A 57,671-nucleotide genomic window follows, 5' to 3' on the forward strand; every position below is an offset into this window, starting at 1 on the left:
AGGGAATACAAAAGGTTTGGGAATTTTTGATGTTGATGTGATTAAATTTACGCCAAAAGTAAAAGTGCCACAAATGGGTTGGAATCAAATTTATAATTTGAAATCGCCTTTATTCGAAGGAATTAATGAAAACGAATACATGTATTTGGTACATAGTTTTTATGCGCCAAATTGTCCTGAAGCCATTGCTACAACAGATTATGAAGTAGAATACGCCTCAGCTTTGCAGAAAGATAATTTCTACGGAACACAATTTCACCCAGAAAAAAGTGGTGATGTTGGAGAACAAATTTTGGCAAATTTTTTAAAACTTTAAGTTGAGTCTTTAAGACTTTCGACTTTTAAAATTTAAGACTAATTACAATGAGAATAATACCAGCAATAGATATCATAGAAGGAAAATGTGTTCGCTTGTCAAAAGGTGATTACAATACCAAAATTATATACAATGAAAATCCGCTTGAAGTGGCAAAATCATTTGAAGCACATGGAATCGAATATTTGCATTTGGTTGATTTAGACGGAGCTAAGTCGAGCCAAATTGTGAATTATAAAATATTGGAGCATATAGCTACACAAACCAAATTGAAAATTGATTTTGGCGGTGGATTAAAATCGGATTCTGATTTGAAAATAGCTTTTGAAAGTGGTGCAAATCAAATTACCGGTGGAAGTATTGCCGTTAAGAATAGAAAACTATTCGAAAAATGGATTGCTGAATATGGATCTGATAAAATCATTTTGGGAGCAGATGCTAACAATGAAAAAGTAGCGGTTTCGGGTTGGTTAGAAGATTCGAATGAAGATTTGATTCCTTTTATACTAGATTATCAAAGCAAGGGAATTCAGTACGTAATTTGTACGGATATTGCCAAAGACGGTATGCTAGAAGGGCCAAGTTTTGATTTATACGCTAAAATTTTGGCGGAAGCCAAAGGGATAAAACTAATTGCTTCAGGAGGAATTTCTACTTTTGACGAGTTACCAAAATTGGCCGAATTGGGTTGTGAAGGAACGATAATCGGGAAAGCGATTTACGAAGGGAGAATTTCATTAAAACAATTGGAAAACTATATTTTAAGTATGAATTATTAAGTATTAAATATGAGTGAAGACGTAATAAAAATAAAAAGCTTTTCTTTTGCCATTAGAATTGTTAATTTATATAAAACTTTAAATAGTAGAAATGAATATGTAATGAGTAAACAAATTTTACGTTCAGGAACTTCTGTTGGAGCAAATATTAGAGAAGCTAAAAATGCAGAAAGTAAAGCTGATTTCATTCATAAAATGGGTATTTCTCAAAAAGAAGCTGACGAAACATTATATTGGCTTGAACTTTTACAAGCAACAAATTATATTTCAAATGAAGAGTTTTTAAGTCTAAATAATGATGGTATAGAAGTTTTAAAATTAATAAAAAGTATAATTATTACTTCTAAAAACAATATCAAAAAAACTTAATAATTCAACCTTACAATTTAATACTTAATTTAGATGTTAACAAAAAGAATTATTCCCTGTCTTGACATTAAAAACGGAAGAACCGTAAAAGGTGTTAATTTTGTAGACTTACGGGATGCAGGAGATCCGGTGGAATTAGCCAAAATATATTCGGATGAAGGTGCTGATGAATTGGTTTTCTTGGATATTTCGGCAACGGAAGAAAGAAGAAAAACCTTAGTTGATTTGGTACGCAAAGTAGCTTCAACTATTAATATTCCGTTTACTGTTGGTGGTGGAATTTCATCCGTTGAAGATGTTGAAATATTATTGCAAAATGGTGCGGATAAGGTTTCTATTAATTCATCGGCAGTGAAAAATCCGCAGCTGATTAATGATTTGGCACAGAAATTTGGAAGTCAATGTGTAGTGGTTGCTATTGACGCCAAACAAATTAACGGTCAATGGATTGTTCATTTAGTTGGAGGAAAAGTGCCTACCAAATTGAATTTATTTGATTGGGCCAAGGAAGTGGAAGAACGTGGAGCGGGAGAAATCCTGTTTACCTCCATGGATAATGATGGAACTAAAAATGGATTTGCTAATGAAGCTTTGGCTACACTTTCGGAATTAGTTAATATTCCGATTATTGCTTCTGGTGGTGCGGGAAACATACAGCATTTTGTAGATGCTTTTCAAAAAGGGAAAGCCGATGCAGCATTGGCCGCAAGTGTGTTTCATTTTAAAGAAATTGAAATCAAAACATTAAAAACAGCCCTTAAAAACAACAATATCGAAGTACGGATTTAAATTAAGGCATAAGTATTAAGTATGAGTCATTAAGTATTGAGTTGCTTATTTATCCATATAACTTAATACTTAAGCCTTACAACTTAATACTTAAAAAATATGAACATAGATTTCTCAAAAAATACAGACGGATTAATTCCTGCCATAATTCAAGACAGTGAAACCAAAACAGTTTTGATGTTGGGTTTTATGAATGCCGAAGCGTATCAAAAAACGATTGATACTAAAAAAGTGACATTTTATAGTCGTACCAAGCAAAGACTTTGGACAAAAGGCGAGGAAAGTGGCAACTTTTTAAATCTGATTGACATTAAAAACGACTGTGATAATGATACTTTATTGATTCAGGTAAAACCAGAAGGACCAACATGTCACAAAGGAACTGATACGTGTTGGGCAGACGAAAACAAAGCTGATTATGGCTTTATTTCGAATTTAGAAGATACAATCCAACTTCGAAGAGAAAATGCTGATTCTGAGAAAAGTTATGTTGCTTCCTTGTTTAAATTAGGGATGAACAAAATCGCCCAAAAAGTAGGCGAGGAAGCGATAGAAGTGGTTATTGAAGCCAAAGATGATAATGATGATTTATTTTTAAGTGAAAGTGCTGATTTGCTTTTTCATTACCTTATTTTATTGCAAGCCAAAGGATTTAAGCTAAATGATGTTGTTGAAATCCTAAAAAGTCGTCAGAAATAGAGATTCTTTTTAAAGATTTTTCATTAAGAAAACCCAATAGTAAATGAATATACTATTGGGTTTTCTTTTATTTCAAATAGCAATCCACTATATTTACTATTATTTTAAAATAAGAGTACCACATGCAAGTGATGAATTTAGATAATACCACATTGACACAAGAATTAAACGATCCAATACTAAATACGGGGCTTTACATAATACTTACTACTGACGAAGACGATGCAAGACCGGTTTATATTTCAGGGAATTTCAATAATTGGCGTACTCAGGACAAGGAGTTTATGATGGAGAAAATTGGAAATAATGTATACCATTATAAATTTTCGCATGATTTTGATTATCCTGTCGAGCTTTTGTATAAATTTACTAAAGGCGATTGGAGTGAAGTTGAGATTGACAGCCACGGCAATCGTACCGAAAACCGTTCAATATTAGCACATACGGGCATTCAAAATGAACACGTAGCAAGATGGAGAAAAAACTGGTTGCCTTTTAAGCAGTCTTTTTTACCACAGGTTCAGTTAATTTCAGATGAATTTGAAATTCCGCAACTTAATAAAACCAGAAAAATTTGGGCCTTGTTACCACATGATTATGACAATTCAAGTGAAAGTTATCCCGTGATGTATTTGCAAGATGCACAAAATTTATTCAATGAATCAGCTGAATTTGGTAATTGGGAAATTGATAAAAAACTGGCAGTTATGTCCGAATATAAAATTGGAAAAATTATAATAATTGCTATTGAACACGCCGATGAGGATCGCATAAAAGAATACAATGTAGGGAAAACAGTATTGGGAAAGGGACAAGGAAAAAAATACATCCGATTTGTAACTGATACCCTAAAACCATTTGTTGACAACAATTTCAGAACTAAAAAAGAACGAGAATTTACTGGAATAGGAGGAAGCTCGATGGGCGGATTAATCAGTGTTTTTAGTGGATTAAGGAATCCTGAAACATTCGGTAAATTGATGATTTTTTCGCCATCACTTTGGGTAGTTCCAGAACTTAAAATTAATGCAAAAAAGGCCTATTCAGCAGATACAAAAATCTATTTGTATGCTGGTGGAGATGAAAGTGAAACAATGATTGAGCACGTAAAAAAGTTTCAAAATGATTTGATTTCCAGTGAATTTATAAAAGACAAATCGAAGATTAATTTAAGCATCAATAGACAAGGGAAACATAGCGAAACCTATTGGAGTGATGAATTTCCTAAAGCAATAGAATGGTTGTTTTTTAATACAAAAGAGTAATTTATTACTTCTAAATAAGGTACAATACATTAATATTGAATTCAATCAATAAGCGATAAAAAATTAAATGAACAAATGAAAACAAATACAGTAGTAAGCTTAGATAATTTTTCAGGAACAATTTTAATTCCGGCTTTTGAAACGTACTCAAAAAGTATTGTTCCTATAACTTTCAATGGAATAGAAGTTACATCTAAAGTTTTTTTTGGAAAAAAAGACACGCACTATTTAGCTGAAAAAAATAACAATGCGTATGTTTTTATTGGCTTAGGAAAAGAGATAGACTATAAATCATTGAAAACTATTTTTCGTCGTATTTCATCGAAACAAAAAGAAAATTTCAGTTCGAATGTAGCTTTAGTTATACCCGAACAATTTACTCAGGATCAGGTAGAAGCCGTGGTTTCTGGTTTGCTTTTAGGAACATATGATTTAGGTCATTTCAAAACAGAAAAAAACGCACATCCTTTTTTGAGTGCTGATTTTACTTTAAATTTAGTATCCGAAAAAGATTATTTGGCTACAGCCAAAAAAGGAATTAAAATTGCCAAAGCACAATTAGCAACCTATAATTTGGTTGATTTACCACCCAACACGATTAATCCTAAATATTTGGCCAATTGGGCTAAAGAAACGGGTGAAAAATATGGTTTTGACGTAGAAGTTTTAGGTCATGATGCAGCAAAAATAGTAGGATTGGGCGCTTTTTTGGCAGTTGGAAAAGGAAGTGAAAATGAACCACAGTTTATCATTATGAATTACACTCCTGCAGGAGATGTGGAACACCTAAAACATGTTGGGTTAGTGGGGAAAGGAATCACTTTTGATACAGGAGGATTAAATATAAAAACAGCGGGAATGCTTCATATGAAGTGTGATATGGCTGGCGGTGGTGCTGTTTTCGGGGCTATGCAATTGATTGCAGATTTGCAATTACCCGTAAAAGTGACTGCAATTGTTCCTTGTGCCGAAAATTCAGTTGATGCCAAATCATTTTTACCAAGTGATGTAATCCACAGTTATAGCGGACATTCGATAGAAATCATTGATACAGATGCTGAAGGAAGACTTATTTTAGCGGATGGATTATCGTATTTGATTAAAAATTTCAAACCAGAATATATTGTGGATATCGCCACACTTACCGGAAGCAGCGTTGGTACTTTTGGTTATGAATGTGGTGCTTTGTTTACCAATAATACCGAAATGGCTAAGAAATTGCAAGAAAGTGGAGATGAAATTGGAGAGCGTTTGTGGCCTTTACCACTTTGGGATGTTTATAAATCAGACATTGAAAGCGATATTGCCGATGTCAAAAATTATAGTGGAAAACCAGTTGCCGGAGCAATAAGTGCAGCTAAATTTTTAGAATATTTTACCCAAGAACACAAAGCTTGGGCACATCTTGATGTTGCAGGTGTCGCATTTGGCGATGATGAGTTTGCTAAAAGTAAGCATGCTACAGGATATGGAGTTCATTTATTAACTAAATTCATTGAAAATTTATAACGTATGGAAAACTCTAAAACCTTCCTTTGTATTTCAAATTATTTCAAGGGTTCCGATTTTTTAATTAATTTAAAAAAGTTAGGCAACAAAGTCTATTTAGTGACAAGCGAAAAACTAAGAGACAAACCATGGCCACATCAACATATTGATGAGATTTTTTATATGGAAGGTCAAGATGTCGATTGGAATTTAGAACATCTGTTGTTAGGTGTGGGTAATTTTATGAAGTCCACAAAAGTTGATGCCATTGTTGCGTTAGACGATTATGATGTCGAAAAAGCTACGTACCTCAGGGAAAACCTCCGTATTGACGGCATGGGACAAACTACGGGACGTTATTTTAGAGATAAACTGGCGATGCGCATGAGAGCCAAAAGTTGTGGAATTTCTATTCCGGCTTTTTGTTCATTATTTAATGATCATGATATTAATACTTTTGCTGATACAATTCAAGCTCCGTGGGTTTTGAAACCACGATCAGAAGCTTCGGCTGCAGGAATTATAAAAATAGATGACAAAGAGAGTTTGTGGATTCATATCAATGAAATGGGGAATAACAGATTCAAATATTTATTAGAACAATTCAAACCAGGCGATGTGTATCATTGTGACAGTTTGATTTCGGATAGCAAAGTTATCTTTAGCTTGACTTCAAAATATTTAGCTACACCGATGGAAATTTCACAAGACGGAGGCGTTTTCCGTTCGGCTACTATTAAATATAATTCAGAAGATGATAAATTCATAAAAAAATTGAATGAGCAAGTCATGAAAGGCTTTGGATTGAAACATGGTGCTGCCCATACAGAATTTATAAAAAGCAATGAAGATGGTCAAATTTATTTTCTGGAAACTTCTTCAAGAGTAGGAGGAGCGCATTTGGCTGAAATGGTAGCCGAAGCTTCTAATATTAATTTATGGAAGGAATGGGCTGCTATTGAAGATGCATTGGCAAAAGGAACAAAATACATTTTACCGAAAGTAAAAAAAGAATATGCAGGTATCGTTTTGACGTTGTCAAAATTCCAGCACCCTAATTTATCTTCGTTTTCAGATTCTGAAGTTTGTTTTAGAGTTCCGTTAGAATATCACGCGGGTCTTATTGTCAAATCAGATAAGCAAGAAAGAGTTTTAGAATTGTTAGATGATTATGGGAATCGCTTAGCCAATGATTTTACTGCTGTAGTAGAACAAAGTAAGGTAACCAACTTGCATTAAATGCTATTATTAAACTAAAAAAAGCGACTGTTTCAATAGAGACAGTCGCTTTTTTATTTAAAGTTTACTTAAACTAATAATGGACAGATTTTTATATCTTACTTAAAAATTTCTATAATAAATAACGGTTTCCATCTCCTCCACACATGAAAAAAATAGTTCTGATTTTTAGCTTTTTAGGGTTAATTAGTTGTAAAACGTATACTACAACGAGTTTAATTGAATCTCAAAAACCGTTTCAAAATGAATATTTTACTGTTGCTTTTGGTTCCTGCGATAACCAGAAGATTAAAAACGAACTGTGGCCAGCTATAGATAAAAATCATCCGTCCGTTTGGATTTGGGGAGGTGATAATGTGTATTCGGATACGGAAGACATGCAGTTTCTTAAAAATAATTATGAAATTCAGAAACAAGATTCTGATTACCTTAAGTTTATTAATGACAAAATCGTATTAGGAACATGGGACGATCACGATTATGGAGCAAATGACGGTGGCGAAGAATATCCTTTTAAAAGACAAAGCCAAGAGTTATTATTAGACTTTTTAGGAACTTCAAAGAATGCTCCGGAACGAAAAAGAGAAGGAGTTTATTCGGCTAAAACTATTGGTGTAAATGGAAATAAAATAAAAGTTATTGTATTGGATTCTCGTTTTTTTAGAACGGCATTGACTAAAGCCACCGATTCAAAAAAACGCTTTCAACCCAATAAATATGGTGAAGGAACTATATTAGGAAATGTACAATGGAAATGGCTGGAAGAAGAACTTAAATCATCTGATGCGCAATTTAATGTGATTGTCAGCAGCATTCAATTTTTATCTGATAAACATGGCTTTGAAGCTTGGGGGAATTTCCCTCATGAAATAGAAAAACTGGAGAAATTGATTGTTTCGACGAAAGCAAAAGGCACTTTTATAATCTCTGGAGATCGCCATATAGCCACTTTTTCTTCAAAAAATATTGCGGGTTTATCCTATCCGTTAGTAGATTTTACCTCGAGTGGATTGACGCATACTTACGCTTCTTTTTCCGGTGAGGAAAATCCTTATGTGAAAGGGGAAGTGGTTAAAGAGTTGAACTTTGGACTATTAAAATTTGATTTTAAAAACAATAAAGTCATAATGGAAATTCGTGGAAAGGAAAATAAATTTATTCAACAATATGTTCAATCCTATCCTGAAAAATAATTTTTTTAGGTACTATATTTATAAAATTATAAAGTTTATTTTTGTTCAAAATGATTAATTATGAAAAAACAGTTTAGTATTATTTTTATTTCGTTGCTATTTTTTAACGGTATAAATGCACAAGGTTTACTAAATAAATCAGAGCAAAAATTCACGAGACAAGATACTTTGCGCGGAAGTATCACAAAAGAAAGAGCGTGGTGGGATGTAAAATATTATCATCTCAATATTAAAGTAAATCCAGCAGACAGTACTATTACAGGTTCAAATACAATAAAATATCAAGTTGTACAGGAATATAATAGCATGCAAATTGACTTACAAAATCCTATGGAAATTAATAAAGTCATTCAGGATGGAAAAGTTTTAAAATATAAAAGAGAAGGAAATTCATTTTTTATTGAATTAATTACTCCTCAAACAAAAGGTGCACTAAAAGAAATTACCATATTTTATGGCGGAAAACCAAAAGTTGCCGTAAATCCGCCTTGGGATGGAGGAATCACTTGGAAAAAAGATAGTAATGGCAATCCTTTTATTGCTTCTTCTTGTCAAGGATTAGGTGCGAGTGTTTGGTGGCCAAACAAAGATCACATGTATGATGAAGTGGATACTATGCTGATTAGTGTAAATGTTCCGAAAAATTTGACGGACGTTTCCAATGGACGTTTACTAAGTGTAAAGCAATTAAAAGATGGAACAAAAACCTATAATTGGTATGTATCAAATCCAATCAATAATTATGGCGTAAATATAAATATTGGTGATTATGTTTCGTTTTCAGAAAAATATAAAGGAGAAAAAGGCGATTTAGATTGCAGCTATTATGTTTTGAGAGACAATTTGGCGAAAGCCAAAAAACAATTTCAAGATGTTCCAAAAATGCTAAAAGCTTTTGAACATTGGTTTGGACCGTATCCATTTTATGAAGACAGTTACAAATTGGTTGAAGCTCCGTATTTAGGAATGGAACATCAAAGTAGCGTAACGTATGGGAATGGTTTTCAAAACGGATATCGTGGTAGGGATTTAAGCGGAACGGGTTGGGGATTAAAATTTGATTTTATTATTATTCATGAATCTGGACATGAGTGGTTTGCCAATAATATCACTTATAAAGATATTGCTGATATGTGGATTCACGAGAGTTTTACAAACTATTCAGAAAGTCTTTTTGTAGAATATTACTATGGAAAAGAAGCCGGATTTGAATATGTTTTGGGAACCAGAAAAGGAATAAAAAATGACAAACCAATTATAGGAAATTATGATGTAAATAACGAAGGTTCTGGTGATATGTATCCAAAAGGAGGGAATATGTTGCATACTTTACGCCAAATCGTAAATAATGATGAAAAATGGAGAGCCATATTAAGAGGCTTAAATAGTACTTTTTATCACCAAACAGTTACTACAAAACAAATTGAAGATTATTTAAGTCAGCAAGTTGGAATCGATTTATCAACAGTTTTCAATCAGTATTTAAGAGATACCAGAATTCCAACATTAGAATATTTTTTCAAGGATAATCAAGTGGGTTATCGCTGGACAAATTGCGTTTCGGGTTTTAATATGCCCGTGAAAGTAACGCTAAATGGAAAAGAAGAATTACTGCAACCAGAAACAGAATGGAAGAGTGTTCCAGTAAATTCTGAAAATTCAAAACTGGAAATAGATAAGAATTTTTATGTAGCCAGTTTTAATATTACTGAGTAAATCCAAAAGGTGTGTTTCTAAAATATAGGAAACACACCTTTTTTTATCTTTTCTTAAACTGTATCGGATTTTCTCCCACCACTTTTTTGAAGATTCTATTAAAGTACGAAAGACTTTCAAATCCACATTCAAAGCACGTTTCGGTTACGTTTTTATCACTTTTTAAAAGTCTTTTAGCTTGTTCAATTCGATATTGATTTAAAAATTCAGTAAAGGTCAATCGAGTCATTTTTTTAAAATAACGACAAAAAGCGGCTTTAGATAAATGCGTCAAATGAGAGATTTCTTCAATAGAAACAGCCCTTTGGTAGTTTTCTTCTATAAATTTATAAACTACTTTTAATCGTAATTGTTCTTTATTATTGTACAGATTTTCAAATGGTTTATCGTGCAAAAAAGTCATTTCATTAGATATTGCTAAAATCTGAAATAACGAGAGCACTTCTATAAATTGTTCAAATTGTGATAAAAGATGAATTTTTTGTAGCCTTTTACCAATTTCATCTTTTACAGCTCCATGAAAGCAAATTACTTTTTTTGAGTTCTCAAATAATTGATAAATGGAAGCCAATTCAGGAGTAGTGATAAAGTCATTTTTGAAAAAATCTTCTTTAATTTGTAAAACTACTTTTTCATATTCGGTTTTAATTCCATAATCAAAATTTAAATGCGGAATATTAGAACCTATAAAAACCAAATCACTACCTTCAAAATTGCCAATATGGTCGCCTACGCGTCGTGTTCCATTTAGTGCTACAATAAAAGTCAATTCAAATTCAGGATGAAAATGCCAATAATAAAAATCATTCAATTTTGGATTTACCAATATTCTGAATGAACTCCCGGCTAATCTTTTTATATCCTCAAAAACTATTTTCATATCTAGTTAGCTCAATAATTGTTCAATATAATACATATACTTCTTTAAAGTTACTAAAAAAATCAATATTGTACAAATAGCAGTAAATTTTGTGGAAGTAATTAGTATTCACTTTTTCTAATTTTGAAATAGTTATGACACTAAAATATAAGACTATGGAAAAGAATAATGAATCAATGACACCAACAATGGCACAAAATAATGCGCACAAAGATATTCCTGGAAATCCATCGACAGCAAAATCAAGCACAACAAAATTAAATGATCGTTCTAATGGCAAACCGTTACGTTTACTTACTGAAGACGACTGGAAGTTTTGGATTGAAAACGGCTACATTGTCATAAAAAATGCTATCCCGAAAGAAAACGCTAAAAAAATGGCTGATTTTCTATGGGAATTTGAAGAGAAAAATCAGAATGATCCAGAAACTTGGTATGCTCCACCAAGAGCCGAAATGCAAATGAAAGAGCTTACCAATAGCGGTATGGTTGAAGTTTACAATCATCAATATCAATGGGATAACCGACAAATGGAAAAAGTATATGATGCATTTGTAGATATTTGGGGAACCGAGAAATTATGGGTAACCATTGACCGAGCGAATTTGAATTTACCGGTTCGTCCAGGTTTTGATTTCAAAGGATTTATTCATTGGGATTATGATCCGGAGACAAAACCTCAAAACGTGCAAGGGGTTCTAGCTTTGGCTGACCAAATGGATGAAAATATGGGAGGGTTTCAATGTATACCTGATTTATATCGAAATTATGATACTTGGAAACTGACGCAACCGGAAGATAGGAACCGTTTTAAACCAGATGTTACCGGACTTGAAGATAAATTTGTAAAAGTAAAAATGGAAGCTGGTGATTTATTAATTTTTAATAGCACGCAACCGCATGGGATTCGCCCAAATATTACAAAAGATAAAGTAAGAATGGCACAATATATTTCTATGATGCCAGCTGAAGAGGATAATGAAGAATTGCGTCAATGGAGAGTTAATTCTTGGAAAAATCGCATTGCACCTGAAGGGTATGCGTTTCCTGGAGATCCTCGAAAATGGGAACAAACCAAATATAAAACTGCAGAATTGAGTAATTTGGGAAAAAAATTATTGGGAGTAGAGAAGTGGTAATAAAAAAAGGGATACAATAAGTATCCCTTTTTTATATTTATTATTTTTTAAAACATTTAGATTAAATTCTTCTTAATGTAATTAAAACTTGTTACTGCGGATTCTATCGGATTTGGTTTGTAGTTTGATTCGTGTTCTAAGAAGAAACGTTTCATTCCGGAAAGTTCAGCTTGAGCAAAAATCGATTTGAAATCAATTGCTCCTGTACCAATTTCTGTATTCCAATCCGGATTTACCTTATCCATATCTTTTACGTGCCACATAGTGAAACGTCCAGGATATTTTTTGAATAATTGTAACGGATCATTTCCAGAACGAACAACCCAGTATAAATCCATTTCAAAATCAACTAAGTTTTTATCCGTTTCATTTAATAAAATCTCATATCCGTTCGTTGCTCCGAATTTTGTAAATTCAAAATCATGATTATGATAGGCTAATTTTAAACCTCCTGCTTTACAAAGTTCACCCACTTTATTTATTTGTGAAGCTAGTTTTTTGTAATCATCACCGCTAGTTCCTCTTAATTCGGAAATTATATAAGGTACAGTTACATATTCACTTCCCAAATGATTTGCTGTTTCGATATATGATTTTACAAGATCAGTAGTGCCATCTTTAATCATAGAGTTAAAATCGAAATGATTACTCGTGGCTTTTAAACCGTTATCATCAAGTATCGATTTAAAATCATGTACAGAAGTTCCAAAAAAGCCTTTGTCTACTGAATAACCAAAAGTTTCCACTTCTGTAAATCCAGCTTTTCCAACTTGGGATAAAACTCCTTTGACATCTTTTGGTAAAGTATCACGCAGTGTCCATAATTGAATTCCGATGGCTCTTTTTTTAGAGTCAAAAGCAAATGTAGGAGCAATGGCTAATGCGCCTAGTGCTAAACCAGCATTAATTAAAAATTCTCTTCTTTTTATCATGGGTTATTTTTTAGATTAGTTAAATATCACAAATTGCAATAGCCTGCTTCAATGAAGCTAGTTTGTCCGGGTTTTTAGGAATAAATTCTTGTCCTACAAAACCTTTGAAACCCGTTTTTGCAATTGCTTTCATTATTGCTTCGTAATTTAATTCCTGTGTATTATCAATTTCATTTCGTCCGGGAACGCCAGCGGTATGAAAATGTGCAATATATTGATGGTTGTCTCTTATGTTTCTAATCACATCACCTTCATCAATTTGCATGTGATAAATATCATAAAGAAGTTTAAAGTTTTCTGAATTTAAACGTTTTGCTAGTTCAACTCCCCATGATGTTCTGTCACATTGGTAATCTTTATGGTCAATTTTGCTGTTTAACAATTCCATCACTAAAATCACATTATGCTTTTCAGCCAATGGAATTAGTTTTTGTAAACCAAGAACACAATTATTCCAACCTTCTTCATCTGTTTTTCCTCTTCGGCTTCCGCTAAAGCAAATTAGATTTTTATAACCGGCTTTAGCCACTAGCGGAATCATTTCGGTATAATTCTTTATAAGTGTTTCATGAAATTTAATATCATTGAAACCATCCACTAAATTAATCTCAGCACCGTTGCACATTGTAGAAACTAAATCATATTTTTTCAATGTTGGCCAAGAGGAAGGACCTACTAAATCAATACCGGTAATTCCAATTTTCTTAGCCTCAATACAAAGTGTATCCAAATCAAGACTGTCAAAACACCAACGAGAAACAGAGTGATTTATATTTCCTTTCAACTTACCCAATTGTGTTTCTGTATTATTCATTGGCATAGCCAAAGCAGAAAATCCAGAAGGAATTCCCATAGCCGCTGTTCCGGCTAATATTCCTTTTATGGCGGATCTTCTATTTAAATTAGTGCTCATTTTTTATTTTTTATACAGCAGAAGAAGTTTCTTCTACTTTGTTTTTTTCATTGAATAAAAGTGCAAAAAGAAGGAATACTGCTAAAGCAATTCCGGCAGGAATTATCCAAACCATTTCCCAATTTATAGCACCGTCTAACATTTTATAATTGTCTGTTATCCAACCAGCAACTGCAAAACCAATCAACATACCAACTCCGTAAGTAGCCAGTGTGATTAAACCTTGAGCAGCACTTTTATATTTTTCTCCTGCTTTTGAATTGGTATAGATTTGACCAGAAACAAAAAAGAAATCATAACAAATACCGTGTAATGCAATACCTATAATAAGCATGAAGCTTAAATCATCTCCATTTCCATAAGCAAATAAAACATAACGAATTGCCCATGCTAACATCCCAACTAAAATCGTTTTCTTAAAACCAAAACGAGTGAAAAATACAGGAATCAATAATAAAAATAAGGCTTCAGATATTTGACCGATTGCCATTTTTCCAGTAGGGTTTTCAACACCTGCTTCTGTTAAAAATGGATGTGCATTTTGGTAATAAAACGCAAGAGGAATACAAATAAGGATCGATGAGATAAAAAAGATAGCGAAGTTTTTATCCTTCAATAACTTTAAAGCATCAAGACCAATAATATCTCCTATTTTTATTTTTTCATCACTTACTTTTGGTGGTGTTTTTGGTAAAGAAAAACTAAATATACCTAAAACTAAAGCTGCGATTCCAGCTAAAAGGAACGTGTTTTTAAGCATTCCTTCAGAAATTGCTTCTGCCGCATCCCAATGGAAAACAAAACTAATAGATAATCCTGCTAAAATCCAACCAATTGTTCCCCAAACTCTAATGTTTGCAAATTCTTTCTCTGGATCTTTCATTTGATTAAAAGAAACTGAATTTACTAATGCTAATGTTGGCATGTATAAAATCATGTAACTTAGAACGTAAGTATAGAACATTCCAACCTCTTCTGACTGATACATTTGATACATTAAAAATGCTCCGATAAGATGAAGTATTCCTAAAATTTTCTCAGCATTAAAATAACGATCAGCTATTAAACCTATAATAAAAGGTGCAATAATTGCGCCCCATGATTGTGTAGAAAAAATTGCGGCAGTTTCTGATCCAGATGCTTTTAGATTATTCCCCAGAAACGTACCAAGGGTTACAAACCATGCTCCCCAGATAAAAAATTCTAGGAACATCATTATGGATAATTTAATTCGGATGGTGCTATTCATTGGTTTTTTGGTTTTTATTTTTTTGGTTTTGGTTAATTTTTAATGTTAAACAGTATGTTACATACCCGCTTCACATCCAGTTGTAATTTTCATAGAATTCCATTCTTTTATTTGAATGTTTCTGAACCACACATTATCTCCGTGATCTTGTAGCGCAATTTTTCCTTTTTTGAATGCAGCAAAACCTGGCCAAGTGGCAAATTTACTTCCTGCTACCAAAGTTTTAAAATTAGCATCCCAAAGTGTAGTTTCAACTACTTTTACTCCATTCAATAACATTGTCAGTTTTCCGAATTTACATACAATATCAACAGAATTCCATTCTCCAACGGGTTTAACAGGCTCTGAAGTACTTTTTATCAAATCATATAAATCTCCTGAACGGTGTTTTTCAATTTTTCCGTCAGGGTGACCGTCATTGTCCAATACTTGCATTTCTAAACCTGTTTCATAAGTATTTTTGAATTTTGTCAAATCCTCGTTCACATAAAAAATAATACCACTGTTTGCATTAGTAGCAACTTTCCATTCTAATTTTAAATGAAAATTCTCGTATTCTACATCTGTTACAAGATCGCCTCCTTGACCATTTTTGGCAGCAGTCGGATCAAAATGCAACACACCATCTTCAACTTTCCAACCTGAACCAGCAGTTTTTTTTCCGTAAGTGTGCCATCCGGTTGTTGATTGTCCATCAAATATTGATTTAAATCCTTTTGCTATTGAAGCTTGTTGTGCATTTGCTGTTTGAATTAGTATCATAACAATTAATGAAGTACAAATATTTTTAATCATTTTTAAATTTTTGAATTAATAATTAATCTTGTTTATAAAGTTAAAGCTTTCCAACCTTGACGATAATCACGTTTTACAAATTGATTAACTTCGTCAAAATTGGTGATTTTCATAGCATCATTATCCCATAATAGTTTTGCTGAACGCCCAGGATACACTTCTTCTCCAAGCTCTTCTCTCATCACATCATATCCTCTGATAGCAAGGTTTGCCATCAATAAAGCTTCAGTTAAAGGACCGGCAATTTCAAAAGGAGAACTTAATTCTTTTTTTCCATAACCTGCAATTGCAGCCTCAACCCATTGCTTGTAGTGTCCATCAGCGCCATCTTTTACTCTGGCATATTTTTGAGCTACTTTTAAATTTTCATTTTTACTAAGAGGAAGTAAACGAGGATTTAAACCGTACGTATCACACATCATTTTTCCTTTTGTACCAGTAAATAATGTTCCATTTCCACCGTCTCCAAAAATTTCATTCGGACCTAGTTCAGTAGGTCTTTCAGGTTGAATTCCTCCATCCATCCAGTGTACCGCTATGTCACCATTTGTTTTTTCAGTTTTTGGAAAGGTTAATGTAACGTGACTTGAAGGAGGACAACTCTCTGGGAAATACCCTCTTTGAAATTCATCTACATAAACAGAACCAACACTACATTGAACATCTTTAGCATATTTTAAGTTCAATACACTAAAAGGAGCTTCCAATAAATGGCATCCCATATCTCCTAATGCTCCTGTTCCGTAATCCCACCAACCGCGCCAGTTGAACGGCACTAATTTATTTACATACTCTTTATGAGGAGCTGTACCCAACCATAAATCCCAATCTAATTCTTTTGGAATATCCGCTTTATTGGCAGACCAAGGAATACCTTGAGGCCAAACCGGACGGTCTGTCCAAGCATGAATAGTGTGAACATCACCAATTAAACCAGCTTCATACCATTCTTTCATTATTCTGGTTCCATCATTTGAGGAACCTTGATTTCCCATTTGGGTAACCACTTTATATTTTTTGGCAGCTTGAGTCAAAATACGAGCTTCATAAATATCATGTGCCATAGGTTTTTGAACATATACATGTTTACCTAATTGCATAGCTGCTAGAGCTTGAATAGCATGATTATGATCTGGAGTAGAAACTGAAACTGCATCGAAATTTTTATGTTCTTTGTCTAACATTTCGCGCCAATCCTTATAAAATTTAGCTTTAGGAAATGCATTTACACTTGCAGCGGCTCTTCTGGTATCTACATCACATAAAAATGAAATATCAGCTTTTCCACTGCTGGCAAACATAGCAATATCAGATTTTCCTTTTCCACCAACACCAATACTGGCAATTGATAAACGATCGCTTGGTGCGACAAATCCTCTTCCTAAAACATGACGGGGAACAATCATAAATGCTGCTGCAGCTATAGCAGTAGTTTTTATGAAATCACGACGGTTATTTGTGATTTTATTCTCTTCTTCTTTTTGTTTCATTTATTTTTAGTACGGTTATGTTAATAGTAATAAAATAGTCTTATAAATGAAGTGCTTTTCAATATTCTAAATAATTTTAGAATATTGAAAAGCACTATGGAATTATTTTTTTAAGGATAAAATATATTTAGCCATTGATTTTGCATCGTCCTTTTTTAGAGATGCATGGGCTGCCATTGGTATTGTTCCCCAAACTCCAGAACCTCCTTTTATTATTTTACCAGATAGATAAGCTACATTTTTTTCATTAGAAGGATATTTTTTTGCAATATCTAAATAGGAGGGACCTATCAATTTCTTGTCTAATTTATGACATCCGACACAATCAGATTTAGCAATTAATTTTTCTCCATCAGATGTTTGAAAAATGGCATTCGTTTTTTTAGTAGCTTTAATATATTTTGTATCTAAATTATCATTAGAAAATGAGGTTAAGCTAATTAAAGCAACCCCAAAAAGCAAATATTTTAATTTCATTTTCATTTCTATTTAAGTTTTATAATCCTAAGTTTTTTCTATTAAAAGCCTTATTAGTTTCCACCGCTGCAAAATCATCAAATGCTTTGTCGGTAACTTTTATAATATGATTTTTTATAAATTCAGCACCTTCACGTGCTCCATCTTCTTGATTTTTTATGCAACATTCCCATTCCATAACTGCCCAACCTTTGAAATCATATTGTGCCAGTTTGCTAAAAATAGTTTTAAAATCAATTTGACCATCTCCAGGGGAACGATAACGGCCCGCACGATTTACCCAACTTTGATATCCTCCAAAAGTTCCTTGCTTTCCTGTAGGGTTAAACTCGGCATCCTTCACGTGAAAAGCTTTAATCCTTTCATGATAAAAATCAATATATTGTATGTAGTCTAATTGCTGTAATACAAAATGTGATGGATCATAAAGCAAACAAGCTCTGGAATGGTTATTTACAGCCTTCAGAAACATTTCATAGGTTTCCCCATCAAACAAATCTTCTCCCGGATGAATTTCATAGCAAAGATCGATCCCATTTTGATCAAACTCATTTAAAATTGGCAACCACCGTTTTGCCAATTCAGCAAAACCATCTTCCACTAATCCCGGAGGCCTTTGTGGCCAAGGGTGAAAATATTGCCAAAGCAAAGAACCACTAAAAGTTGCATGTGCATTTAAGCCTAAATTTCGGGATGCTTTTGCAGCATATTTCAATTGTTGAACAGCCCATTCTTGTCTGGCTTTAGAATTACCATGTACATTTACCGGAGCAAAAGCGTCAAAAAAGTCATCATAAGCTGGATGAACTGCAACTAACTGACCTTGTAAATGCGTTGATAATTCCGTGATTTCTAAACCGTAAGAAGCAATTGTACCTTTAAGTTCATCGGCATACGTTTTACTTTCTGCAGCCTTTTGCAAATCAATGAATCGAGTATCTAATGTTGGCATTTGAATACCTTTAAAACCTAAATCAGCAGCCCATTTACAAATTCCGTCTAAGGAATTAAAAGGAGCTTCGTCACTGATAAATTGAGCTAAAAATACTGCAGGGCCTTGTATTGTTGTCATATTATATTTTGTCTAAAACTTTTATGAATTCCTTTTTGTTACAAAACGTAAGGAGTCCATTTTTTATCAGATTGTGATGATGTTACTACGTTATCAATAAATGCCATTCCTCTTAATCCATCTTCAACAGAAGGGAAGTCTAACATTTCAGGAGTAGGTTCTGTGCCATCTAATTTACAACCCAGTGTTAATGCAAAGTTGCGGTAAATATTAGCAAATGCTTCTAAATAACCTTCTGGATGTCCGCCAGGAGTACGGCAATTATGAGTTGCAAATGAAGATAAATGAGCTCCATAATTAGATCCCGCTCTTAAAATTTGGGCAGGTTCATCTAACCACCTAACCATTAAAGTATTTGGGTCGTGTTGGAACCATTCGATCCCACCTTTTTCACCATAGATCCTTATTTTTAAAGCGTTTTCTTCTCCAGCTGCAACTTGCGATGCGATTAAAACCCCTTTTGCACCATTATCAAACTTTAATAGTACAGCGCCATCATCATCCATTACGCGGCCTTCAACTAATGTGTTCAATTCAGCACAGACATCTGTAATTTTAGCACCGGTAATATATTCAGCTAAATGTGATGCATGTGTTCCAATGTCACCCATTACAGAACTTTTTCCTGATTTTGTAGGATCTGTTCTCCAAGCAGCTTGTGCATTTCCTTCTCTTTCAGATAGTTTACTTAACCATCCTTGAGGATATTCTACTAAAACTTTTCTAATCTTACCTAGTTTTCCTTCTCTGATCATTGCTTTCGCTTGTTTGACCATTGGATAGCCAGAATAGGTATGTGTTAAACAAAGTATTAGTCCAGTTTCTTCTACTTTTTGTTTCAATAGTTTTGCTTCCTCCAAGGAAAAAGTCATCGGTTTTTCAATTACAACGTTAAAACCATGATCTAAAGCCATCATAGCAGGTGCAAAATGTGCAAAATTTGGTGTAACAATCGTTACAAAATCGATTCTTTCGTCAGCAGGTAAAGCTGCTTCCGCTTTAATCATTTCGTCATACGTTAAATACGTTCTTGATTCCGGAAGAAACAAGGCTTTACCAGATGCTATTGCGGTTTCGGGTTTTATACTTAATGCACCACAACTTAATTCAATTAGTCCATCCATATTGGCGGCTAAGCGGTGAATAGCACCTATAAAGGCATCTTGGCCACCACCGACCATACCCATTCTTAATTTTCTCATAATGATGAACCTAAATATTTCCTTTTTTTAATTCTTTTACTGCATAATCACATGCACGAGCCGTTAAAGCCATAAATGTTAATGATGGATTTTGACAAGCGATAGAAGGCATACAAGAACCATCGGTAACAAATACATTATTAACTTCATGCATTTGATTCCATTTATTTAGAACTGAATCTTTAGGGTCATTACCCATTCTAGCAGTACCCATTTCGTGTATAGCCATTCCAGGGTAACAATCGTTATCGTATGTTTTTACATTTTTGATTCCAGACGCTTCAAGCATTTCGGCAGCATCATTCATCATGTCCTCACGCATTTTTGCTTCATTCTCTTTGTATTCACAATCAATAGCCAAAACAGGTTGTCCCCATTTGTCTTTTTTGTTGTGATCAATGTAAACTTTGTTTTCATAATAAGGTAACATTTCTCCAAAACCACCTAATCCCATACTCCAGGAATCAGCAGGTAAAGACATGGTCGATTTAAAGTTTTCACCAAAAGCTAATTCGGCAACTTCTTTATGCCATGATCCTCTGCTGGCACCTCCTTGGTAACCAAAACCTCTTAAATAATCACGTTTATCACCACCTACATTCTGGTATCTTGGAATATAAATTCCGTTAGCTCTTCTTCCGTAAGTGTATTTATCTTCAAAACCTTCAGCACTTCCTTCAGCACCGCAACGGAAATGATGATCCATTAAATTATGTCCTAATTGTCCACTTGCGTTACCCATTCCATTCGGATGTGCTTCTGAAGTTGAATTTAATAAGATAAATGTTGATCCTAAAGTGGAACCATTTACAAAAACAATTTTAGCATAAAACTCCATAGTTTCATTTGTTTCTGCATCAATTACCATTACCCCTTTTGCTTTTTTGGTATCTTTATCGTAAATGATGTGATTTACAATAGAGTAAGGTCTTACTGTTAATCTATTAGTAGCCATTGCAGCCGGTAATGTAGATGATTGTGTGCTGAAATAGGCTCCAAACGGACAACCACGACTACATAAATTTCTATATTGACAACTACCACGACCTTTGTGAGGCACAGTTAAGTTAGCCGTACGTCCTATAGTAAGAATACGTGTTCTATTATAATGTTTTTCTAATCTTTCTTTTACTGATTTTTCTACACAGTTTAAATCCATTGGAGGTAAAAATTTACCATCTGGTAAAAGAGGCCAGTTTTCAGCTTGCCCACTGATTCCTACGAATTTTTCAACATAATCATACCACTTGGTAAGGTCTTTATAACGAATAGGCCAATCATTTCCATGACCATCCTTGGCGTTATCTTCAAAATTATGGTCACTAAAACGGTAACTTTGACGCCCCCACATTAAAGATTTTCCTCCAACATGAAATCCTCGGTACCAGTCAAAACGCTTGTCTTCCGTGTACGGACATTCTAAGTCATTAACCCACCATTTTTCGGTAGCTTCATTGTATGGATAATCACGAGTTTGTACTGGATGTGTTCTTTTTTGTTCTTCAGTAAGTTTACCGGCATGCTCAAATTCCCATGGAGCTTTCATTGCAGATTCATAATCTTTAACATGCTCAATGTTCATTCCTCGTTCTAGCATCAAAACTTTCAAACCCTTTTCGGTAAGTTCTTTTGCTGCCCAACCACCACTAATTCCTGATCCTATTACAATAGCATCATATGTATTTTCCTCTTTTAAATTCGTATTTATATTCACGTGTAGTATTTTTATTTAATAAAATAGTTTAAAACAAAAGTTCCAATACAAATTAGTTGGTAGCCCAAGCTTTTTGTCCAGGTTTGTAATCAGCATTTCCATCGTATCTACCAGGAACTGGAAGATATTCACGTGCTTGTGTACAGCCTATTTCTGAAGAGTAATACCCCAGAAGGGTCAAATCTCTTGCAATCAAAAAGAAAGAAGGTGCTTTTCCATTAGCAATTGTTTCATCTTTTAAAGCTCCCATTAATTTCTGGCGTTCTTCAATTGACATAGCCAAGAAATCTTTATTGAAATCTTTCAAACATTTTGCTTGCATTTCTTTCATTCCTGATGCAAAAATCTCTTGCATTTGTGCTGGATAACAATCTCTAATCATCATAGGAATAAAAGCGCCAAGTCCTGCAGCTTTAGCTCCTGGTGAAGATGCTGTCGTCGGTATAATGATATCGGCAAATTCAGCTAAAACTTCCTCGTCCGAAGCGGAAAAAAATACTCGATTTTTCTCTTTTTCAGGCAAAGTAAAACTTTCAAATAAAACGCCCATTGTAGTTGCTGAGATTGCGCTTCCCATCAAAAACGCAACGCTTTTAAGTGCTTCTCTTCTATTCATTTGTTAATTATTAAAATTGTTTATTATTCTTAAATTATTATAACCTTACAATAATAAAGAAAAAAAAAATAGCTTAGTTTTTTTTATGTTAATTTATTGAATAATTCCATTTTTTTCAAATTATTAAGGGAATCACTTTAAAAAATTCATTAAACACTATCTGTAATCTATTAAAACAAGAAAAAAAATATATTTTTAAAAATAGAGAAGGAGTAAAAATCCTTTAATTTGTTGATTTTAGTTAAATTTAATCAGTATTAACTCATAAAATTTAATTCAATTTCCATTTTAAGGAATTTCAATGCGTTAAAATGACATTATCGCCAAAAATTAAACTTAAAAATGAATTTTAATTAGTGTAGTAAAATTCGATATAGAAATGATAAAAAATTGTCTATATTTTTAAGAGAATAAAAGTTCAAAAGATAAAAAATATAAAACTAAAAAATAAGTCTAAATTAGGAATTAAATAAAAAAGTAGACCTCAAAAAGTTTTAAATTTGATTTAATGAAAAAATTTATCTTTCAAATAAGCCAAGCGTTCCGCCAACCCAATCTTTGTCTTTATTGAATTTGACACCTATCATTTCACCACGGCTCAATCGGACCAAGTTGCACAGTAGAGTAGGTGAAGCGTCGTCTTTTTTCCAAACACAGAGTACACGTACTTCGGCTTTTACTTTTCCATCAGGAGATTGTACAATAGGAAGGTAGTTTACTTTTTTTTGAAGAATATAAAGTTCTTTCTCAACAACTGCTTCAATATCTTCTTTTGTTACATGGAAAATTACTCCTGTTCCTGAGAAAGAAAATAGAGGTTTTAGAACGTAATTTTCTAAATCTTTAGGAATTTCTTTTAGTTCACTTAATAATGTAGTTTCAATAAAATATTTTCCTTTAAGAAATGGTAAAATAAATTTACTGATTCGAAAAAACCAATTAGGATGTCCAGCCCATTCTACATCAAGTTCATCAGAGAAATGAAAATTTAATTTTAAATCAGTACGCAAATCCAATTCATCAAAAATAACCCTATTATAGATTCTTTTTACCCGGATTTCATCACCTTTTTCGTTTTTATAAAATAGTTGTTTGCCTTTCTTTATAAGTTCAGTAACGCAAACTATCGGTATACCAATATCTCTTCGGCAATAATAAAAATCAATCTTGGTGTTTTGTTTTTCGGGTTCAATTTCAAGGAGAATTACATTTTCTTTTGGATGATTGTTACAAATCGCTTCTTCCAAAATATCCAGATATTCCTGCGGTTCAATGTTATTGATAAATGGGGTTAACTCGCTGAGGAATGGATAATGATTCTTAAATTTTTCATACAAATTAATCTGATAATTATACAAAGAAGGAAATCCTTGCACTTCAATAAGTTTAGGAATAAGTAGTCCGTCTTCTTCACAAATCCCAAAATCAATTGCTAGAAAAGTAGTATGATTGTCTTCATTTGGAACTTTATGGTTTAGTTCTAATGATTTATTTGAAAGTGACTTAAAGTCTTCTTTTTGAATAAAAGCTATAACTTCATTACAACCTTCAATCAATTGTTTTTTAAGCTCTTTCGAAATAAAAAAAGGGGTTTCACCTAAACGGAAAGTAGGCATGTAATTAAAATCGGAAGCAATATCATCTTTAAATTCTTGATATTTTGTTTCTGTAAATTGAGCATTAAATAACTCCCGATATTTTGAAATCATCTCGAAATGAATTTATTAATTAGAAAGCATTTTCTTGGTTTTCATCAAGTCATTAATAGCAGTTCGCAAAAAATTTGGAATCAAGGTTTCATTAGTTCGGTATATTTTATCATCATCTAATAAATCTTCCAGCATGTTTCTAAACTTCCTTTTCCCTTTCATAGCCCTAATTTTTTCTTTTGCCTGTTTGTTTCTTAAATGAGAGACAAAGCTTATCGGATCTGCTTCGGGATGAAATTGTGTACCTACAAAATAGTCCGTAAAACGAACCGCCATAATCGCACGCTCGTATTGAACATGGTCCCTAATTTTTTCCAATGAAATAATCTTAGCTCCTTTTTTGGCAAAAACACTAAGTTTTGGCTGTACTACTTGATAATCTCTGGAATCAATTGCGTAAAAAGGATCTGCCAGTCCTTCAAATAAAGAATCTGTGAGCCCTTCCTTGGTTTTATGAATAGTCATTACACCAAAAGAAGTATCATTTCTTCTAGTCACTGTGGCCAACCCAAAATGCAAGCAAGCCATTTGAAAAGAATGACAAATGAATAGTACATGCTTTTTAACCTCATTTTCACTATTCCATTTGTTCAATGAATCAATAAAAGCATAATATTTCACATCCCAATTTCCATCACCAATCATTGGATTTCCTGGGCCTCCAGTTGAAATATAAATATCAAATTCTTTAATATCAGGCAATTCACATTTTACCCGAACGTCAAATATTTCAAAACTAACCACAGGACTAAACCTGTTCACAACATCAATTATACAACGCATCCCTTGATTAGGTTCACCCTTGTACATATCTAAAAGCGCTATTTTTATAATTTTATTCGACATAACTATTTTTAAAAAACAATGCGCAAAGATAATTTATATTTTATAATCCCCTTGTAAATTCACCAGTTATAAAGTCTACCACTTTGGAAAGATCACCAGTTTCTTCAAAAACGGTTAATTGTTTGTCTGCTCCGGTTCCATTTTTTAAAATTTCATGGACATAATTAATATCTTCACGACTTCCTAATTCATCAACAACATCATCAATAAAATCTAACAATTCCAAGATAAGCATTTTGGTTTCCACTTCTTTTTGTAATCCAAAATCAATCATATTATTATCAATTCCATAACGAGCTGCACGAAATTTATTTTCCTTAATCAAAGCCAATCGATAAATATTGAAACTCGTATTATTCATGTTCAATTTGTAAAGTTTAGCCACAATTGCCTGAATAATAGCAACAATACAAATAGTTTCATCAACCGTTAAGCACATATCACAAATCCTGAATTCTATCGTATTATAAAACGGATGCAAGCGTAAATCCCACCAAATTTTCTTTGGATTATCAATACAATTTGTTTTTACCAGAGTCTCTAAATAATTCTCATAGGAACTCACCGAGTCAAAATATTCCGGCAATCCAGTTCTTGGAAACTTGTCAAAAACTTTTGTTCTAAACGACTTATAACCTGTTTTTCTGCCTTCCCAAAAAGGTGAATTTGTCGAAAGTGCAAATATGTGAGGTAGAAAATAAGTAGCTTGATTCATTAATTGCAAACCAATTTCTCTGTTTTCAATTCCGACATGACAGTGCATTCCAAAAATCAAATTAGAGCGTGCCGCATCTTGCAATTCATTAACAATATCGTGGTATCTTGGGTCGTCAGTTATGGGCTGATCCTGCCATTTTGAAAAAGGATGCGTTCCGGCACCACCAACAATAAGATCTTGTTTGTCCGCTAATTCAACAATTTTGGAACGTAAAAACCGAATCTCATTTTTGGCATCATTAACACTATGACAAATATTAGTTCCTACTTCCACCACAGATTGGTGCATTTCTGCCTTAACCTGCTCATTTAAAATTATTTTGGCACCATCAACAATTTTTGATAAATGCGACCGCAAATCTCTTGTTTCAGGATCAATAATCTGATATTCTTCTTCTACACCAAGTGTAAAAACGGGTAATTTTTTCATTAATTTATTTTTTTTAGGAGCTAATTCCCGCTTTCCGTTTCAATCTTTTTTGTCCTGAAAAAGTTCAGGACAAAAAAAGGATTTTCACTGCAATCGGGGCTAGGGCATTCGACAATGAATAGAATCTTATTTCCCTCCAGCGGCATCTTTTATAAAAGTTCCCCAAGTCAAATTTATTTTTCCTGGTTTTTGTTTTTTTGCGGCAGCGATAGCCATTTTTGCTGATTCTTCCACTACCCATTCAAAATTCTCAGCACCCACGGAAGTCAATTCAGCATCAGGCGCGGGATTTCCAAAATCAATAGCATAAGGAATTCCGTCACGCACTGCGAATTCTACCGTATTAAAGTCATATCCTAACCCTTTACAAAGGCGTAAAGTGTAGTCTTTTATAGTTGCTAATAATTTTTTATCTACCGGCGGACCATCAATTACATAGCGCAAATGATGCGGATTTCTTGGTTCGTATTGCATAATCCTGACGGCTTTACAACCCAAGCAATACACCCTAAAATACTCCGTAAAAACAATTTCTTCTTGTAACATCATTACTAACTGTCCCGTTTCCTGATGTTTTTCCCAAAACTCTTCTTTATTTTCTAATCGATATACGTTTTTCCAACCGCCACCTGCGTATGGTTTCATATAAGCCGGAAATCCGATGTAGTCAAAGATTCCTTCCCAATCCATTGGGTATTTTAAATTTCGGAATGATTTTCCCGTGGTATCTGTAGGATGTTCCGCTGAAGGAAGAATTACCGTATTAGGCAACGGAACTCCAAGGGTATCAGCCAAAGCATTATTGAAAAATTTATCATCGGCACTCCACCAAAAAGGATTGTTAATTACATTCGTTCCTGTTAAAGCAGCATTTTTTAAATAAGCACGATAAAAAGGAACATCTTGCGAAATTCGGTCAATGATTACCGCATATTCTCCATCTTGATTTTGAACTACTCTATCAATAGCAACAGCTTCTGCAATGATTCCTTTTTCGTTTTTTGAATTGACACGATCAATAAATGCTTGCGGAAAGGTGTCTTCCATTCCAAATAAAATTCCAATTTTTTTCATCTTGATGTGTTTATAATTTTAAAAAAATTTAATTCTTGATAAATAATGTGGAAACATTTCTTTCCATACAGGCCAGTCGTGCTTGCGCTCTTGACGAATATCCAGCCAGTGATGTATGTTTCGGTCACTTAAAACTTTGCTTAATTTTAGATTAGCATCAAAACAAATATCCCAATTAGAAGTTCCTAAAACGATATCCATATTCCACAATTCATGATCATTTAGACCGTATAAATAATCTTCCGGACTATTGTAAAATACATCGTCATTGTGAAAACCATCCATAAAACTTTTAATGTTGAATGCACCGCTCATCGAGAACATATGACTCACGTAACCTGGATGACGGAAAGCAAAATTTGCCGCATGATAACCACCAAAACTGCAACCTGCTACAGCAACTTTTCCTGAGGAAGTATTATTCTTTACCTTTTCAACAATTTCATGACAAATCATTTTATCGTATCTGACATGATTTTCTATGCGATGTACTGGATGAATATTTTTATTGTAAAAACTGTCTTTGTCGATACTGTCTGGACAAAATATTTGGATTAAACCCTGATCAATATACCATCTTGCGGAATCAATCAATCCCATATCTTTATTTTCATGGTAACTGCCCATCGAAGTGGGAAATAAAATAATAGGATATCCAGCGTGTCCAAAAACTAACATTTCAATATCCCTGTTAAGATTGGGTGAATGCCATTTGAAATATTCTTCCTTCATAACTTTATTTTTAACAATTATAATGAAAAAATTCGTGCAAATGACATAAATTTTTATGCTTAATTAAGATTTATTATATAAAACATTACGATTATCAAATCGCAATTAAATTGTAAAATTTGAATCAATTCCATGCTGTTTTTTAAATTATAAACAACATATCAATTCCTTTTAACATATTTCTAAAACCAAAAAAATCTAATAACTCCAAAAAAATCGATGGAATTGTATTAAAATTAGGGCTTTATATTCCTACAATTAAATTATCAAAAAATTAGATTTTTTTTTATTAAGGATTTAATTCAAACAATTGGACTTGGCTTTTTAGTCTTTCAATTAGCATACTCATCATTCTTTTATTAATATTAGATGAGTTTTTTATATAAACGGCATACTCCTCTAAAGTAAATAATGCGATTATCATTCCTTTTAAAGCATTTCTAAACTTGATGTCTTTTTGGATTGCATTTTCTATCACCGATAATTTTTTTTCAACGGTATAGCTATAAAAGTCAGCTTTGTTTTTTGCTACATAATTAATGAATGAAGCTATAAACAAATCGTTTTGTAATTTTAAAACAGGTCTAAGTACTTCATTTTGAAATGATTCTTCAGTTGAAGATTGACTGGTTACAGAACCTATTGTTTGTCCTCGGAATTCTTTTAAAAAAGTATCGCGTTCGCTCATGTTTTTTTCTTTAAAAATAAAGAAAATAGCCATAAGAAAAGTTTATTTTTGCAGATATAAAGAAAAATTATGCGATTTCATACTAGGAAATGGGTAAAACCAGAAGATCTGAACCCAAACGGAACTTTATTTGGCGGTAAATTATTGGCTTGGATCGATGAAGAATTGGCTTTATACACCATTATCCAATTAGAAAATACCAGAATAGTTACCAAGCACATGTCTGAAATCAACTTCAGAAGCTCAGCAAAACAGGGAGATATTATAGAAATTGGTATTGATGTTTTAAAATTTGGAAATACTTCGCTAACACTAAAATGTGAAGCCAGAAATATGATGACACGCGAAACAATTATCACGATAGATCACACTACAATGGTAAATTTAGATGCTGATGGTAAACCAAAAGCACATGGAAAAAAAACGATAGAATTTGTTAAAGATCGTTTGTAGTTTTCTTTATATTTTAAGAAATTAAAACTAAAAAGTTGTTGTTAAACTTGAAAATCATTTTCGGAGGCAGTTTCAAAAATCTCCAAATCAAAATATTTTACAGAAGCAATAATATGATCGTATATATCTGACATGATGTACTCGTAATTCTCAAATCGTTTGTCATGCGAAAATGCGTAAACTTCAAGAGGAACCCCATGTGAAGTAGACTGCAATTGACGACAAAGCATCAACATATCTTTGTTTAAACCGGGATAATTAAATAGATATTCCGTAATATATTTTCGAAACAAACCTAAATTAGTCAAATTTCGTCCGTTAATAGCAATTGATTTATCAATTTTATTGCTAGAATTATATTCGTCTATTTCTAATTTTCGGGTGTCAATATAATCCGATATTAGGTGTATTTTCTTCAAGTCACTTAATTGTGCTTCTTCCAAAAATCGAATACTGCTGGTTTTAATAAGAATGTGTCTTTTGATACGCCTTCCATCAGAATTTAGCATTCCGCGCCAGTTTTGAAACGAGTCAGAACTTAAACTGTACGTTGGAATAGTGGTCGTGGTATTGTCAAAATTTCGAACTTTTACTGTTGCCAAATTGATTTCAATTACATCACCATCGGCACCAAATTTATCCATTGTAATCCAGTCGCCAATTCGAACCATATCGTTTATGGATACTTGAACGCTGGAGACAAAACCTAAAATTGTATCTCTAAAAATCAAGATTATCACAGCAGAAACAGCTCCCAAAATGGTTAAAAGCTCTTTTTGGTCAATATCAAATAATTTAGAAATAATAACCGTAATCCCAACAGCCCAAAGCACTATCATGATTACCTGAATAAAACTGTCAATAGGTTTATCGCTGTATCTTGGTTTTAGTTTTAAATAATCACGTAAAGCATTAAAAATAGTTCGGATAATCCATAAAACAAGTAATACAATATAAATGCCTACAAGTTTTCCAAAAACACCTTCCCAATATTCATAGCGTTCCAAAATTATTGGAACCGATTTATAAATAAATAATAGCGGAATTAAATGTGCGATGTATTTAGCCGTTTTATTAGATACTAATAAATCATCAAATTTGGTTTTAGTTTTCTGGGCGATTATCGCCATAATAGTTACCAAAATAAGACGAAAAACAACATAAATTGCATATGCCAATACACAAAGCATAACAATATTTATAAGCAGACTCAGGTAAGAAGCAAAACTGCTGCCTAATCCCCATTTTCTGAATATAGGATATAGAAAATTGAATATTTTTTCTATTAATTTATACATTTTTCAAGTATTTCTTTTCTATGTAAAAAGTACCAAAAGGAGGAATTGACGCAATACAAATGATAAAATACTTTTTGAAATCCCACTTTTCACTAAATTTTAAAATTGTTGCCAAAATAATGTAGGCAGTAAATAATACGCCGTGAGCCATTCCAATATGTTTGACATAAATAGGATCATTAAAAATGTATTTCATTGGCATAGCAAAGAAAAATAACAGTAAGGCAGATATACCTTCTACTATTGCTGTAACCTTAAAAATCTTAAGCATTTATTTTTTTTTAAAATTATAATTGACAAAATTAAGTATTATCATTGATTTTCGATGCATGGATTCCTAAAGTAAATTACTTTTGTATTCTTAAACTTTGATAATGAGCAAACGCGATTTAAAAAAATATTTAGCCGAACTTAATAAGGAGCAACTCGAAGAGCAAATTATTGAATTATACGAGAAATTCAGCCCCGTAAAAGTCTATTATAATTTTGTTTTTAATCCAAAGGAAGAAACGCTTTTGCAGGAATGCAAACTCAAAATTTCAAATGAATATTATCCTTTGAAAAAAGCAGGAAGACGCAGTAAACCAAAAATGAGGCGTTCTGTTGCTCAAAAATACATTAAGCATTTTACACTTTTGGGTGTAGATCCATTCATAATTGCTGATGTAATGCTTTATAATATTGAAATTGCACAAACATTCTCCTCCGAGCATGTTATAAAACAAGACCTATTTTTTAAAAGTATGTTCAATTCCTTTGAACAAGCAGTCATTTTCTTGATTTCCAACGGGATTCTTAATGATTTCAAAACAAGAATAATAGCCATTCATAACGAAACTATTAAGCAAAAATGGTACAACGAACCCGAGTTCAATGCAGTTATAGAACGATTTGAATATTAAAGAATGCTACATAATTCAATTTTATTTAATCAATCGTTTTTTTTTTAATTAAAATTGACAATTAAACTGTTTTTTAGGCGTATTTTTGCAAAAATCCAACAATAAGCAATGTCCCAAAACACTTTAGAAATAGAAATCGAAGACAAAAAAGAACTTTATGCGTACCAACAAGGCGACATTGACGCCATATTTGAGCGCATAGACAATGCACCACCACAACACCATTTGTTATACCAATTGCCAACTGGTGGTGGAAAAACTGTAGTATTCTCAGAAATAGTGCGACGTTATTTATCACAACACGATAAAAAAGTAGTTGTTTTAACACACCGAATTGAGTTGTGTAAACAAACTTCAAAAATGTTGAAGGGTTTTGATGTAAAAAACAAAATCATCAACAGTAAAGTAAAAGAACTTCCTGACCAAAACGATTATTCTTGTTTTGTTGCCATGGTCGAAACTTTAAAAAACCGTATTAATGATGAAAAACTGCATTTAGATAACGTAGGATTGGTAATCATTGATGAGGCGCATTACAACTCCTTTCGAAAATTATTAAGCTCTTTCAAAAATGCTTTTATTTTAGGCGTAACAGCAACACCTTTAAGTTCGAATATTAAATTACCAATGCATGAAAGCTACGATGAATTAATCGTAGGAGATACCATTAGTTCGTTAATTGAAAATGGATTTTTGGCTAAAGCTATTACTTATAGTTATGATGTAGGTCTGACTTCCTTAAAAGTAGGTATCAATGGAGATTATACCGTGAAATCATCGGATGATTTATACACGAATATGGCCATGCAGGAAAAATTATTGCATGCGTATACCGAGAAATCTTTGGGTAAGAAAACCTTGATTTTCAACAATGGTATCAATACGTCTTTATATGTATATGAAACTTTTAGAGAAGCTGGTTATGCGATTCGCCATTTGGATAACACCAGTAATAACGAGGAAAGAAAAGATATTTTACATTGGTTCAAGCATACGCCGGATGCAATTCTAACTTCAGTTGGGATTCTTACCACTGGTTTTGATGAGCCTACCGTAGAAACTATTATCCTGAACAGAGCAACAAAATCATTGACATTATATTACCAAATGATTGGTCGTGGCTCCAGAAAATTGCCTAATAAAGATACATTCAATGTTATCGATTTAGGAAATAATGCAGCACGATTTGGCCTATGGAGTGAACCGGTAAACTGGCAGCACATCTTTAAATCACCGGAGTTTTACTTGGAAAATTTACGAGATGATACGGAAATTGAATTGTATTTCAAATACAGCATGCCACCGGAATTACGAGCAAAATTCAGCAAAACGGAAGTCGTAACTTTTGATGTTGATGAAGAACATAAACTTATCATCAAACAAAATTTGCGTTCCAAAGAAGTACTGGAAAAATCATTAGAACAGCATGCCGCCATGTGTGTTAATAATTCGGAGACGTTACAAGAAGCTAAAATATTAGGAAAACTGTTAGATGATGATATAGATTGTCGCATCAAGCGCTATTCTAAATGTTTGAGCCAATGCAGTAAAAATTACCGCGAGTGGCTTGTTGACGATTACAAATTAAAACTGGTATTGTTAACCGGGAAAAAATATCGTGAGAAAATCATGAACGAACCGGATGAAGATTAATATTTCTTTTTCAAGAAGCTAATCCCGCTGTACACTATATCTGTTGTGGTCTCGTAAAAAAACGAGACCACAACAGGATGCCGTTTCCATCGGGGCTAAAAATTACGTTTACAAAACAACTATTTTTTATAAAATATAAAATCCAAAAAAATGCCAAAACAATTCTCTGATTTAGGAATTTCAGCACCCATATTAAAAGCGATTACCGAATTGAAAATTGTTGTACCAACAGAAATTCAGCAAAAAACAATTCCGTTACTTTTATCAAATACTACGGATTTGGTTGGACTTGCTAAAACAGGTACAGGTAAAACGGCGGCTTTTGGATTGCCTATTTTACAATTAATAGATACTAATTTACCTGTTGTACAAGCTGTTGTTTTGGTTCCAACACGGGAATTAGGCCACCAGATTTTTAGAAACTTAGAAGATTTTGCTAAATATTTACCTCAAGTTTCTATTGCAGCAACTTGTGGAGGAATTCCAATCAAACCACAAATCGAACGACTTGCAACACCTACACATATTGTTGTGGCAACTCCGGGAAGATTAATTGATTTGATTCAGCGTAAAGCCATAAATCTAAAAGAAACCAAATTCCTTGTGCTCGATGAAGCCGATGAAATGGTGACTATTTTAAAAGAAAGTTTAGATGAAATTGTAGCGGAATTACCTGCAACTCATAATACTTTTTTGTTTTCGGCAACCATGCCTGGAACAATAAAACAATTAATTCAGAACTATTTGAATAAAAATGTGGTGCAAGTTAGCGCCAACATGGAAACGATAGGAAATCAAGGAATTGACCATGAATATATTGTAGTCGATCCCATTGAAAAACTAGATGTTTTGATGCATTTCCTGAATTCTAAAGAAGGAGAACGCGGAATTATCTTTTGCAAAACGAAAGCTGCGGTCAATAAATTAGCTAAAAACTTAGCTATCAACCGTTTTTCATCGGGAGCATTGCATGGTAGTTTATCACAAGGAATTAGAGACAGAATCATGGAGCAATTCCGTGAAGGACATATCAATATATTAGTAGCCACCGATTTAGCAGCAAGAGGAATTGACGTTAAGGAAATCTCTTATGTTGTTAATTATCATTTGCCTGATGTTTACGAAGCTTACGTTCACCGTAGCGGAAGAACCGCAAGAGCAGGAGCAAAGGGACTTTCTTTGACGGTGTTACAACCGGAAGAAGTAGTTGAAATTGCTGATTTCGAAAAAGAATTAGGAATAAAATTCACCCAGTTCAAAAAACCAACTGTGGCCAGCATTGAAGAAAACAACACGTTGTTATGGGCAAAACAAATTTTCAAAACAAAACCCAATCATGATGTTGCTCCAGAATTAAAAGAAAAAATAAAAACAGTTTTTCATCATTTGACTAAAGATGAATTAATTGAAAAATTATTAGCTAATTATATACTTCAAAACAAAAATGAGCCGACTGAAAAACCGGTTAAAAAACTCAAAAAGAACTAAACATTTAAAGTTTTTTTAATATTTAATATTTTAGCAGCATCCATAAATAGAGTATATTTATGGATGCTTTTTTAATTTTAGACTATAAAAATACGATATGGAAATTATAATAATAGGAGGTGGATTTGCAGGATTAAATCTTGCTAAAGAACTCGTAAATGAAAAAGGAATCAATGTAACGCTCGTTGACAAAAACAATTATAATTTCTTTCCGCCATTAATATATCAGGTTGCTACGGCTTTTTTAGAGCCTTCAAGTATCAGTTATCCTTTTCGGAAATTTTTTTCAGGTAAAAAAAATCTACAATTCCGTTTAGGGAATTTACTAAAAGTAAATTCTTCAGAAAATAAAATCATTCTCAACAATGGAGAATTAGAATACGATTACTTGGTTTTTGCTACAGGTGCCGAAACGAGTTATTTTGGAATGGAAAACGTAAAGAAAAATGCCATTCCAATGAAAACGCTAAATGATGCCATTGTGATGCGTAATACACTGCTTAAAAATTTGGAAAAAGCGGCCATTTGCAAAGACATTCGCGAACGCAGAAAATTGTTAACCATTGTTGTTGCCGGTGGCGGTCCAACAGGTGTTGAAGTTTCAGGAATGTTTGCTGAGATGCGTAAAAATATTTTGCTGAAAGAATATCCTGAATTAAGCACTACAGCAAGTAATATTTATTTAGTTGACGGTGCCAATGCTGTATTATCTCCAATGAGTAAAGCTTCGCAGGAAGATACACTAGAAGCACTGACAAAATTAGGCGTTGTGGTAAAATTAAATACTACAGTGGTAGACTATATTGATGACACGGTCTATTTTGGAAATGGAGAAACAATTCAAACCAAGAATTTAATTTGGGCAGCAGGAGTTTCTGCAAAAGTTTTCGAAGGAATTCCAGCAGAAAGTTATGGTCGCGGAAAAAGAATGGCTACAGATGCTTTTAATAAAGTTAATGGTACTGAAAACATTTATGCAATCGGTGATACTTGTATCCAACTTACAGATGCCGATTTTCCAAATGGTCATCCACAAGTAGCGCAAGTTGCTATTCAGCAAGGAATAAATTTGGCGAATAACTTTAAATTAATGAGCCAAAAAAAGCCATTAAAACCCTTTAAATATAATGATAAAGGATCTATGGCTATTATTGGAAAAAATAAGGCTGTGGTTGATTTACCAAAACCAAAAATGCATTTCAAAGGATTTTTTGCATGGATAATTTGGTTATTTATTCACCTGATTTCATTGATAACGTATCGCAACAGAGTGAAAACATTCTTCAATTGGATGATTGCTTATTTTGCTAAAGATCAATCGTTACGTATGATTATCAGACCCGATAAAAAAATAAAAACGGAGCCAAAACAACAATAAATCAAATCTATAATTAATGAACTATTGCAATTCCCTCATCGTGAGAAGTTGTAATAGTTTTTTTTATGTTTCGTTTTCCGAAAATTAAAATAATCAAAGCCAGAATTGTTGAAACAGCCATAATCATAACCATTGGCAACATTGAATTTTTAACAAAAACTCCCACTGCAAAAGAAGCTAATGCTCCTAATCCTAACTGAATGGCACCCATTAATGCCGAAGCACTTCCTGCATTTCTTGAAAAAGGCGCAAGGGTAAGTCCCGCTGTATTCGGATTTGAAATCCCTAAACACGCTAAGAACAAAAATAACATCGCAATAGTTTCATATAAACCCAAAAGATCATTCATTGCCAAAATAAGAAATGAAATACTAATGAAAGATTGCGTGATTAATGCGCCATAAATCATTTGTTCACTCGTGAATTTTCGTAACAAGAATGAATTCAGCTGGCTGGCACCAATGAAACTTAATGACATAAAAGCAAATATCCAACCATACGTTTTTCCGTCAACTTTAAAAATGTCCATAAATAAAATAGGGGAAGCCGCTACATATGTAAACAATCCTGAGAAAGCGATAGCACCCGTAAACGCGTAGGTGTAAAACTGTGGTTCCTTTACAATACTGATGAAATTTGAAATAATTGGTTTTGGTTTTAATGAAATTGAAGTGTCTGGCTTAAAGGTATTTGGCAACCCAATTTGAGCTGCTAGAAGAATTAAAATCCCCATGCACATCAATATAAAAAAGACCGTATGCCAGCCATAATCTTCTGTTATATAACCTCCAACTGTAGGCGCTAACATTGGCGAAAGCCCAACCACTAACATTAATAAAGAAAATACTTTAGGAATATCTTTCACAGGAAATAAATCACGAACCATAGAAACCGATGCTACGGTCGCTGCACAGCTGCCAATAGCCTGAATAAAACGTAAACCTATGAAAGTATCAATATCGGTTACAAAAACACAACCTAAAGAAGCTAAAATGTAAACTAACAGTCCTATAAACAGTGGTTTTTTTCGTCCAAAACGGTCTAATAATGGTCCGTAAAGCAATTGTCCAGCAGAAATTCCAATGAAATAACTGGAAAGAGTCATTGAAACATTAGCAACTGAAGTATTCAAATCTTTAGCAATTCCTGCAAAACCAGGCAAATACATGTCAATTGAAAAGGGACCAAGTGCTGTCAGTGAACCTAAAATTAGAATTAATTTTAAATATTTTGCTTTTGTCATTACGGTATCAGTCATGAAATCTTTTTTAATTTTTGCAAAGGTAAATATTTAAAAGGCGAATCAAATGTTAGATTCAATAAATTTAAACTGTTGCAAAAATAGATTACATGAAATGACGCAATTAATTTTTAACTAATAACATGATTCCGGACAGAAACAGCAATCCTAACATAATTCTCTTTAAAAAAAGCTCATTTAATTTTAAATACACCTTTTTACCTAATATCAAAGCCAGTATAAAAAAAGGTAAAACATACAATGAATTGTACAATTGATTTACGGTTAAAATCCCTTCAAAAGCAAGGATAGGAATTCGCATCAATGTTATCAAACCCAAAACACCGAACATAGTGGCGCGTAAAATCTTCACATCTGAGGTTTCGTTTTTTACAATTACTAAATATAAAGGTCCGCCTGTTGAAAAAACACCCGAAAAGAAACCACCTAAAAAACCAAAAAAATATTTCATTTTTGAGATCAACTGGATTTCTTTTTTTGCTTTTAAACTATTTAAAACAAACAGAATAATAAATACACCCAACGCTTTTTTTAGAATCATAGGCTGGCCATATGCTAGGACTATAATTCCAATTAATAGTCCAAAAAATGACGATAACGCTAATTTTTTAAGAAGTGGTTTGTCAATGTAATTCCATTCTTTGTAGACGTGAATAGGAGTTGAGATAAAATAAAATATTGATAAATACCCAATTGCGTCTGGTAGCGGCATTACAAATAGTAAAAATGGTAACGCAATTAAAGCACCCGCAAATCCGGTAATGGTTTGAACAAAAAAGCCAGTAAAAATCCCAATAGTAAGCAGCAATAACATCATATCCATAGTGCAAAATTAGAATAACACCTACTTAAATTAAAATTTAATCAACGGATTTAGCCTCATTATTCCATAATATAAATGTAATTTAGCCCAAATTAAAACTTTATTTATGGTAGATGCGCTTGATTTTAAAATAATAGAAAGTCTTAAAGTTAATTCCAGAACTTCATTTGTAGAAATTGGCAAACAAATAGGACTTTCACCATCATCAGTTAGAGAACGTGTTCAAAAATTAGAAGATGCTGAAGTTATAAAAGGATATAATGTTAAACTCAATAATAAAAAACTTGGCTTTGGTTTAGAAGTTTTTATTATGTTCAAATTATTTAGTGGAAAGCTTCAAATATTTTGTGATGATTTGAATCGGTTTCCTGAAATATATGAAGTCTACAGAATTACTGGAACACATAATATTTTCATGAAAGTTGTTTTAATCGATCAATTGCATCTGCAACAATTTATCGACAGACTTTTAGTTTATGGAGAACCAACAACACATTTAATCTTATCAGATTTAAAGGATTTATAGTTTCTTCTAACTGATTTTTATTTTTTTGATTGTTAAAACAGTAATCTAAATATTTATCAAGTACGATTCCTTATAAATTTTTTGATATACATCTTTACTGAACATGAAGAGTTGAGAAGGTCTTTTTGAAACGCCAACTTGCTTTTCATCCAGGGCAATAATGTACTTTTTCGTTAGCAGTTTTCTCCTGAAATTGCGATTGTCAATTTCATTTCCTAATATAGATTGATAAGTGTCCTGCAATTCATTGAAGGTGAATTTGTCTGGCAAAAGCTCAAAAATAATAGGTTTATACAATGCTTTTTCTTTTAAATCGGCATAGGCCTCATTGATAATATCTTTGTGATCAAATCCTAATTCCGGTAAATCATGAACTGGAAACCACTCTGGATTATGTTTGTTATTTTCTAAATTAACTTCTTGAGTTTTTAATAAAAAATAATAGGCTATAGTTATCGTTCGCTCATTAAAATTTTCATTTTTGGCCCAAATAACATCTTTTTCATTCATCAAACGATTTGGGTCTCCAAAAACCTTAAATTGTTTTTTATAGACATTATCAAGTCCAGTTAACTCCTTCAATACTCTAGTAGCGGTTTCATCTATCGTTTCATTCTCTAATGTGTGGTATCCTGTAAGAACATAATCATCAACCAGAGGTTCTAAATTTTCTTTAGATTCTAAATAGCGTTTTATCAATAATACGTTAAGTGATTTTGCATTGACGTCAAACCCAAAAACGACGCAGTCTACAGATATATTTGGTATTATTTGAGACATCATAAGATAACAAAGAATATAATTAGTTTTTGGAAGATTGCAATATTCTGCCTAATCTTCTAATAGTACAAAACTAATGATTTATTTGTAATTATATATTTCTTGTAAAATTCTCTTTATTTTAAATTAAACGTCAGTATTACGTTATATGTAATTTATAACAAATTAATTGTTATTTATTAAAAACACACGTTATGAGCTTTAAATTTACCATTATTAAAGATATATTTACTTTTTTTTATTGTAAATTAAAAAAATATAATACATTTGAAAAATAATATTCAAAATGACGCTTAATAATTAAAAACGATAATGATAATCACAAACTCAAACTTTACGCAAATTATTTAATAAATCTACTAGCAGTTAAACCTCCTTTTAGAATATTAACCAACTATTTTATAGCCAAAATTTTTAAGACTAACCTACATGCAAAAAGCACTTTTTATATTCTTATTTTTAATACTATTCATGCCAATATATTCACAGGTAGTTATAACTAATTCAAATTTTTCATTGGGAACTACAGGACGTATCGGCGTTGGGCTTTCTCCAAATGGGGAAGGAAATATGTGGAAACCGTTAAATCTTTCCGGTCAAGGTTCATTAGGAGGTCGTTTAGAACAAACCGACTATATCGATATATTACCTGCTATACACTTTACTCCAAAAATTGACGGTAAAGACAACACAAACGTAACTTTCCAAATGCGTTTAGGAATGTATTCTGCTAATGGACAATTTGTGGGGAATGTGAGTTCCCGATCCAATAATGGGTTGACTTTTATCCTTCCTGAAGCATACATTGAAGCCAGAAATATCATGGGTAGTAAGTGGTCTGCGTGGGCAGGATCTCGTTTTTGTCGCTATGATGACATTCACATCAGCGATTATTTTTATTTTGATGATCATTCTGCGCAAGGTTTTGGCGTAAGCCATAAAAACACCGAACTAACCATGCTGATGCCCGCTTCTGCTGATTCAACAAATGTCTATCCTTACAATTATGAAGTTACTATTGACGGTGCGACAAATCCTGCCATTCGCCAACGCATGGTTTGGATTGGTGAACACAGCATTCATTTGAAAAATGATAATGTGGTTAAACTTTTGGGTGAATTTCATTATGTTTCTGCCAATTCAAAAAATGCATCTAAAAATTATCCTTCGGATAACGGCTGGGTAGCAGGAATTAAATACAACAAACCGTTCAAAACTGCTTTACCAGGTTCATTCAATCAGTTTTCGGTACGATATGGCTCCGGAATTGCAAATGGAGGCGATAACGGAAATACTTTTACTTGGGCAACTTACGGAGCCCCAGATTCTGAAGGAAAATATAGCAATGCATATTCCTTTACTATGGTAGAACATTTTCTGCTAAACCTCTCGCAAAAATTCAGCATAAACGGATATGGCATTTTCACAAAAAGCAAAGGCGGTTCTGCAAGTACAAATACGGACGAGTATTTCAATGGGAATCAATTGTACAATCAAAAAATAGATTTCGTAGTTGGTTTCAGAAGTTTCTATTATGTAACGAAGTGGTTGCACTTAATCGAAGAAGTGCATTATGCGGTACGAAAAGACGGTGATAATCCAGAAGCCAATATGTGGAAATTTTCTTTTGTTCCTACCATTGTGCCATTAGGAAAAAAAGATCCTTGGAGTCGTCCTCACATTCGTCTTGTTTGCACATTGGCGCACTACAACGATTACGCTCGCAATAATAACTATTCACCTTTTTTACAAGTAAACCAAAAACGTTGGGGCTCTTTTATTGGAGTAAAAACTGAATGGTGGTTATTTTAATAAATAAATTTAAAATTATATAGATATGCCAATTTTTGGAACAACAATTTTATCATTTATCCCCGGATGGAGTGCCGAAGGAGGTCGTTTTGCAATAGAAAAAACCGCAGAATATGGTTTTGATATGCTTGAAATTATTTTACCGGCTTCATTGGATTTCGATGCTAAAAAAACAAAAAAATTACTTGACGAAAACCGCATTTCAGGTCATTGTACGTTGAATTTACCCGCAAACTGTCACATTCCTTTATATCCGGAACAAGCAACCTCGCTTATAAAATCAGCTCTTGACAAAGTAGCCGAAATGGACGGTGATTTTCTGGGAGGTGTGTTGCATTCTGCTATTGGAACATTTACTGGAAATCCTTGTACAAAAGAGGAGAAAATAATCATTCAACAAGTATTTATCGAAATTGCTGATTACGCAAACAAACGTAATATCATTATTGCTCCAGAACCTATTAATCGGTATGAAAGTTATGTATTTACAGCAGCAGATGAAGTTTTAGATATGATTGAGTCAATTGACAAACCTAATATAGGATTACATCTGGATACTTTTCACATGAATATTGAAGAACGAAATTTCTATGACCCCATTATTCGTGCAGGAAACAGATTAAAACATGTGCATATAACGGAGAGTGATCGCGGTATGACTGGAGAAGGTAACGTTCATTGGGATGATTTTTTCAAAGCTTTGGCAGCAATTAACTACCAAGGTCCACTTGTTCTAGAGAATTTTTCTTCAGAAATCACAGCATTAGTTGGCCCAACTTCCTTATGGAGACCTTCAAAATATAACTCGGAAGATCTTGCCAAAGGCAGCCTTGAATTTATGAGGGAAATGGTCGATAAATGGTATACGAATCAAATATAATTAAACCTAAAAAAAGTAATTACTTAATGCTTTTTTTTAAAAATTGCAAAAAAATGAAAAAGAAATTAAACGGTGTTTGTTTTGGAGAAATCCTTTTTGATGTTTTTCTGGAACACAAAAAAATTGGTGGTGCTCCGCTAAATGTAGCTTCAAGATTAAATTCGCTAGGAGGAAAGGTTTCTGTTATCAGTGGAGTAGGGAACGATGCCAATGGAAAAGAATTAATAAAATATTTGAATGTTTCAGGGATTAATACCGAGGCCGTTCAAGTAAAGGATAAGTATCCCACAGGTTTGGTGAACGTTATTTTGAACGAAAAAGGAAATGCTTCGTATGATATTAATTATCCTTCAGCATGGGACAAAATTGAAACTTCAAACGAAAATATTTCAATTGTTGAAAAAGCAGATTTTTTTGTCTATGGAAGTTTATCTTCAAGAGATTCAGTTTCAAGAAATACATTGGAACAACTTTTAGCTGTTGCAAAATATAAAATATTTGATGTGAATTTAAGAGTTCCGCATTATACCAAGAAAAATGTTTTGGATTTATTGCAAGCAGCTGATTTCATTAAGTTTAATGATGATGAGTTAAATGAAATTTGCGAAGATTTAAATTCGAATAAAAAGTCATTGGAGCAAAATATTAAATTCATTGCAAAGGAAACCAACACTGATATGGTCTGTGTTACTTTAGGATCTCATGGAGCAGTTTTATATTGTAATGATACTTTTTATCATAATTGTGGATTCAAAGTTAATGTTGTTGATACTGTGGGTTCCGGAGATTCTTTTTTAGCTTCATTAATCATAATGTTACTCAATGGAGAAGATCCTCAATACGCCATTAATTTTGCCAGTGCTGTTGGCGCAATTGTCGCTCAAAACGAAGGAGCAAACCCTGTCATTTCTCAATCGGAAATAGATGATTTTTTATGTGGTTTTGAACAAACAGATTGTAAAACCAAAGAATCCGCAGCTATTCTTAATTAACAAATTAAACAAACCAAACAATGAACCAATTCAAAAAAACCCCTGTAGTCAGTAAGGAATTCGCTTTTCAATTTATAATAATAACCATATTATTTGCGCTGTGGGGAATTGCCAATGATTTAACAACTCCGATGGTTTCAACTTTCAAAAAAGTGATGCCGGAGCTTTCAAATACACAAGCCTCATTAGTACAATTTGCTTTTTATTTCGGCTATTTTTTTATGGCATTACCAGCTGCATTATTCATTAGAAAATACAGCTATAAATCAGGAATAATAGTAGGACTTTTATTGTATGCGACAGGTGCTTTTTTATTCTATCCAGCAGCACATTACCAAAGTTATACTTTTTTCCTTGTTTCATTATGGGTAATTACTTGTGGTTTAGCGTTTCTTGAAACCACTTCAAATCCTTTGATTTTATTCCTAGGCAATAAAGAAACCGCAACACAACGTTTGAATTTAGCGCAGGCTTTTAACCCAATTGGAGCAATAACCGGATTGGTCATGGCTCAGTTTTTAGTTATTAAAGAAATAAAATCAGATGATTATTCGCAGGAAGCCTACAAAGCTTTAACTTCAAGTGAATTAGCAAGTATTAGAGGAAATGATTTAGATGTAATTAGCATCCCGTACATTGGATTAGGAATTTTTGTATTAGTAATTTTAATCATTATTATTTTAACAAAAATGCCTAAAACGGCACAAGAAGATAAAATGTCTGTATCAGAATCATTTAAAAAGTTATTTGCCAATAAAAATTACAAACATGGAGTTATTGCGCAGGCTTTCTATGTTGGTGCACAAATTATGTGTTGGACTTTTATTTTTCAATATGTTGACAACATTAACAAAACATTCGGATTAGAATTGACGGCCACATATTACAACATAGTTGCTATGATTTTATTTTTATTGGGCCGATGGATTGGAACTGGTTTAATGAAGACCATAAATCCTTCAAAAATATTAATGGTTTTTGGTATTGGAGGTGTATTATGTGCTGCTGGAGCTATTGTATTACAAGGAATGCCTGGATTAATTTCGCTGATTTGTATTTCTATTTTCATGTCGATTATGTTTCCAACTATCTATGGAATTGCTCTAAAAGATATGGGAGACGAAGCAAAAATTGGGTCTGCAGGTTTAGTCATGGCTATCGTTGGTGGCGCATTGATGCCGGTTATGCAAGGAAGTATTTTGGATTTAGGCGGTTCTGGTTTTGCTGATATTAAATTATTTGGCTTTATTCCTGAAGTTAATTTTTCTTTTATTTTACCTTTAATTTGTTTGGTTGTAGTTGCGTACTATGGATATAGTACGCTTAAAGTATCTAAGGAAATTTAAGTTTTAGATATTTTTGTATTGATAGATAACTCGTCTAAAATAGTTTCAAATATGATGAAATTAGTGCAAAAACTCAAATATTCTATTGTTATTATTTGCACTATAATTTATATTATGTAAAATAAAATGTATAATTATATTGTAACTATACATTCAACAAAATAAAAAACAGCATTACCTATTGGCAATGCTGTTTTATAATTTAAAAGAATTTTACTTTACTGAAACTGGTATAATCCAATTATCCCAACTTAAAGAAATAGTATTTTTATCCATTGTATAAACTAATTTTTCAGCTTTTGATTTAGCAACTTTTTGCTTTACTGTAACTCTTAGCTGATCTTCTTTTTCTTTATATTTATAAGCTCCCCATTGTTTAGCTTCTTTATTAAAGATAACAATACACTCCTTATCATTTGGTATTATGAAGAAAGAATATTTTCCTGCAGGTAATTTTGATCCTTCTACGGTAAGCTCTTTGTCTATTTCAAAAGTTGTTGCGTCATTTGCACCAGCGCGCCAAACTTGATTAAACGGAACTAATTTACCCCAAATTTCTCTATCTCTTACTGATGGACTTCCATAATTAATTGTAATTGTAGCACCATTTATTTTCCCGGAAACCACTTCCTTTGTACTCGTAGGTTTCTCTTGAGCATTTAAAGAATTTATAACCAAAAATGCAATAAGTAAAAGATGTATTTTTTTAAGTAATCTCATGATTTAAAATGATTTAGTTTAGCTCATAAAAATAAAATAACTTCATTTAATTTAGCATAATTCCCTTTAATTTTAAGAAAAAATTATGAACTTTATAAATTAGTTGTTTTACTACTGTATTGACAGTATTATAATTTATTATTTTGTTATTTTTACAAACAATACACCACTTATTTGACCAACTATGAATACAATTGCTGAGCACATTGCCGATTTTTTAAAGGAATATCCACCATTTAATCACTTGACATTTGAAGAGTTATCTGAAATAGCTACTAGCATTAGAGTTGTAAATTTAGAAAAACATAAAACATTATTCCAAATTAATGATGTATTGCACGACAGTTTTTATGTTGTTGCTTCAGGTACTATCAATTTATCTGTGATTTCAGATGCTGAAGAAACTTTATTAAATAAGTGTCATGAAGGTGATATTTTTGGATTACGTCCCTTTTTTGCCAAGAATAATTACATGATGACGGCTAAAGCAAGAGAAGAAAGCATTGTTTATGCCATACCAATCGCTACTTTCCGTCCTTTTGTAGTCAATAATTCAGAAGTTCTAAACTTTTTATTAGAGAGTTTTGCAACAAACACGCGAAATCCAAATGACAAAGAAAATTTAAGAGGCAAACTTATCTCTGACAATGTTTTCTATTCTGATCAGCAATCAGAAATGCAATATTTTCAATCTTTATCTTATAATATTTCACCATTAAAAGCAACAATTACCGCAATTGTACAAGAAGTTGCTCAATTAATGACTGAAACATTAAAAAACAATATAATCATTTGTGATAACAATTTTCCTATCGGAATTGTGACTGACAGTGACATGCGTTCCAAAATTGCAACCGGTCGATTTCCTGTAACAGTTTCGGTAGATAAAATAATGTCATCTCCAGTAATTACTGTTGTTGAGAATGTTTCCTTGGCCGAAGCTCAATTACTGATGTTGAAACATAACGTAACCCATTTGTGTGTGACACTAGACGGAACTGATAAATCTGATGTAAAAGGAGTCATTTCTGAACATGATTTAATAGCTGCCCAAGCTAATAATCCTGGCGTTTTGATTAAAGAGATTAAGCGTTCCCAAAATCCTAAGGAATTAAAACAAATTAGAGAGCGTTTAACAGATTTGATTCAAACCTCTATTTCTAAAAATATACCACTTTCTCACGTTTTTAATATTGCCAGCGAAATTAATTTAGCGATTATTAAACGTTCTGTAGAGTTATCAATTTTAGATTTAGGCTCACCTCCTGCCCGTTTTGCGTGGTTAAGTATTGGAAGCCAAGGAAGAAAAGAGCAGTTATTATTAACAGATCAAGACAGTATTTTAATTTTTGAAGACGTTTCGGCTGATAAATATCGTGAGGTAAAAGATTATTTCCTTAAACTTGGAAAAAGAACAACTGCTACACTCGAAAAAATTGGTTATGAATTATGTCCAAACGGACACATGGGAAGCAATATGCTTTGGTGTAAATCACTGACTGATTGGACAAAACAATATGATAGCTGGATGAATACTCCAGGTGAAAACAGTAATGATTTAAGTAGTATTTTCTTTGATTACGAAATCACTTTTGGAGAACAAAGAATCGAAGATGCCATTGGAAATGTTGTTTTTAAAAATGCAAAAAACAATACTCTATTCTTTGACTTCTTAGGAAATGATGCGTTAAGAAAAAATTCACCATTGACTTTTTTCAAAAATTTCATTGTAGAAGAAGAAGGTCTAAACAAAGATAAATTTGATATAAAAACACGTGCTTTGATGCCATTGATTGATGGTGCACGTTTGTTTACTTTAAGTTTTGATATTCGAGGAATCAACAACACCTTTCAGCGATTCAAGCAGTTAGCAATTGCTGATCCTAAACATGCTGAAATTTACCTTAATTGTGCTGAAGCCTTTTTGATTTTATCAAAATTCAGAACCTTAGAAGGCTTAAAAAATGATAATTCAGGTCAATTTATAAATTTGAATGAATTATCAAAAATTGACAAAGAAAAATTAAAGAATGCTTTAGCTCCTATGAGAGAATTGGAAGAATTAATAAAAAATAAATTTCAACTTACTCAATTTTCATAATTATGTTAGACTGGTTAAAAAATATTAATAAAGAATATCCAGAATTTTGGAAAACCTATCTTTCTAAATTTGATAAGAAATCAAACCGATTTGTTGTTCTTTCTACAGAAACTTCTGGCTTAAATCCCGTGAAAGATGTTATTTTATCCATCGGTTCTTTTGCAGTAATCGATGACAGTATTGTTATTGGGGATAGTTTTGAAGCCGTATTACTACAATACAAGTTTCTTCATGATAACGGTCTTTCAAATGAATTTTTGGTGGAAAGTAAAATGAAAAAACTTGGCGAATCCGAGGCCATAAAATTATTGATAGAATTTATAGGTAATTCAGTTTTAGTTGGTCATCACATTGATTTTGATGTTGAAATGATTAATGCAGCATTAGAAAGACTTGACTGTGGAAGATTAAAAAATGAAGCTTTAGACGTTGATATTATGCATAGAAAATTGCATGATATCAATGATAAACAATTTTCTCTTGACGAACTTTGTACAGTGTATAACATTCCTAAAAGTGACCGAAATTCATCTGCGGAAGATGCTTACAAAACTGCTTTGTTGTTTTTGAAATTAAAATCAAGACTGGGAATAAAATAATATTATTCCCAAAAATGTAATAATTTTTTAATCCAGTACAGTTATTCCTTCCCAAAACCTTCCGTGATGACTGATAGAAACGGGTTTTTCTATTTTTGAATAGGAATCAATTATAAAAGGAATTCCATTTTTTTTTAAAATTGCAACAGCAGGACTAATACTTTTAATCTTTTTAAAATATTCTTTTTCGAGAACAGCAATCGTGTAAATTGAATCGTTTTCGATTTTGCTTTGGGTAAAATAAATTTTTCCTTTGATGGATACAGTTCCAAAAGTTGCGTTTTCGTAAAAACATTCTAATTGTAAAGGAAAAAAACCACGAATTCCAGTTTCCCGATTATAGATTTTGTAAGCCGCTTCCTTTCTGCTCCATAAATTCCAAACCATAACTTCTGGATTTTCGGCATCAGTAATTAGTAATTGCTCTTTTACAGTAAAGATTTTATCTAAAAACCGGCTTCGTTTCCAATTGCTTTCTTTTCTGGCTAAAGCCAAATCTACGATGTCGTTTCCAATCATTTTTTACTAGGAATTCACTAATTTTTCTCTGACAATTTAGTTTCAATAATTTCCATCGCTGCTTTTACGTTAGCCATCCGTTCCATAGCTTCATTATCAATTACAATGTCATATTTCTCCTCAATATCTAAAATAACATCTACTAAATTAGCAGAATTAATCTTTAAGTCATTTATAAAATCAGTGTTTTCAGTGAGGACATCAAATGCTTCTTGATTTTGAATATACGGCTTTACTATATTTTTTAACTCTTCAATTGTTTGTTCTTTATTCATGTTTTTTTGCTTTTTGTTAATGTATTGAATTCAAGATTAGTGAATTTGTGATTAAATATATTTCGTGAAAATTACGCATCCATTCACATCTCCAAAACCAAAACTGGCCTTTGCAATTATATTTAAATCCTTTTCAATCAGTTGTTGTGCTATTCTCGATTCATCAATTATTGCTGTAATTTCAGGATGTAAATCGTCACAATTGATATTCGGAAAAACAAATCCGTGACGCAATTGCAATACCGAAGCCACACTTTCTATACTTCCCGCACCTGACAAACAATGACCTACCATTGATTTCAAGGAGTTTATGTATGGGAATTCTTTTCCTTTTCGTCCTAAAGCTTCACTCCAATTCTGAATTTCAAGACTATCTTTTGATGTTGCTGTCAAATGACCGTTGATTGCATCGATATCATTAGCAGTAATTCCTGCATTTGCAATGGCATCAGTTATGCATTTCTTTACAGCAATAGGATTTGGCGCAGTCATCGTTCCTAAACCGCGTTGTCCTCCAGAATTTACATTTCCACCCAAAACTTCAGCATAAATTGTAGCGCCTCTATTTAATGCGCTTTCTAAATCTTCCAAAACCAAAGCTCCAGCTCCACTTCCGGGAACAAATCCAGAAGCACTTGCAGACATTGGTCTTGATCCTTGCTCTGGATATTCATTATGTTTAAAAGTACAAACTTTCATAGCATCAAAGCCACCCCAAATATAAGGTCCAGAATCGCTTGTACTTCCAGCTAAAATGCGTTTTGCCTGTCCTGATTTTATACGCTCATAAGCCATCAAAATACTCTCCGTTCCGGTTGTACATGCTGAGGAATTAGTGGAGACTTGGTTTCCGAGTCCTAATTTCCCTCCCAGATAGGCACTCACGCCACTATTCATAGTTTGAGCTACGGCTGTACTGCCAAGTCTTCTCGTTTGAAAATCATCAATTTTATAAATGCTTTCGCGAAATTTATCAATTCCAGAAGTTCCTGTACCAAAAATAGTTCCGCTGTCCCAATCTGGTTCTTCATTAATTTCCAAAGACAAACCAGCATCTTTCCATGCATCAATCCCTGCAATTACACCGTATAAAATCCCAGTAGAATTGAAGTTTTTTAACTCTAATTCAGAAAAATATTTTAAAGCTAATTCAGTAGAAATCTCCGGTTTTCCTGCTATTTGACAAGAAAACTGTAATCGCTCCAACTCAGCGTCGTGCTTGATTCCTGAAATTCCGTTTTTGATGGCATGAGTAAACGTATCAAGTCCTACTCCATTTGGAGCAACAACACCAAGACCAGTAATTACGACACGTTTTTTCATTTATTTAGAAATTACTATTCCTGCAATTATTCCTGTACAAACCTCTTCTCCTTTTTCATTTTTCATTCTTACCTTACATTTCAATTTCCCGAATCTAAAATATACTTTTTCTGAAATTACGATCACTTTTTCTTTAGGAAAGACAGGTTTTAAAAACTCTATTTCTGTTGATGTTAAGGCGATTGAAGTATTTCTATTAAATGAATCATCCAATAAAAAAATTCCTAAACAAACCAATCCAATTTGCGCCATAACTTCCGTTAAAATCACTCCTGGAGTCACTGGATTATCTTTAAAATGTCCTTTGTAAAAATCAAGATTTTTATCAAAAAAATAGGTGCCTTCCACCCCACTTTCATCGATACGGATAATTTCATCCACAAACAAAAATGGCTTAGAATACGGTAATTTTGATATAATTTCTTGGTTGTTCATTTTCTTATTTAAAACTGTAATAGAACGCGTTGTGCTGAAAAACCCGGACCAAAACTCAACATTAATCCTTTCTCTCCTTTTTTAGGCTGGTTGTCCATTATTCGTTCTAAAACATATAAAACTGTTGCGCTTGACATATTTCCATACAAACGCAAAACTTCTTTAGTATCATCTATATTTTTGCCCAAATTAGAAAACAAACTTTCAACAGTTTGAACAATTTTCTTTCCACCGGGATGAAAAATCAAATGATCAATATCCTCCATTTTTAAATTGTTTTTTTCTAAAAATGGATGAATAATATCCGGAAAATGAGACGCAATCGTTTCTGGAACTTCAATATCCAATACCATTTGCAAACCAGAATTGGTAAGTTTAAAACCCATCATGTGAATATTATCATAGAAATGATACATCTCCTCCGCTACAATCTCAGGTCCGTCATCATCTTCATGCGAAGAAAGTAAAACACAAGCCGCTCCATCGCCAAAAATTGCAGCACTTACTATATTTGCCATCGAAAAATCATCCAATTGAAATGTCGCCGTTGGGCTTTCAACTGCAATTACAGCAGCACGTTTTCCAGGATTGGCCTGCAAAAAGTTTTTAGCATAAATAATCCCTGAAATTCCGGCGGCGCAACCCATTTCAGTAACGGGAAGTCGTACAATATCCTGACGTAATTTTAGTGTATTAATCAAATAGGCATCTAGTGACGGAATCATGATTCCAGTGCAACTTACCGTTATGATATAATCTAAATCTCCGGGGTTCCAATTGGCTTTTTTTAATGCACTTTCCAATACTTTTTCGCCTAAATCAATCACTTCACGAACATAAATATCGTTTCTTTCCTCAAATGAAGTTTTGGTAAACACTTCAATTGGATCCATAATGGAATACCGTTTATCGACTGCCGCTCCTTCAAAAATTTTCTTTACTTTTCTAATGAAACGCTCGTCTTGTCCAATAAGCCAAGCATCCAAAAAAGGGATAATTTCATCTGTATTTCTAGAATATTTTGGTAACTGTTTGGTTACGGTTTTTATTTTTACACTCATATTTTTGAAATTATCCATTGGTAACGAAAAGCCCATTTCCAATGAATTTTATAGTTTTTAAAACTTAATTTTTCAGAAAAACGAATCAGCTCTTCTTTTTTAAAACCTCTTAAAATTGAAGTTAATCCATCTTCTCGAGACATCTCATTCAATCGAAATACAAAACATAATGCCTGAAATAATCGATAAGCAATAGCACTTCGGTGTAAATCATTAATAACAATTCCAATAGTTGAATTCGTATAAAATAGGTTTAATAAATAAATAATTTCATCATCTTTGAAATGATGTAACGTCAAAGTGCACAGTATAATATCGTATTTTAATTCCTTAAATGATGAATCAAATATATCTTCACAACGATAACTAATATTGAAATATTTTTCAGACAATTTTTGCGCATGACTAATTGTAAAACTATTAGCATCAATGCCTATTAACTTTAATTTCAGTTTGTTTTTTAATCCAAAATCGGCTAAAGTGCGCAACATATCACCATTGCCACAACCTACGTCTACAATTACAATTTCATTTGATTTTGAAATATTTCCCATCAAATCCTGAACGCCTTGTAAAGTTAGCTGGTTCCCTCCTAAAAGCTGATTGATTTTAGCAATTTTATCTAGTGCATCACGCAAGATTTCTCCCTCCATGGCAAAATCATCCATAGTTTCAATCTTATCGGTTCTGAATTTGGTGTTTAGAAACATCTATGAATTTAAAGTTATGGGAGTTCCGTGCGTATGCTTTATAATTTTTGATAATAAAAATGGAAATATAATTAATATACGCATCAATACTGCTGAAAGTTTTTGCTTTTGCAAAAGATTCGCTAACAATCGGCCTATTTTAAGTCTTTTCTTGAAATTAAAATTCCACTCCTGAATGTACTTTTCTTCTAGTTCTTTTCTGGATTTAATTTCATTGGTATAATATTTCTCTACTAATTCTGAAACAATTTTGGCACTATGAATAGCCATTGCCATTCCGTTTCCACACAATGGATGAATGAGTCCTGCGGTATCGCCAATCATTAGAATATGATTTTCTACAGCTTGTTTTTTATCAAAAGATATTTGACTTATGGTTAAAGGTTTTTCAAAAAGCAATTTACTTTTTTCGAAAATTACTTTCAAATATGGGTTTTCTGAAACTACACTTTTTTGATATTCCTCTATATTTTTAAACTGCTTAAACGTCTCGTAATCTGCTAAATAACAGATATTAATTATATCCTTTTCGACTTTAGAAACACCACAATATCCTCCTTTGAAATTATGTAGACCAACTTTATCATTTGGAAAGTTTCCCGAATAGTGAGCCTTAACAGCTAACCAATAAGATTTTTTTTGAATAAAATCTCTATTTAATTTTTGGTCAATGTTAGAACGTTTTCCAAATGCACCAATAACTATTTCCGATTTTAAAATGTTTTTATCAGCAGTCGTAACTATAAATTGATTGTCTTCAAATTGTATATTTTCTACATTGTCTTGAAGAATTTTACATCCGTTTTCAAGTGCTTTTTTATATAAATATTCGTCTAAAGTAAAACGACTAATTCCAAAACCGCCAAGAGGCAGAACACTTTTAATGGTTTTTCCGTTTGCTGTTGAAAACTCAAGATTTGTGATATTTGTAGGTTTTAAATTGGCTATGTTTAAATCCAACCAATTGAGATATGGTAAAACCTCATTAGATATATATTCGCCACAAACTTTATGTTTTGGATAATTATTCTTTTCAATGACTGTTACTTCAAGTCCTAATTTAGATAAATGTATAGCGGAAGTCAATCCAGCCAAACCTCCTCCAATAATTATTACTTCTTTATCTTTCATACGAAAGTAAATTTATGGATTTGTTTGACATTACTGTTATAACAAATGATAAAAAAACAAGCCTAATTATTTAATTTTATATAATGGCCCACAAATCATACTAAAATTATAGAATGCAAGTGCTTTTAAAAAAAATTAGCCACAAATCAGCACAAATTAATTAGTGAAATTTGCGGCTAAAATGACACGATTAATTAATCAATTACTTTAATCGGTATAGATCGAAATTACCTGTTGAAATTTCGAAAGTCGTTTCCTGTTGGTTCTTCAAAAACCTCCAGTTCAAATTCAGAAGTAATAGTTAATAGATGATCAAATATATCGGATATAATTGTCTCATATTTTAACCACTCTTTTTGTGAGCTAAAGCAGTAAATTTCTAATGGCAATCCTTTCGAGGTTGCCTCTAACTGGCGCACCATTATTATCATGTCTTTATTAATATCAGGATGCGCTGTAATATATTTTTCGGCATAAATTCTAAAAACGCCTATGTTAGTCAATCTTCGGATGTTGACGGATACGATTTCATTATCAATTATTTCGGAATTAAATTTTTGAACATCATTTTCTTTTGTAGTGATGTAATCTTGAATGAGTTTGTATTTTTTGAATTGGGAGAGCATTTTTTCATCACAAAACTGAAAACTACTGACTTTTAAATAAATAGCTCTTTTTATTCGTCTCCCGCCAGAATCACTCATCCCGCGCCAGTTCTTGAAAGAGTCTGTAATAAAAGCGTAAGTAGGGATGGTAGTAATTGTTTTATCCCAATTTTGAACTTTTACGGTATTTAAATTGATCGACATTACATCTCCGTCGGCATCATATTTTGGCATCGAAATCCAGTCCCCTACCCGAGCCATGTCATAAACGGACATTTGGATACTGGCAACAAACCCTAGAATAGTATCTTTGAAAATTAAAAGCAAAATAGCCGTCATGGCTCCCATGGCACCTAGAAAATAGAAAGGACTTTTACCTAATAGTAAAGATAAAACCAGGATTCCTCCAATAAAATAGACTACAATTTTAAGTACCTGAATGTAACTGGAAATTGGTTTATCTTTTAAAATTAAGGTATTGGATACAATTTCATCAAATACTGATAATAAAATAATAGCAGAGCGGATTATTACTATAATTATAAAGATATTTGATAGAATAATTACATATTCAATTGCTGTTGGGAAATCTCCAAAGATGTATGGAGCAACCAAAACAATAATGAAAGCAGGCACCAAATAGGCGATTTTTTCAAAAATTTTTTTTTCTATTAAGACATCATCCCAAACTACTTTTGTCTTTAAAAAAATTTTATGCACAAAACGAACAATAACAATTTTAGTTAAATACCAAGATAAAAAGCTTATAATAAATAATACAAAAATAAGCGTCAAAAGTTTTAAATATAAAGCCAGCGTTGGGTCTAAACCAAAATCTTCAATAAACCATTTATCTAACCAGAGCGCGATGTTGTATCTTTTTTCAATTTGAATCATAGGAAATTTAGCTTTATTTGTAAATATAGCTTTCCTATTCTAGGGAGTCAAAAACTACGCCCGAATTGTGTTTACATTAACATCTTGTTTATTTATCGGTATCTGTTTTTATATGCTTTAAATTACTTTTATCATCTTGACGTATAGGATTTTAAAACTAAAAACCCCTTTCGAAATTTAAATTTTGAAAGGGGTTTGAATTAAAATGTGCATTTTATAAAAAGGATGTTATAATTTTCCTTCTTTTATTTCTTCAACAATTTCTGGATTTAATAAGGTTGAAATATCTCCAAAATTAGAATAATCTCCTTCTGCTATTTTGCGAAGAATTCTTCTCATGATTTTTCCGGAGCCGGTTTTTGGTAAACCACTAACAAACTGAATTTTATCTAACTTAGCAATTGGTCCAATATGATCTGAAATGTGTTGATTAATCTCTTTGGCTAAATTTTCTTTATTTCTGGTTTCTCCTGTCTCCTTAAGGATTACAAAACCATATAATGCATTTCCTTTTATGTCATGTGGGAAACCTACAATTGCTGATTCAGCAACGGCTGGATGTTCATTTATGGCATCTTCAATAGGGGCTGTTCCCAGGTTATGGCCTGAAACAATCACCACATCATCTACTCTACCAGTTATTCGATAATACCCTACTTCGTCCCGTAAAGCTCCATCACCTGTAAAAAATTTACCTGGAAAAGCGGAGAAATAAGTGTCTTTATAGCGTTGATGGTCGCCCCAAATAGTTCTGGCAATTCCTGGCCATGGGAATTTAATACATAAACTACCATCTACTTGATTTCCTTCTATTTCATTGCGTTTTTCATCCATTAAAACCGGTTGGATTCCTGGTAATGGTAAAGTAGCATACGTAGGTTTTGTTGGTGTAACAAATGCCAAAGGCGAAATCATAATACCGCCGGTTTCTGTTTGCCACCACGTATCTACAACAGGACATCTTTTATCCCCAACGTGATCATTGTACCAGTGCCAAGCTTCTTCATTGATTGGTTCCCCAACAGATCCAATTACTTTAAGCGACTTCAATGGATATTTTTGTACAAATTCTATATTTTCTTTTGCCAAAGCACGAATAGCAGTTGGTGCAGTATAAAACTGTGTTACTTTGTGTTTTTCGATAACTTCCCAAAAGCGACTAAAATCAGGATACGAAGGAACTCCTTCAAAAATTACTGTTGTTGCTCCGTTCAATAATGGGCCATAAAGAATATAGGAATGTCCGGTAATCCAACCAATATCGGCTGTACACCAAAAAACATCATTCTCTTCATAATTGAAAACATTCTTAAAAGTATAAGCAGTATATACCATATACCCTGCTGTAGTATGTACCATTCCTTTTGGTTTTCCTGTTGAACCTGAAGTGTACAGTATAAATAATGGATCCTCAGCATCCATTATTTCGGCAACATTATTGTCTGATGCTTGATCCAAAAGAGGTTGCAACCATTGGTCACGATCTTCTTTCATATTAATATCAGAATGAATTCTTTTGGTAACTAAAACTTTTTCGACAGAATTACATTTTTCCAATGCTTCATCAACGATTTCTTTTAAATCAATGGTTTTATTACCACGATAACCTCCATCAGATGTGATAACCATTTTACACTCACTGTCATTGATACGAGTGGCCACAGCTGTAGACGAAAATCCAGCAAAAACAACAGAATGTATCGCTCCAATCCTTGCACAAGCTAATACTGAAACTGCTAATTCAGGAATCATTGGCAAATAAATACAAACTCTATCTCCTTTTTTTATGCCTTGCTCACGCAATACGTTTGCCATTTTACAAACACGTTGGTGCAATTGATTATATGTGATGTGTAATGCCGATTCAGAAGGATCATTTGGTTCAAAAATAATTGCTGTTTTTTCTCCTCTTTTAGCAAGGTGCCTATCTATACAATTTTTAACAATATTGACTTTTGCTTCAGTAAACCATTTTATATCGGCTTCAGCCATATTAAAATCAACAACTTTATCCCATTGTTGGTACCAAGTGAAATTTTCCTCTGCTATTTTACCCCAAAATTTTCTAGGTTCACGAACTGATTTATTGTAATGTTTAAAATATTGTTCTAAATTTTCAATTTTGTAGTAGCTCATGTTATAATTTTTTATAAAAGTATTAAATCTCTCGCTATTCTTAAAATTATTTAAATCATAAATACTTGCTAAAAAAAATAGATTCGCAAATAAAAAAGCACTTTTAATACTAATTTGTTTAATTTTTGCTGTTTTTGGAAAAATAAGGAAAACACAAAAAGGCGAGATAGATTTAAATCCACCTCACCTTATGTATCAACAAAATTTAACAACAATTATTTTAGTACTATGAACGATGATTTTTTGAACAATAATCAACCAAAACTATTTCGTTCAAATCAAGAAATTCTATTACTAATTTTTCAACATGATTAATTAAAAAATAAACATAGATATTTTTTTACTACTTCCCAATCTTTTTAATAGGGACTACTTCACTCAACTTTAAGCTCGTTTAAAGTCAAGTGAATGTACAAGCATCCATATCCATTTATCTTTTATTAATAAGTTTTAACTAATTCAAAATATTATGAAATCAAATGATATAGTGCTAATCCCAACACACCCTCTTATGTGGTAATTCCTATTTTATTATCTATTATATTATCCTATTTTTTTCATTGCAGTCATCGATTCTCTCAACCACTCACCCACTTCTTCAATTGGATGCTGACGAATACTTTTGTTTACAGCAATAAGAACCGCATTATCTACTCCATTTGAAGTTGAAAAAGATTTTCCTATTACATTAGTATCTACAGTTTTCATGAAATCAGTCAATAACGGTTTACAAGCATGGTCAAATAAATAACAACCATATTCTGCTGTATCCGAAATGATTCTGTTCATTTCATATAATTTTTTTCTGGCTACTGTATTTGCAATCAAAGGCAATTCGTGTAAAGACTCATAATATGCTGATTCTTCTATAATTCCTGTTTGAGTCATGGTTTCAAAAGCCAACTCTACACCAGCTTTTACCATTGCAATCATCAAAACACCATTATCAAAATACTCTTGTTCTGAAATATGTGCTGCTGTTGGCGCTGTTTTTTCGAAGTTAGTTTCTGCAGTTGCAGCTCTCCAAGTCAATAAATTA

Annotated in this window: 56 protein-coding genes (2 of these 56 running past the window's edge); 23 read left to right on the top strand and 33 right to left on the bottom strand. The window is 32.7% G+C overall.

The annotated features are described in order from the left end of the window. The 10 genes from hisH to QLS97_RS15175 all read left to right on the top strand — a co-directional run. On the top strand, positions 1-316 hold the 3' portion of the coding sequence (gene hisH, locus QLS97_RS15130; RefSeq protein WP_282717810.1) for an imidazole glycerol phosphate synthase subunit HisH. 266 nt of this gene lie to the left of the window's left edge; the window shows 316 of its 582 coding nt (coding positions 267-582); its start codon lies beyond the left edge, outside the window; it ends in the stop codon at positions 314-316. 47 nt (positions 317-363) lie between these two features. Further along, positions 364-1,095, top strand: coding sequence for a 1-(5-phosphoribosyl)-5-[(5-phosphoribosylamino)methylideneamino]imidazole-4-carboxamide isomerase (gene hisA / locus QLS97_RS15135; protein ID WP_282717812.1), 732 nt, complete (start codon positions 364-366; stop codon positions 1,093-1,095). Positions 1,096-1,104: 9 nt separating this feature from the next. Next, on the top strand, positions 1,105-1,464 hold the full coding sequence (locus tag QLS97_RS15140) for a four helix bundle protein (RefSeq protein ID WP_282717814.1): 360 nt from the start codon (positions 1,105-1,107) through the stop codon (positions 1,462-1,464). A 33-nt stretch (positions 1,465-1,497) separates the two neighbouring features. Next, a complete protein-coding gene (gene hisF / locus QLS97_RS15145; RefSeq protein ID WP_282717815.1) occupies positions 1,498-2,253 on the top strand; it encodes an imidazole glycerol phosphate synthase subunit HisF in 756 nt (251 codons plus the stop codon). A gap of 99 nt (positions 2,254-2,352) precedes the next feature. Beyond that, complete coding sequence (gene hisIE / locus QLS97_RS15150) at positions 2,353-2,952, top strand: bifunctional phosphoribosyl-AMP cyclohydrolase/phosphoribosyl-ATP diphosphatase HisIE (protein WP_282717816.1); 600 nt, start codon at positions 2,353-2,355, stop codon at positions 2,950-2,952. Between the two features lie 122 nt (positions 2,953-3,074). Next, a complete protein-coding gene (locus tag QLS97_RS15155; protein ID WP_345956950.1) occupies positions 3,075-4,217 on the top strand; it encodes an alpha/beta hydrolase in 1,143 nt (380 codons plus the stop codon). Between the two features lie 75 nt (positions 4,218-4,292). Further along, a complete protein-coding gene (locus QLS97_RS15160) occupies positions 4,293-5,726 on the top strand; it encodes a leucyl aminopeptidase family protein (protein WP_282717817.1) in 1,434 nt (477 codons plus the stop codon). A gap of 3 nt (positions 5,727-5,729) precedes the next feature. Continuing rightward, a complete protein-coding gene (locus QLS97_RS15165) occupies positions 5,730-6,944 on the top strand; it encodes an ATP-grasp domain-containing protein (RefSeq protein WP_282717818.1) in 1,215 nt (404 codons plus the stop codon). A 146-nt stretch (positions 6,945-7,090) separates the two neighbouring features. After that, positions 7,091-8,137 (top strand): alkaline phosphatase D family protein, encoded by a 1,047-nt coding sequence (locus tag QLS97_RS15170; protein WP_282717820.1) that lies wholly within the window; start codon positions 7,091-7,093, stop codon positions 8,135-8,137. A 60-nt stretch (positions 8,138-8,197) separates the two neighbouring features. Continuing rightward, positions 8,198-9,853, top strand: coding sequence for a M1 family metallopeptidase (locus QLS97_RS15175; protein WP_282717821.1), 1,656 nt, complete (start codon positions 8,198-8,200; stop codon positions 9,851-9,853). 43 nt (positions 9,854-9,896) lie between these two features. On the opposite strand, the gene QLS97_RS15180 is transcribed toward QLS97_RS15175, so the two are convergent. Continuing rightward, a complete protein-coding gene (locus tag QLS97_RS15180; protein WP_282717822.1) occupies positions 9,897-10,733 on the bottom strand; it encodes an AraC family transcriptional regulator in 837 nt (278 codons plus the stop codon). 155 nt (positions 10,734-10,888) lie between these two features. Here QLS97_RS15180 and QLS97_RS15185 point away from each other — a divergent pair, with 155 nt between their 5' ends. Continuing rightward, positions 10,889-11,872, top strand: a complete 984-nt coding sequence (locus QLS97_RS15185; protein WP_282717823.1) for a phytanoyl-CoA dioxygenase family protein — start codon at positions 10,889-10,891, stop codon at positions 11,870-11,872. A 56-nt stretch (positions 11,873-11,928) separates the two neighbouring features. Here the strand turns inward: QLS97_RS15185 and QLS97_RS15190 are convergent, their stop codons facing one another. From QLS97_RS15190 to QLS97_RS15265, 16 genes are all read right to left on the bottom strand, one after another. Then, a complete protein-coding gene (locus tag QLS97_RS15190) occupies positions 11,929-12,804 on the bottom strand; it encodes a sugar phosphate isomerase/epimerase family protein (protein WP_282717824.1) in 876 nt (291 codons plus the stop codon). A 19-nt stretch (positions 12,805-12,823) separates the two neighbouring features. Next, the gene (locus QLS97_RS15195; RefSeq protein WP_282717825.1) at positions 12,824-13,717 is read right to left on the bottom strand and encodes a hydroxypyruvate isomerase family protein; all 894 of its coding nucleotides are present in this window, start codon (positions 13,715-13,717) and stop codon (positions 12,824-12,826) included. A gap of 10 nt (positions 13,718-13,727) precedes the next feature. Next, positions 13,728-14,966 (bottom strand): nucleoside permease, encoded by a 1,239-nt coding sequence (locus tag QLS97_RS15200; RefSeq protein ID WP_099715521.1) that lies wholly within the window; start codon positions 14,964-14,966, stop codon positions 13,728-13,730. 57 nt (positions 14,967-15,023) lie between these two features. Continuing rightward, on the bottom strand, positions 15,024-15,761 hold the full coding sequence (locus QLS97_RS15205; RefSeq protein WP_282717827.1) for a 3-keto-disaccharide hydrolase: 738 nt from the start codon (positions 15,759-15,761) through the stop codon (positions 15,024-15,026). A gap of 32 nt (positions 15,762-15,793) precedes the next feature. Next, positions 15,794-17,251, bottom strand: a complete 1,458-nt coding sequence (locus QLS97_RS15210) for a Gfo/Idh/MocA family protein (RefSeq protein ID WP_099715523.1) — start codon at positions 17,249-17,251, stop codon at positions 15,794-15,796. Positions 17,252-17,353: 102 nt separating this feature from the next. Then, complete coding sequence (locus tag QLS97_RS15215; protein WP_282717829.1) at positions 17,354-17,734, bottom strand: c-type cytochrome; 381 nt, start codon at positions 17,732-17,734, stop codon at positions 17,354-17,356. Positions 17,735-17,747: 13 nt separating this feature from the next. After that, complete coding sequence (locus tag QLS97_RS15220; protein WP_282717831.1) at positions 17,748-18,800, bottom strand: sugar phosphate isomerase/epimerase family protein; 1,053 nt, start codon at positions 18,798-18,800, stop codon at positions 17,748-17,750. Positions 18,801-18,838: 38 nt separating this feature from the next. Further along, on the bottom strand, positions 18,839-20,002 hold the full coding sequence (locus tag QLS97_RS15225) for a Gfo/Idh/MocA family protein (protein ID WP_282717833.1): 1,164 nt from the start codon (positions 20,000-20,002) through the stop codon (positions 18,839-18,841). A gap of 10 nt (positions 20,003-20,012) precedes the next feature. Next, positions 20,013-21,716 (bottom strand): GMC oxidoreductase, encoded by a 1,704-nt coding sequence (locus QLS97_RS15230; protein ID WP_282717835.1) that lies wholly within the window; start codon positions 21,714-21,716, stop codon positions 20,013-20,015. Between the two features lie 52 nt (positions 21,717-21,768). Continuing rightward, the gene (locus tag QLS97_RS15235) at positions 21,769-22,332 is read right to left on the bottom strand and encodes a gluconate 2-dehydrogenase subunit 3 family protein (protein ID WP_282717837.1); all 564 of its coding nucleotides are present in this window, start codon (positions 22,330-22,332) and stop codon (positions 21,769-21,771) included. Between the two features lie 518 nt (positions 22,333-22,850). Next, a complete protein-coding gene (locus QLS97_RS15240) occupies positions 22,851-24,041 on the bottom strand; it encodes a hypothetical protein (RefSeq protein ID WP_282717839.1) in 1,191 nt (396 codons plus the stop codon). A gap of 15 nt (positions 24,042-24,056) precedes the next feature. Beyond that, positions 24,057-24,887 (bottom strand): type 1 glutamine amidotransferase, encoded by an 831-nt coding sequence (locus QLS97_RS15245; RefSeq protein WP_282717841.1) that lies wholly within the window; start codon positions 24,885-24,887, stop codon positions 24,057-24,059. A 40-nt stretch (positions 24,888-24,927) separates the two neighbouring features. Then, entirely contained in the window at positions 24,928-26,034 is a 1,107-nt protein-coding gene (locus QLS97_RS15250) for a carboxylate-amine ligase (RefSeq protein ID WP_282717843.1), read from the bottom strand. Positions 26,035-26,160: 126 nt separating this feature from the next. After that, entirely contained in the window at positions 26,161-27,108 is a 948-nt protein-coding gene (locus tag QLS97_RS15255) for an ATP-grasp domain-containing protein (RefSeq protein ID WP_282717844.1), read from the bottom strand. 18 nt (positions 27,109-27,126) lie between these two features. After that, positions 27,127-27,840 carry an esterase family protein gene (locus QLS97_RS15260; RefSeq protein WP_282717845.1) on the bottom strand — a complete coding sequence of 238 codons (714 nt, stop codon included), beginning with the start codon at positions 27,838-27,840 and terminating at the stop codon, positions 27,127-27,129. A gap of 289 nt (positions 27,841-28,129) precedes the next feature. Further along, a complete protein-coding gene (locus QLS97_RS15265) occupies positions 28,130-28,528 on the bottom strand; it encodes a glyoxalase (RefSeq protein WP_282717846.1) in 399 nt (132 codons plus the stop codon). Positions 28,529-28,597: 69 nt separating this feature from the next. On the opposite strand from QLS97_RS15265, the gene QLS97_RS15270 reads away from it, so the two are divergent. Continuing rightward, entirely contained in the window at positions 28,598-28,981 is a 384-nt protein-coding gene (locus QLS97_RS15270) for an acyl-CoA thioesterase (protein WP_282717847.1), read from the top strand. 41 nt (positions 28,982-29,022) lie between these two features. Here QLS97_RS15270 and QLS97_RS15275 read toward each other — a convergent pair whose 3' ends face one another. Together QLS97_RS15275 and QLS97_RS15280 are read right to left on the bottom strand one after the other, a co-directional pair. Beyond that, positions 29,023-30,279 carry a mechanosensitive ion channel family protein gene (locus QLS97_RS15275; protein WP_282717848.1) on the bottom strand — a complete coding sequence of 419 codons (1,257 nt, stop codon included), beginning with the start codon at positions 30,277-30,279 and terminating at the stop codon, positions 29,023-29,025. Beyond that, positions 30,272-30,550 carry a DUF3817 domain-containing protein gene (locus tag QLS97_RS15280; RefSeq protein ID WP_282717850.1) on the bottom strand — a complete coding sequence of 93 codons (279 nt, stop codon included), beginning with the start codon at positions 30,548-30,550 and terminating at the stop codon, positions 30,272-30,274. Before QLS97_RS15280 ends, QLS97_RS15275 begins: the two co-directional genes overlap by 8 nt. 103 nt (positions 30,551-30,653) lie before the next feature. On the opposite strand from QLS97_RS15280, the gene QLS97_RS15285 reads away from it, so the two are divergent. The 4 genes from QLS97_RS15285 (at position 30,654) to QLS97_RS15300 (ending at position 35,700) form a co-directional block, all read left to right on the top strand. After that, the gene (locus QLS97_RS15285; RefSeq protein WP_282717851.1) at positions 30,654-31,181 is read left to right on the top strand and encodes a DUF6155 family protein; all 528 of its coding nucleotides are present in this window, start codon (positions 30,654-30,656) and stop codon (positions 31,179-31,181) included. Positions 31,182-31,289: 108 nt separating this feature from the next. Further along, entirely contained in the window at positions 31,290-32,834 is a 1,545-nt protein-coding gene (locus tag QLS97_RS15290; RefSeq protein WP_282717852.1) for a DEAD/DEAH box helicase, read from the top strand. A 150-nt stretch (positions 32,835-32,984) separates the two neighbouring features. Then, entirely contained in the window at positions 32,985-34,322 is a 1,338-nt protein-coding gene (locus QLS97_RS15295) for a DEAD/DEAH box helicase (RefSeq protein ID WP_282717853.1), read from the top strand. 97 nt (positions 34,323-34,419) lie between these two features. Then, the gene (locus tag QLS97_RS15300; protein WP_282717855.1) at positions 34,420-35,700 is read left to right on the top strand and encodes an NAD(P)/FAD-dependent oxidoreductase; all 1,281 of its coding nucleotides are present in this window, start codon (positions 34,420-34,422) and stop codon (positions 35,698-35,700) included. A gap of 13 nt (positions 35,701-35,713) precedes the next feature. Here the strand turns inward: QLS97_RS15300 and QLS97_RS15305 are convergent, their stop codons facing one another. Both QLS97_RS15305 and QLS97_RS15310 read right to left on the bottom strand, forming a co-directional pair. Beyond that, the gene (locus tag QLS97_RS15305) at positions 35,714-36,943 is read right to left on the bottom strand and encodes a multidrug effflux MFS transporter (RefSeq protein ID WP_282717989.1); all 1,230 of its coding nucleotides are present in this window, start codon (positions 36,941-36,943) and stop codon (positions 35,714-35,716) included. 121 nt (positions 36,944-37,064) lie between these two features. Continuing rightward, a complete protein-coding gene (locus QLS97_RS15310; RefSeq protein ID WP_282717857.1) occupies positions 37,065-37,784 on the bottom strand; it encodes a sulfite exporter TauE/SafE family protein in 720 nt (239 codons plus the stop codon). A gap of 106 nt (positions 37,785-37,890) precedes the next feature. Between QLS97_RS15310 and QLS97_RS15315 the strand changes: the two genes are divergently transcribed. After that, complete coding sequence (locus QLS97_RS15315) at positions 37,891-38,310, top strand: Lrp/AsnC family transcriptional regulator (RefSeq protein WP_282717859.1); 420 nt, start codon at positions 37,891-37,893, stop codon at positions 38,308-38,310. Positions 38,311-38,355: 45 nt separating this feature from the next. On the opposite strand, the gene QLS97_RS15320 is transcribed toward QLS97_RS15315, so the two are convergent. Next, complete coding sequence (locus QLS97_RS15320) at positions 38,356-39,093, bottom strand: NUDIX hydrolase (protein ID WP_282717861.1); 738 nt, start codon at positions 39,091-39,093, stop codon at positions 38,356-38,358. Between the two features lie 468 nt (positions 39,094-39,561). On the opposite strand from QLS97_RS15320, the gene QLS97_RS15325 reads away from it, so the two are divergent. Genes QLS97_RS15325 through fucP form a run of 4 tightly spaced genes read left to right on the top strand, consistent with a single transcriptional unit; the run spans position 39,562 to position 44,120 of the window. Beyond that, positions 39,562-40,902 (top strand): carbohydrate porin, encoded by a 1,341-nt coding sequence (locus tag QLS97_RS15325; protein WP_282717862.1) that lies wholly within the window; start codon positions 39,562-39,564, stop codon positions 40,900-40,902. Between the two features lie 25 nt (positions 40,903-40,927). Further along, positions 40,928-41,782 (top strand): sugar phosphate isomerase/epimerase family protein, encoded by an 855-nt coding sequence (locus QLS97_RS15330; RefSeq protein ID WP_282717864.1) that lies wholly within the window; start codon positions 40,928-40,930, stop codon positions 41,780-41,782. 53 nt (positions 41,783-41,835) lie between these two features. After that, entirely contained in the window at positions 41,836-42,774 is a 939-nt protein-coding gene (locus QLS97_RS15335; RefSeq protein WP_282717866.1) for a carbohydrate kinase family protein, read from the top strand. A gap of 20 nt (positions 42,775-42,794) precedes the next feature. Next, on the top strand, positions 42,795-44,120 hold the full coding sequence (fucP, locus tag QLS97_RS15340; protein WP_282717867.1) for an L-fucose:H+ symporter permease: 1,326 nt from the start codon (positions 42,795-42,797) through the stop codon (positions 44,118-44,120). A 213-nt stretch (positions 44,121-44,333) separates the two neighbouring features. On the opposite strand, the gene QLS97_RS15345 is transcribed toward fucP, so the two are convergent. Beyond that, positions 44,334-44,840 (bottom strand): DUF2911 domain-containing protein, encoded by a 507-nt coding sequence (locus QLS97_RS15345; protein WP_282717869.1) that lies wholly within the window; start codon positions 44,838-44,840, stop codon positions 44,334-44,336. A 184-nt stretch (positions 44,841-45,024) separates the two neighbouring features. Between QLS97_RS15345 and QLS97_RS15350 the strand changes: the two genes are divergently transcribed. Both QLS97_RS15350 and QLS97_RS15355 read left to right on the top strand, forming a co-directional pair. Continuing rightward, the gene (locus tag QLS97_RS15350; RefSeq protein WP_282717871.1) at positions 45,025-46,941 is read left to right on the top strand and encodes a DUF294 nucleotidyltransferase-like domain-containing protein; all 1,917 of its coding nucleotides are present in this window, start codon (positions 45,025-45,027) and stop codon (positions 46,939-46,941) included. A gap of 2 nt (positions 46,942-46,943) precedes the next feature. Further along, positions 46,944-47,540 carry a 3'-5' exonuclease gene (locus QLS97_RS15355; RefSeq protein ID WP_282717873.1) on the top strand — a complete coding sequence of 199 codons (597 nt, stop codon included), beginning with the start codon at positions 46,944-46,946 and terminating at the stop codon, positions 47,538-47,540. Positions 47,541-47,567: 27 nt separating this feature from the next. Here the strand turns inward: QLS97_RS15355 and QLS97_RS15360 are convergent, their stop codons facing one another. The 10 genes from QLS97_RS15360 to ilvC form a co-directional block, all read right to left on the bottom strand. Then, positions 47,568-48,059, bottom strand: a complete 492-nt coding sequence (locus QLS97_RS15360) for a 4'-phosphopantetheinyl transferase family protein (RefSeq protein WP_282717875.1) — start codon at positions 48,057-48,059, stop codon at positions 47,568-47,570. 17 nt (positions 48,060-48,076) lie between these two features. Continuing rightward, positions 48,077-48,334, bottom strand: coding sequence for an acyl carrier protein (locus tag QLS97_RS15365; RefSeq protein ID WP_282717877.1), 258 nt, complete (start codon positions 48,332-48,334; stop codon positions 48,077-48,079). A gap of 51 nt (positions 48,335-48,385) precedes the next feature. Next, positions 48,386-49,657, bottom strand: a complete 1,272-nt coding sequence (locus tag QLS97_RS15370; protein WP_282717879.1) for a beta-ketoacyl-[acyl-carrier-protein] synthase family protein — start codon at positions 49,655-49,657, stop codon at positions 48,386-48,388. Beyond that, positions 49,658-50,092, bottom strand: coding sequence for a 3-hydroxyacyl-ACP dehydratase FabZ family protein (locus QLS97_RS15375; protein WP_282717880.1), 435 nt, complete (start codon positions 50,090-50,092; stop codon positions 49,658-49,660). Between the two features lie 8 nt (positions 50,093-50,100). Continuing rightward, complete coding sequence (locus QLS97_RS15380) at positions 50,101-51,153, bottom strand: type III polyketide synthase (RefSeq protein WP_282717881.1); 1,053 nt, start codon at positions 51,151-51,153, stop codon at positions 50,101-50,103. Next, positions 51,150-51,863, bottom strand: coding sequence for a methyltransferase domain-containing protein (locus tag QLS97_RS15385; protein ID WP_282717882.1), 714 nt, complete (start codon positions 51,861-51,863; stop codon positions 51,150-51,152). The genes QLS97_RS15380 and QLS97_RS15385 overlap by 4 nt, the downstream gene beginning before the upstream one ends. Continuing rightward, positions 51,864-52,994, bottom strand: coding sequence for an NAD(P)/FAD-dependent oxidoreductase (locus QLS97_RS15390; protein WP_282717883.1), 1,131 nt, complete (start codon positions 52,992-52,994; stop codon positions 51,864-51,866). It abuts the gene before it with no gap. 227 nt (positions 52,995-53,221) lie between these two features. Then, positions 53,222-54,496, bottom strand: a complete 1,275-nt coding sequence (locus QLS97_RS15395; protein ID WP_282717885.1) for a mechanosensitive ion channel family protein — start codon at positions 54,494-54,496, stop codon at positions 53,222-53,224. A gap of 228 nt (positions 54,497-54,724) precedes the next feature. Continuing rightward, complete coding sequence (gene acs / locus QLS97_RS15400) at positions 54,725-56,632, bottom strand: acetate--CoA ligase (RefSeq protein WP_282717886.1); 1,908 nt, start codon at positions 56,630-56,632, stop codon at positions 54,725-54,727. A 543-nt stretch (positions 56,633-57,175) separates the two neighbouring features. Beyond that, on the bottom strand, positions 57,176-57,671 hold the final stretch of the coding sequence (gene ilvC / locus QLS97_RS15405) for a ketol-acid reductoisomerase (protein ID WP_282717887.1). Its footprint extends 974 nt past the window's final position; 496 of the gene's 1,470 nt are visible here — the last part of the coding sequence; its start codon lies beyond the right edge, outside the window; its stop codon occupies positions 57,176-57,178.

Source organism: Flavobacterium yafengii (assembly GCF_030010375.1).
Lineage (GTDB): Bacteria > Bacteroidota > Bacteroidia > Flavobacteriales > Flavobacteriaceae > Flavobacterium > Flavobacterium yafengii.

Coding starts and splice junctions, on each gene's coding strand:
- hisA (WP_282717812.1), top strand. CDS start 364: ATGAGAATAATACCAGCAATAGATATCATAGAAGGAAAATGTGTTCGC.
- QLS97_RS15140 (WP_282717814.1), top strand. CDS start 1,105: ATGAGTGAAGACGTAATAAAAATAAAAAGCTTTTCTTTTGCCATTAGA.
- hisF (WP_282717815.1), top strand. CDS start 1,498: ATGTTAACAAAAAGAATTATTCCCTGTCTTGACATTAAAAACGGAAGA.
- hisIE (WP_282717816.1), top strand. CDS start 2,353: ATGAACATAGATTTCTCAAAAAATACAGACGGATTAATTCCTGCCATA.
- QLS97_RS15155 (WP_345956950.1), top strand. CDS start 3,075: ATGCAAGTGATGAATTTAGATAATACCACATTGACACAAGAATTAAAC.
- QLS97_RS15160 (WP_282717817.1), top strand. CDS start 4,293: ATGAAAACAAATACAGTAGTAAGCTTAGATAATTTTTCAGGAACAATT.
- QLS97_RS15165 (WP_282717818.1), top strand. CDS start 5,730: ATGGAAAACTCTAAAACCTTCCTTTGTATTTCAAATTATTTCAAGGGT.
- QLS97_RS15170 (WP_282717820.1), top strand. CDS start 7,091: ATGAAAAAAATAGTTCTGATTTTTAGCTTTTTAGGGTTAATTAGTTGT.
- QLS97_RS15175 (WP_282717821.1), top strand. CDS start 8,198: ATGAAAAAACAGTTTAGTATTATTTTTATTTCGTTGCTATTTTTTAAC.
- QLS97_RS15180 (WP_282717822.1), bottom strand. CDS start 10,733: ATGAAAATAGTTTTTGAGGATATAAAAAGATTAGCCGGGAGTTCATTC.
- QLS97_RS15185 (WP_282717823.1), top strand. CDS start 10,889: ATGGAAAAGAATAATGAATCAATGACACCAACAATGGCACAAAATAAT.
- QLS97_RS15190 (WP_282717824.1), bottom strand. CDS start 12,804: ATGATAAAAAGAAGAGAATTTTTAATTAATGCTGGTTTAGCACTAGGC.
- QLS97_RS15195 (WP_282717825.1), bottom strand. CDS start 13,717: ATGAGCACTAATTTAAATAGAAGATCCGCCATAAAAGGAATATTAGCC.
- QLS97_RS15200 (WP_099715521.1), bottom strand. CDS start 14,966: ATGAATAGCACCATCCGAATTAAATTATCCATAATGATGTTCCTAGAA.
- QLS97_RS15205 (WP_282717827.1), bottom strand. CDS start 15,761: ATGATTAAAAATATTTGTACTTCATTAATTGTTATGATACTAATTCAA.
- QLS97_RS15210 (WP_099715523.1), bottom strand. CDS start 17,251: ATGAAACAAAAAGAAGAAGAGAATAAAATCACAAATAACCGTCGTGAT.
- QLS97_RS15215 (WP_282717829.1), bottom strand. CDS start 17,734: ATGAAAATGAAATTAAAATATTTGCTTTTTGGGGTTGCTTTAATTAGC.
- QLS97_RS15220 (WP_282717831.1), bottom strand. CDS start 18,800: ATGACAACAATACAAGGCCCTGCAGTATTTTTAGCTCAATTTATCAGT.
- QLS97_RS15225 (WP_282717833.1), bottom strand. CDS start 20,002: ATGAGAAAATTAAGAATGGGTATGGTCGGTGGTGGCCAAGATGCCTTT.
- QLS97_RS15235 (WP_282717837.1), bottom strand. CDS start 22,332: ATGAATAGAAGAGAAGCACTTAAAAGCGTTGCGTTTTTGATGGGAAGC.
- QLS97_RS15240 (WP_282717839.1), bottom strand. CDS start 24,041: ATGATTTCAAAATATCGGGAGTTATTTAATGCTCAATTTACAGAAACA.
- QLS97_RS15245 (WP_282717841.1), bottom strand. CDS start 24,887: ATGTCGAATAAAATTATAAAAATAGCGCTTTTAGATATGTACAAGGGT.
- QLS97_RS15250 (WP_282717843.1), bottom strand. CDS start 26,034: ATGAAAAAATTACCCGTTTTTACACTTGGTGTAGAAGAAGAATATCAG.
- QLS97_RS15255 (WP_282717844.1), bottom strand. CDS start 27,108: ATGAAAAAAATTGGAATTTTATTTGGAATGGAAGACACCTTTCCGCAA.
- QLS97_RS15260 (WP_282717845.1), bottom strand. CDS start 27,840: ATGAAGGAAGAATATTTCAAATGGCATTCACCCAATCTTAACAGGGAT.
- QLS97_RS15265 (WP_282717846.1), bottom strand. CDS start 28,528: ATGAGCGAACGCGATACTTTTTTAAAAGAATTCCGAGGACAAACAATA.
- QLS97_RS15270 (WP_282717847.1), top strand. CDS start 28,598: ATGCGATTTCATACTAGGAAATGGGTAAAACCAGAAGATCTGAACCCA.
- QLS97_RS15275 (WP_282717848.1), bottom strand. CDS start 30,279: ATGTATAAATTAATAGAAAAAATATTCAATTTTCTATATCCTATATTC.
- QLS97_RS15280 (WP_282717850.1), bottom strand. CDS start 30,550: ATGCTTAAGATTTTTAAGGTTACAGCAATAGTAGAAGGTATATCTGCC.
- QLS97_RS15285 (WP_282717851.1), top strand. CDS start 30,654: ATGAGCAAACGCGATTTAAAAAAATATTTAGCCGAACTTAATAAGGAG.
- QLS97_RS15290 (WP_282717852.1), top strand. CDS start 31,290: ATGTCCCAAAACACTTTAGAAATAGAAATCGAAGACAAAAAAGAACTT.
- QLS97_RS15295 (WP_282717853.1), top strand. CDS start 32,985: ATGCCAAAACAATTCTCTGATTTAGGAATTTCAGCACCCATATTAAAA.
- QLS97_RS15300 (WP_282717855.1), top strand. CDS start 34,420: ATGGAAATTATAATAATAGGAGGTGGATTTGCAGGATTAAATCTTGCT.
- QLS97_RS15305 (WP_282717989.1), bottom strand. CDS start 36,943: ATGACAAAAGCAAAATATTTAAAATTAATTCTAATTTTAGGTTCACTG.
- QLS97_RS15310 (WP_282717857.1), bottom strand. CDS start 37,784: ATGGATATGATGTTATTGCTGCTTACTATTGGGATTTTTACTGGCTTT.
- QLS97_RS15315 (WP_282717859.1), top strand. CDS start 37,891: ATGGTAGATGCGCTTGATTTTAAAATAATAGAAAGTCTTAAAGTTAAT.
- QLS97_RS15320 (WP_282717861.1), bottom strand. CDS start 39,093: ATGATGTCTCAAATAATACCAAATATATCTGTAGACTGCGTCGTTTTT.
- QLS97_RS15325 (WP_282717862.1), top strand. CDS start 39,562: ATGCCAATATATTCACAGGTAGTTATAACTAATTCAAATTTTTCATTG.
- QLS97_RS15330 (WP_282717864.1), top strand. CDS start 40,928: ATGCCAATTTTTGGAACAACAATTTTATCATTTATCCCCGGATGGAGT.
- QLS97_RS15335 (WP_282717866.1), top strand. CDS start 41,836: ATGAAAAAGAAATTAAACGGTGTTTGTTTTGGAGAAATCCTTTTTGAT.
- fucP (WP_282717867.1), top strand. CDS start 42,795: ATGAACCAATTCAAAAAAACCCCTGTAGTCAGTAAGGAATTCGCTTTT.
- QLS97_RS15345 (WP_282717869.1), bottom strand. CDS start 44,840: ATGAGATTACTTAAAAAAATACATCTTTTACTTATTGCATTTTTGGTT.
- QLS97_RS15350 (WP_282717871.1), top strand. CDS start 45,025: ATGAATACAATTGCTGAGCACATTGCCGATTTTTTAAAGGAATATCCA.
- QLS97_RS15355 (WP_282717873.1), top strand. CDS start 46,944: ATGTTAGACTGGTTAAAAAATATTAATAAAGAATATCCAGAATTTTGG.
- QLS97_RS15360 (WP_282717875.1), bottom strand. CDS start 48,059: ATGATTGGAAACGACATCGTAGATTTGGCTTTAGCCAGAAAAGAAAGC.
- QLS97_RS15365 (WP_282717877.1), bottom strand. CDS start 48,334: ATGAATAAAGAACAAACAATTGAAGAGTTAAAAAATATAGTAAAGCCG.
- QLS97_RS15370 (WP_282717879.1), bottom strand. CDS start 49,657: ATGAAAAAACGTGTCGTAATTACTGGTCTTGGTGTTGTTGCTCCAAAT.
- QLS97_RS15375 (WP_282717880.1), bottom strand. CDS start 50,092: ATGAACAACCAAGAAATTATATCAAAATTACCGTATTCTAAGCCATTT.
- QLS97_RS15380 (WP_282717881.1), bottom strand. CDS start 51,153: ATGAGTGTAAAAATAAAAACCGTAACCAAACAGTTACCAAAATATTCT.
- QLS97_RS15385 (WP_282717882.1), bottom strand. CDS start 51,863: ATGTTTCTAAACACCAAATTCAGAACCGATAAGATTGAAACTATGGAT.
- QLS97_RS15390 (WP_282717883.1), bottom strand. CDS start 52,994: ATGAAAGATAAAGAAGTAATAATTATTGGAGGAGGTTTGGCTGGATTG.
- QLS97_RS15395 (WP_282717885.1), bottom strand. CDS start 54,496: ATGATTCAAATTGAAAAAAGATACAACATCGCGCTCTGGTTAGATAAA.
- acs (WP_282717886.1), bottom strand. CDS start 56,632: ATGAGCTACTACAAAATTGAAAATTTAGAACAATATTTTAAACATTAC.